We start from the raw sequence: 57,377 nt of genomic DNA, 5'->3' as shown, positions 1-57,377 counted from the left end.
GCCGATCCCGCGCTACTGCAGAAAATTCAGCAGTTGGCGTGTGGTCTCCTCGGGTGCCTCTTCTGGAATGAAGTGACCGACTGGCACCGGGCCGCCGCGAACGTCATCGGCCCACTCCTGCCATATCGCGAGCGGATCATCGTAAAGTTTCGCGACCGAACCGCGTTGGCTCCAGAGGAAGAGCACTGGGCAGGAGATCTTCCGGTTCCCGCGATCCGCCTCGTCCTGCTGGTAGTTCAAGGTTGGGGATGCGCGGAACTCCTCGCAGATGGCGTGCACCGTATCGGGGTGGGTGAATTTCTCGATGTACTCGCCGCGTACCTCGGTTGGGAAAGCGTCCTTCACCTCGGACCACGTGTTGAGCATGAAGTCGACCAGGTTGGCCGGTGCCGCGTTGATGAACTGTTCCGGTGTCGGTTCTGGCGCGGCGAGGAAGGACCATTGCCAGTAGAGGAGGCTGAAGTTTTTGTCGGCACGGTTGTACGCGTCGCCGACGGGAACGACGTCCATGACGGCGAGCCGGAGAACAGCATCCGGGTGATCCAGTGCGAGACGGTAGGCGCAGCGCGCCCCGCGATCGTGTCCCACGATGCTGAACTGGTCGTAGCCCAGATGTCGCATGACCCCGAGCTGGTCACGACCGATCGCGCGCATGCTGTAGGGCTCGTGATCGGCGGTACTGGGCGGCTTGCCGCTGTCGCCGTACCCACGCAAATCGGTGGCGACGACGGTGTAGCGCTCGGCAAGGCGGGGTGCTACCCGATGCCACATCAGATGCGTTTCCGGAATACCGTGCAGGAGCAGCAGAGGCGGTCCGTTGCCGCCTCGGCGTCCATGGATCGACGCACCCGCGGTAGAGATGTCGAACTCTTCGAATCGATCGAACATCGCCACGAACCCCCTCAAGGCTCGAGGACCGTCCTGTCCTGTCGCAACTTGTGGTCAGAGTTGACGATGAATCTCTCTTTGACGTTGACCAGCCAAGTATCCGGCGGCGTCGGCCTGTCGGCGGCGTGATCACGCCTTGGCCCTCGCCCCTCCGGTCGATGCCGGCGTTCCCGGGTCAGCTCCGGTCCGCAACAGACCCTGGACCAACGTGGGCCTAGTCTTCACCGGTGGCCACAACCCCAAGCTACCCCGGCACGGGCAGTGTCATCACGGTGGTTCGGTGACCAAGTGACAGCGGCGACAAGGCAGACTGGTTCGCTCGTCACCCTGTGGACGCCCGTCACCCTGTGGACGCTCGTGGCACGCAGCGCGGAATGGAGCGACCGATCGCGCCGGTCAACACGGCGATGCCGCTGATCAGCACCCCGCCGGCAGTGATGACCTGATCCCGTGTGGTCCCCCGGTCGCGCTTCCGCCCTGCCCGACTGGTGCCAGCGGTACGGACCGCTGCCCTGGGGCTGTCCCGGCTTCTGCGCGGGGCTGTTAGATCAGCCCGCCCCATGCCCACAAGAACGACCTGGACGCGGGGCGGTCACGTGATCGCTCGGACACGCTCAGGCGTCGAGCGTCATGAAGAGGCTGTTAAGGCCCTCCGCCAGCAACGGGTGCGTGAAGATGGCGTTCGCCATGGCGGTGTACGGGAGCTTGCCCAGCATGGCGACCTGAATGATCGACATGATCTCGCCGCCTTCTGCGCCGAGCACGGCGGCGCCGAGGATCTGCTGGGTGTGCGCGTCGATGACGGCCTTCATGAAGCCGCGCGTCTCGCCGGTCTCAAGGGCCCGGATGACGGCGCTCATCGGCAGCTTCGCGACGCGGACCGCGCGGTTTTGCTCCCTGGCCTGCCGCTCGGTCATGCCGACGCGGCCGAGTTGCGGGTCGATGAACACGGTGTAGGGGACGACCCTGCCCCGCGTGCTCGCCTTCTCGCGGCCGAGCAAGTTGGCGTGCAGGATCCGGTAATCGTCGTAAGAAAGGTGGGTGAAGGCCGGGCCGCCCTTGACGTCCCCTACGGCGTAGACGCCGGGGACGGAGGTTTCCAGGTACTCATCGACCTCGATGAAGCCGTTGTCGCGCAGCCGGATGCCGGCCGCCGCCAGCGTGAGCCCCTCCGTGTTGGGGATGCGGCCGATGGCCGACAGCAGGTGGGAGCCCTCGACCTGCCGCTCGCCGTCCGGCGTGCGAACGGTCAGCCGCACCCGTCCGCCGCCTGCCTCCTCGACCCGGTCCGTCGTCGCCGAAGTCAGGACCGTGATCCCGTCATCGCGCAAGATGGCAGCGACCTCGTCGGAGACGTCATCGTCCTCGATCATCATCAGGCGTGGGCCGGTCTGGACGATCGTGACCTCGCTGCCGAACCTGCGGAACATCTGCCCGAACTCCAGCCCGATGTAGCCCCCGCCGAGGATGATCAGGTGCTCAGGGAGCACGCCCAGCTCCATGATCGACGTTGAGTCGAGGACGGGGACGTTCTGCGCACCGCTGATCGTCAGCGGCTTGGGCCTATTGCCCGTGTCGATGACGATCACCGGTGCGCTGATCCCCCGCGTCCCGCCGTCCCTCAGGGCGACCTCGACCGTCTTGGGCCCCGTGAAATGGGCCTCGCCTTCGATCAGGTCGATCCCGTCCTGCGCCAGGCGGCTCGCGTAGTTCTCCCGCGCGCCCGCGACCATCCCCCGCTTGCGCTCCCGCACGGCGGCGAGGTCGACCGACACCGGACCGGTCCGCACGCCGTACTCCGCCCCGCGCCGCGCCTGATAGGCGATGCGCGCGCTGGCGACCATCGTCTTGGTCGGGGTGCACCCGGTGTTCACGCAGACGCCGCCTAGGTGGTCGCGCTCGATGAGCGCCACCTTCTTGCCTGCCTTCGCCAGATCGAGGGGGAGGAACCGGCCGCCCTGGCTGGTCCCGATCACAATCACGTCATAGCTCTCGCCTGCCACAGAGAGATCGTAACTCTGCGCTTTGCTGTATGTACTGAGCGTGGCCGATGCTCCTCCGCGGCCCAGCCCGGCGAGGCGGGAAGCTCCCGCCCTCGAGCATCGGTGTACGGCGCCCCCATCGGCATCAGCCGGTGCGGCAGACGACCATAGAGCGTCCCTGATCAGATCGGCCAGGCCGTCCGCGCATTCGTGGAGGGTCTGCGGCGGGCGTTACAGGCGGGAACCGGTGCCCTGGAAACCCTATTCGCTGGCTGGCCGTTCGCTCCTGCCTTCACCTGAACGACCACCCGAACAGCATGGAGGGGCGCTCCAAGACGGTCCGCGCTGCCCCTGCTATTTATCGAGAAGACCGAGCTTAGCCAGCCATTCGTCTTCGTGGCCCACCTCAGGGAGGAGCGCGCCAAACATCATTGCGTCGCTCGAAGAGATTTCCGTCAACGATACCCAAAGCTGGTCATCGGACAGACCAGTGACTTTCTTGTACATCGTACAAATTTCGTTCAGCACCTGAGCTTTGACTTCCGCACTGCGCTCCCGAAAGAGACCCACTATGACGGTGTTTTCCGCAGGCTTCCCGCCTGAAAAGATGCTGTCGGGAGGCAGGGTCTCGAAGATCACCCAAACCATGTTGGGGCGATCACCGGTATGCGCGCAGTGGATACGGGTGATCTCCGCGGCGATAACCGTACGCTGTTCAGAAGACAGCGCCGCTTCATGGGCTGTGCAGGTGTAGATGGCCATGATGCTTTCCTTCGTTTCCCCGCTCAGCGATCGCCATCATGTGACCGAGAATGTATTCCCTATAGCTGATGAAGCTCCGTCAAACGCTTGCCAAGCCGTACGGTTGCGATCGCGAGGTCGGCGATGAAGCGGTTATACATAAAGAGCAGCCCAGTAAGTCCAGCGATTTCCGGCCCGCTGAGCGAGTCGCTCATCTGTCGGCGGCTGACGGCCCCCGACCTGAGAGAAATCCGCTACGTGCTTGCGGGCAATCGTCCGGATCCAGCATCCAGTCTCCTCGTACTCGGCGGTGAGCGCAACGAGCGTGGGGGTGTCCTCGACCGCGACGCGGAAGCCCGCCTGCGCGAGCGCGGCGTCACCGATGCCTGGGTCGCCGCCGATGAGGTGTATGGCGGCAGGGAAACTCGCACCGCGGTCCGCGGCCTGGGCTACCGGTATGCGGTCGCCGTCAAAAGCGACCATCGGGTGACCACCCCGGCCGGCACCTTCACCGTCACCGATCTGGTCAAACGCCTGCCCGCCCGGTCCTGGCAGCGGTTGCGGACCGGCAGCGGCACCAAAGGCGACCGCCACTACGACTGGGCAATGATCGACGTGCTCGCCGACGACATCCCCGGCGGACAGCCGGACGGGCACAGCACGCTCCTGGTCCGCCGTCACCGCTACACCCGCACCCTGTCCTTTTACCGCTGCTGGTCACCCACGCCCCGCCCGCTGCGGGAGCTGGTGAGCGTGGTGTGCCGCAGATGGCGGATCGAAGAAGAGTTCCAAGCCGCCAAGGGCCTGGCCGGGTTGGACCAGGGACAGGTCACCAGCTGGACCTCCTGGCACCGGTGGAGCCTGATCAGCATGATCGCCTACGCGCTGCTGGCCACCACGACCAGCCTGGAACGTGGCGGCAGCACGGGCACCCAAGACGGTGAGTTCGTTCCCGTGAGCTGCCGTGAGCTGGTGAAACTTCTCCGCCTGTTCGTGCTTCCATGTCCCCGGCAAGACGTCGATCCCGGACATGCCCTGCGCTGGTCGCTGTGGCGGCGGCGCCATCAAGCTCGGGCAGCCGCCTGCCATCGGCGGTGGAACGAGGTAACAGCTGCTTCTGCCACGTGACCCATATTGCAGCGCCTAACGATCTACAACTGCCGTATCAGTGTGGCACCCGTAGTAGGCCAGCATCGCCCGGTTGCCAGCCCACACCGCCTCCCACACCCGCGCCGCCTGGGCGCGCAGCCGCCGCGCCCGCGTCGTGCGCCCGGCTCGCTCTTCGGCCTGTGCCCGCGCCAGCAGCCCGGCGACCTTAGGAATGACGTTCGCCCCCCGTAGTGGGACAGCCGGTAAGGCGAGCCCGGCCGGCGCGGCCCGCCTGTCGTCCGGGGGGGAAGCAGGCTCAGACGCAGCCTCTCCGCTTCACGGACTTGGACCAGGCCGGAAGTTCATCGGTGATCTGCGGACGGGTGACGGACCAGACTTCACGCCCTTGTCCCGGCACGAGCTCCTGGCCGCCCAGGAAGACGTAGGAGGTCTTGTCGAAGATGAAGGATTCGCGGGAGATGGCGCCCCCGGGGCCCAGGTTGTCCACCCGGGTCACGGCGATGCCCGTTTTGCCGGTGGCGTCCTTGAGCTCTTCCGTTTCGATGCCCGGCAGGGTCGCGGCGATCTTGAAGATGGCCGCCTGCAGCTTGGGTGGCATCGGGTGGGCGAGGACGCCGAGGGCGCGCCAGATCTGGGTCGCGGTGTCCTTTTTGAGGACCATCTCCTTGCCGTATTCGGCCAGTTTGTGCCGGAGCTGCTCCTGGTCGGTCGGCCACCCACGCAGGTCGGCGTAGGTGGGGCGGCCGTGGCCGGGACACCAGGGCCCGAGTTCCTTGTACTCGCCGCGGCCGCGATGGGGGCGGGACTTCGACGGCTTGCCCCAGCTGAGTCTTGGGCGGGAGCCGTCGACGGAATCCCAGAACTCGCCCGTGATGCGGCGCGGACCGGGATCGGGAACCCCCTTCTCGGGGCGCGACTCCGCGATCTGCTCGTAGTGGAGGTACTGGTCGTCGCGGGGTTCCGGCCACGGGGTGGCGCTCGCGGCCTCGGCCGCCAGCCTCAGCACCTCGGCGGCGCTCGCGGGCGCGGCAGGCTTGAACGTCTGGACGGCGATCACTCCTGCGGTCATCGCCGCGACCAGGCCGCCTGCCAGCATCAGGCGCCGCAGGCCGGCCACCCGGGCCCGGGGCCGGCGCTTCGTGCGGGCTTCGGCCAGCAGGGCGGTACGGGCGGGGGCGAGGCGGTCCGCCGTGGGGTGCGGCTTGTCGGCGAACAGGTCGCGGAGTTCGGTCAGGTCGGTCAGTTCGTTCATGAGGCCTGCTCCATCGTGGGGTCGGTGCTGCCGAGGGCGTTGCGGACGATGGCCCGCGCGCGGTTGAGGCGGGAACGGACTGTTCCGATCGGGATGGACAGGGCGTCGGCGACCTCCTCGTAGGTGAGGTCGGCCCAGGCCACGAGTAAGAGGACGTCGCGGTCGCGGGCCTTCAGTGAGGCGAGCGCCCGGGCGAGAGGGCGGCGTACGGCATGCGCGCTCGCCCGCTCAAGAGCTTGTTCCGCGGCGTCGTCGGCGTCGGGAAGCACGCCCATTTTCGAGTACGCCTTATAGCGGTGTAGCTCGGCGCGTTGATGCCGGCGGATGAAGTTGGTCGTGATGCCGTACAACCAGGGGAGGGCCTCCGGGCGGGCGGTGTCGTAGTCGCGGCGCTGCCTGAACGCGGCGAGGAACGTCTCGGAGACGACGTCGTCGACCGTGTCGTCGCCGAGCCGGCGGGCCACATAACGGTGGATGTGTCTTGCGTGCCTGTCGAACAGCAAGGCGAAATCCTCGGGATCTCGCCACGACCGTTCGATCAGGGCGGCGTCAGACAGGGTCGTACTGAGGGGCATGTGGTCGGGCCTTCCAAAGGAAGTAGTGTCGCCCGTCTTTCACACGAATCAGGAAACGAGTTCACGGGACGCTGCCGACCGCCCGGCAGGCTCGGGTGAAGGCCAAGAGCGCGCGCCAAGATCCGCCGCCGCGGCCAGGCGCGGGAGGACTTCGTGCTGGAGACCGTCTACTGGGACGCCGACACCGCCCAGCTGCTCCCTCGCCTGCTCAAAGGCCGCACCCGCGGCCCGGTCTTCATTACCCACCGGCGTCCTGGCCCCGGCAAGGTCGTCAGCCCCGCAACATCTGCCCCGACAGCGGCCTGGCCCGCCTCTCTTGATAACCCCTGGGCGCCTAGTTGAGCAGGGAGAAGATACGTTGGCGGAGAGGGCACTTCGCACGCTACCTCGCGAGCACGCTCCGTCACCCGCCAACACCCAGAAGGGGGCGGACGAGGCGAATGCTGGCGATACCGCCTAGAGCTGCAGTCTCATTAGACACACTTTCCAGACCGGCCTATTCCTAGCGGTGTTTTCACCCGAACTGGCGCCGCACAGCTCTTCCGAGCGGGATTCGTTTGGTATGCACGCAGCGCCACTGGCGGACTCGTTCAACAAGCGCTCACCTTGATCAACGAATGCCTGACCTGGGCAGATCGCGTCAAGATCATCCTGTGAATATAACGTGGACAGCAGCTGAGGGCTGCTCAGGGTGGCGTATGGCTGGACACGGCGGAAACGATCAACGGCGTCCGACCGTAGCGAAACCGCTGGTCAGACGCCGTTTTCGGAGGTGGGCGCGGAGAGCGTGGGATTCGAACCCACGAGGAGCGTCAAGCCCCTAGCGGTTTTCAGAGCACTACGGCTCCTCCGCCCGTACCGGTCCTGACCTGCGGCTTAGTCATGCGAAGGCGGCTGGCCAGCGAAGATCATCCCGCGCCAATCGTCGAATCGAGGAAGCTCTAAGCTAGCGATCACCCGTGGGTGGAAGGGCCTCGGCATGATGCTCGGTGTTGTGCTGCAGGGCTTGTTGCAAGTGACAGGACGTCGCGCCACCGCATATGCGCCACCGGCCACACGCCCCTGACCGAGCAGTTGAGACGCCCCGTGGAACCCTGGGTGGACGCTGTTCACGGTCGTCTGGCCCGTTCCGGGCGCGTCCATACTTGACGCCGGGCTATGGGACGGGGCGTAACGCGGGCTGCGACGAGCAGGCCGTTCCCCTGCCCTATGGATGAACTCGGGTGACGGTAGCGGGCGAAGACCCCGGAGCGACAGGCGACCCGGGCGGCGAGGCAGCCACCCGGGTCACCGGCGCTTCTCGGCTGAGCGGCTCCGTTGCTTAGCCGAGCTGCCCTCGAACCGTGACTACGTGGGCGCCCTCCACGGCCGAATACGTTTTGTCGCCGGCCCACTTGACGCTGTACGTGTATTCGCCGCCCCCGCTGGGCGTATCGGTGAAGCTGAACGACCCGTCATCGGAGGCCGTCACATTCCGCAGCAGGCTCGTGATGGTGCCCTTGTGGTTGACAACGGTGCGGTGCACAGTAAGTACGGCGTTCGGTGAAGGAAGCTGGCCACCGCCGTCCAGTTCACCGCTGAACTCGAGTTGCTTGTTGGCGACCGCTTTCTCGGGTCCCGACACGGTGAGGGTCGTCTGGCGTTTGGCCACCAGCAGGTTACTCCCGTCCTGGCTCGGCTCGTAGATGGAGTTCCCGCCCCAGCGCACCTTGTAGTAGACAATCCCACCCACCGGCGAGGTGTCGGTGACGGTGAATGTGCCGTCCTCGGCGGTCGTCACCTCTGTGAAGGGCGTTTCGGTGCCGCCAGGAAGGATGCGGGATACCGCCAGGCGTTGCGTGCTGGGGGCCGATCCGCCCGACAGGGTGAGGCGGCCGGTCAGTGTGAGCGGGTCGAGCGCGGTCGCCGTGGACGGAGGCGTCACGGTGAGCGAGGACTTGCGCTTGACCACCGTGGTCCACGCCCAGGCTCTGCTCCACCGGAAGGACGAATTGCCGTCCCAGGTGACGTCGTACCTGAGCGCCTCGACGACCTGCGGGGCGTCGGTGATGGTGAACGTGCCATCCTCGGCGGTGGTCACCCTGGGGAGGGACACCACGGTGCCGTCGGACCGTTGACGGGTGACCGCCAGGGGTTGCACGCCAGGGGCCGAGCCGTCCGACAAGGTGAGGCGGCCGGTCAGTGTGAGCGGGTCGAGCACTGTCGACGTGGACGGAGCTGTCAGGCTGAGCGAGGACGCGGCGAGCGTGACATCGGGCAGCCGCGCCAGGTGGAGCCGGTCTGACAAGTCTCTCAGCACGGCGAAGACGGTGGTACCAGAGATGGCGAGGCCTCCCGGGAGCACCTCGTCGGCCGGGTTCCGGTAGGCGAACGTCTCTTCCCCCGTGGCCACGTCGAACATTGCGACGGGCGTACCGCGTGACCTTCCGCCCACCACATGGGCACCGTCCGGGCTGATCGCGACGGCATGAGAATACGACTGCGCGCCGTAGCTGCGGACATGGGCCGCTGTGGCCGTGTCCCAGCTATCGAATTGGTACGGGAAGCCGAAGGCGGTGAACAAGGTGGCGCCGTCCGCGGTGAGGGCGAGGTCCTGCAGATTGGCCAGTCGGTAGGTGGAGCCGATGACGACCGCGCGGAGGTTGACGGTGGCGCCCGACACGTCGTAGATGTTGAGGTTGCCGTACGTGAGGTTGGTGTCGCCAACCACCAGAGTCCGCCCCGCAGCGGCCACCAGGGGAGGGCTGTGCAGCCCTGTCACGATCTGGGTGTACTCCGGCTCCGCCGCCGACACGTCGAGGCTGACGGCGCCGCTCGCGTGGGTGCTGCAACCGTAACCGACGTAGAGCCGGCTGCCCGACAGGGACAGGGTCGACGGGCACGGATACGCGGTCAGGTCGATCCGCCGGGTGATGGCGAGGGAATCGGTGCTGATCTCGGCCACCTGGTTCGAACCCTCAACCGCCGCGTAAAGGCGGGAGCCATCGGCCGCCAGGGCGAGCTCCGTCACGCCCGGGAGGCCCGTGATGGTGTCGGTGATGGAGCCCTGGGTGTCGGCGACGATGACACGGTCGCCGGCAGAGACGAAGATCTTGTCGTGGCCCGCGGCCACATCACCGCCTCGCCTGTAGAAAGGAAGGGACACGCCGAGGTCTGTCTTGGAGTCGGCCGCGGTGGCGGCGGGCGCCTGGGTCACGACCAGGCCCGCTACCATGATCGGAACGGTGCTGAGGGTGAGCAGCCGGCGGGCTAATCGGAAGACCGCAGGTGCAGGCGATGACGGAGCGCGGTCAGGGCGTCGCGCTAACAGCATGATGGCCTCCAATATTCGTTCACCAGTGCGAGAATTCATACGATCAAGCCACGCAAGGTGATCTCATGTCAAGCTTGACGGAGAGCATTCTTGACACGTGGACGTCACGATCTTGCGGTGCGGCTGCCAGTGTGGCGTCCTGGGTGAGCGGTCCCCTGGGACAAATTCTGCGCATGCGGCTACACCTCAAGATCGATCCCGGATATATCCCGGGAACAGCGGCCGAGGGTGGCTCAGGGTGGCGTAGGGCTGCACATGGCGGGGAACGATAAACGGCGTCTGACCGTAGCGAAACCGCTGGTCAGACGCCGTTTTCGGAGGTGGGAGCGGAGAGCGTGGGATTCGAACCCACGAGGAGCGTCAAGCCCCTAGCGGTTTTCAAGACCGCCGCCATCGTCCACTAGGCGAGCTCTCCTGGTCGGTGCGCCAAGGCACAGAACATCACCATAGTCTCTCATCGCGCGCCGGGTGTCCGCGACAGAAGATGATCTCCAAGCGTCAGATCTGGTCGGGGATCTCGGAGTACCGGCGCTCCGTCAGCGCCTGGGGTCCGGCGAAGCCGTCGCCCACCGCGGCGGCGAGCCGGAGGTACGCCTCTCGGGTCGGCTCCAGCAGCCGGTCCAGGTCGATCTCCGCCCCCTCCTCCAGGTGCGGGTCGTACGGAACGCGGACCACGGAACGGCAACGGGCCGCGAAATGGGACTCCAGCCGGTCGAGGTCGACGGCCGACTTCGACCGCGGCCGTACGCTGCACAGCACCACGGTCGCCGCCCTGACGAGTTCCGCGTGGTTGTGCGCCTCCAGCCAGTCCAGGGTGGCTGAGGCCGCCCTCGCGCCGTCGACCGACGGTGAGCTGACCAGCACAAGCTGGTCCGCCAGGTCGAGGACGCCCGACATCGCCGAATGGAGCAGGCCCGTGCCACAGTCGGTGATGCAGATCGAGTAGAAGTTCTCCAGGACCTGCGCCACCGCCTGGTAGTCGCCCGCGCTGAACGCCTCCGACACCGAGGGGTCGCGATCGGACGCAAGGATCTCCAGCCGCGACGGCGCCTGGGACGTGAACGCCCGGATGTCGACGTACCGCTTGATCTGCCCACGCTCGTTGAGGAGGTCACGCACGGTCGCCGAGGTCTCCAGCTCGACCTTGTCCGAGAGCGTTCCACGATCGGGGTTGGCGTCCACGGCGATCACGCGGTCACCGCGGATCTGGGCGAGCGTGGCCCCGAGACCGACGGTCGTGGTGGTCTTGCCCACGCCTCCCTTCAGGCTGAGCACGGCCACCCGGTGGTGCCCGGCAGCGACGGGGGTTCGGGCGCGGGCGAGCAGCTCGCGCCGCCGCCGGACGTCCGGAGCCTCGCCCGGCTTGATCCAGCCCCCGGACGCCTTGTAGACGAACCGGCGCCATCCGCGCGCGGGCGCGTTTCTGCGGCCCTTGAGCAGGCTGCCCGGGTCGAGGCTGTCCACGGACGGCTTGCTTCCGGCCGTCGCCCTGCTCGCACGCCCCGGAGCGCCGAACGTGGTGACCTGCGGAGCCTGCCTGCGCCGGGGCTGGTAAGGCTCACGCTCCTCCGGCGCCTGCCCCTCGGGGGAGGTGTCGGCCACCGGGGGCTCCTCTCGCGAAGCCCCGTCGAACCGCTGGTCAGGCAGGGGGTTCGCGTTCGGGCCGGTGCCGAATGACTGAGCCGGCGCCAGGTCGTCCCGCAGGGAGCCCCCGAACGGCTGAGCGGGGGACCCCTCACGCGACGGGGCACCGAACCCCTGACCGGGCGTCAGGTCCTCACGCGGCGAGCCGCCGAAGAACTGTCCAGGTGCCAGGTCCTCGCGCAACGATCCGCCGAACGGCGTGCCGGACGACGCGTCCCCGCCCGAGATGCCACCGAAAGGCTGCCCGCCGGGCTCCTCGCCCGAAAAGGCCCCGAACCCTTGCCCCGGTGCCAGATCCTCGCGCAGAGAACCCGCGAACGGCTGATCCCCCTCGTACGGCTTGAGCTCCTCGGCCGGCACCTCCTCCGGGAGGGGGCCGGTGAAACGCTCGGTCACCGCGCCGATCAGGCCGCCGGAGAAGGGCTGCCTGACGTCAGAGCCGGAGTCCCCGGAATCAGCGGTCCCGAAGCCGGAAGACCCCGCCCCGGAGAACCCAGAGCCAGGGGACGCCGAGCCTGAGGATCCAGGACCGGATGACAGGGAGCCAGAGGATTCCAGACCAGAGGAAGCAGAGCTGGAGGATCCCACATCAGGGGAAGCGGGGCCAGAGGACCTGGAACCCGAGAACGCGGAGGAGCCGTCCGTCTCGACCGGCACCGCCGGCTCAAGCCACCCGCGGACCGGCTCTTCGGCCTTGGGCACCTCCGGCCAGGACGGGGTCGGGCCGCCCAGAGCATGTTCCTCGGATCCGCCTTCTTCGGATCGGAGATCCTCGATGCTGTGTTCCCCTGTCGAGAACCGGACCGGCTGCGTGTGGTGCTCCTTGTACGGAGCCCCCTCCCCGAGCACCCCCACGTTGAAGGGATCGGTGTCGACGGGGGACTCCTGGAACAGCGGGCCCCGCCCCAGGCTTGCCGGAGGCGTACCGGGGAAGCCGGGCTGCGCGCCGTCACCGGAAAGCCCCGAAGACCCAGAAAGCCCGGAAAGTCCCGAAGCACCACCGGATCCCGAAAGCCCAGCAGGCCCGGCGGCCCCGGAGAGCTCAGAAGACCCGGCGGCCGCAGAGAGCTCGGAAGACCCGGCGAGCCCGGTGGCGACTCCAGGCTCGGCGTCCGCCGCCGTGTCCGTCGAGGTCACAGCGACCGTGGCGCCGTACGCGGGATCCGCCGCCGTACGGAACAGCGCCTGGGAGGCGGGCTCGGACGGCACCGAACGCCAGGGGTCCTGAGGGTACGGCGAAGGCACCTCGGGCTCCGTGACCGGAGACGACGCGAGGGATGCCGAGGTCACCGCGCTGACCGCGATGTCCACCTCGTCGGGCATCTCCTTGATCGCGTCGAGCCAGGCGAGCTGGTCCTCGAGAGAGTGGGGATCCTCACGATCGTGCCTTGCCACCGTGTTCCCCCTCGGGCTGGGCTAAAGGGGCAGCAAACACATTGCAGATTAGCGCCCTCTAATGCAGCGAATGCGGGCAACCGCCGAGTTCGCGGCCCCGCTACTTTGGTCCCATGCGCGCGATCGTAATTACGGAGCCCGGTGGTCCGGAGGTTTTGGACTGGCAGGAAGTCCCCGATCCGGAGCCCGCGCGAGGCGATGTGGTCATCGACGTGGCCGCTTCCGCCGTCAACCGCGCGGACGTCCTCCAGCGCCAGGGCTTCTATCCCCCGCCGAAAGGCGCCTCGGAGATTCCCGGCCTGGAGTGCTCCGGAACGGTGATCGAGGTCGGTGCCGACGTGGAGGGCTTCCAGCCGGGGGACCGGGTCTGCGCACTCCTCGTCGGCGGAGGGTACGCGGAGCGCGTGGCCGTTCCGTGGCAGCAGGTCATGCCCGTCCCGGTGGGGGTGTCACCGCTGGAGGCGGCCGGGCTGCCGGAGGTCGCCTGCACGGTCTGGTCGAACGTCTTCATGGGCGCCCGCCTCCGCAAGGGCGAGACCCTGCTGGTCCACGGAGGCACGAGCGGCATCGGCACCCTGGCCATCCAGCTCGCCAAGGCATACGGCTCCCGCGTGATCGCGACGGCGGGCTCGGCCGAGAAGGTACGGCAGTGCCTGGAGCTCGGCGCCGACGAGGCCCTGAACTACCGCGAGGAGGATTTCTCGGTCAAGAAGGCCGACGTGATCCTTGACATCGTCGGCGCGGCGTACCTGAAGAAGAACCTGGACGCCCTGGCGGTCGGCGGCCGCCTCGTGGTGATCGGAATGCAGGGCGGAAGGATCGGCGAGCTGGATCTCGGCAAGCTCCTGGCCAAGCGAGCGTCGATCTCGGCGGCGGGCCTGCGCGCCCGGCCGGTGGACGAGAAGGGCGCCATCTGCAGGGGAGTCGTCAACGACGTCTGGCCTCTGATCAGCGCGGGCGCGATCAAGCCGGTGATCTACGCCAGCGTGCCGATGCGTGAGGCCGCCGAGGCGCACCGGATGCTGGAATCAGGGGAGCACATCGGCAAAATCCTCCTGGTTCGGTGAGTTAGGTTTAAACGCATGAGTACCGACCGAGCCCGACGCGGACGAGGAGTGATGAGCGGCCGATGAACGCAGACGAGAGCACGCCGCAGATCGTGGTCGTGGGGCCCGACGGCTTGTCCGTTTCCGGCGAGAACGGCGCGCACGAGGAGCGCTCGGTCGCCGACCTCGTGGAGCAGCCGGCGAAGGTCATGCGCATCGGCAGCATGATCCGCCAACTCCTCGAGGAAGTGCGCGCCGCTCCCTTGGACGAGGCGAGCCGCAAGCGCCTCAAAGAAATCCATGAAAGTTCCGTAAAGGAGCTGGAGGACGGTCTCGCGCCCGAGCTCGTCGACGAGCTGGAGCGGCTGTCGCTGCCGTTCACCGACGACCACGGTGCGCCGCCCTCGGACGCGGAGCTCCGGGTGGCGCACGCGCAGCTCGTCGGATGGCTTGAGGGACTCTTCCACGGCATTCAGACCACGTTGTTCGCCCAGCAGATGGCCGCACGAGCCCAGTTGGAGCAGATGCGCCGCGCCCTCCCCGGCGGCATGTCGCAGGGGCAGGACGACCAGCACCACCGCGCCTCGGGGCCCTACCTGTAAGCCGTTATCGGTAAAGAGATTCCAAAATCCGGGCGACTCCGTCGTCGTTGTTGGCCGTCGTCACATGATCGACGGCGGCCAGCACCTCAGGGTGGGCGTTGGCCACCGCGTACGACGTCCCGGCCCAGGCCAGCATGGGCAGGTCGTTCGGCATGTCGCCGAACGCCACGACCTCGTGCCGCATGATCCCGAGCTCTTCGGCCAGCACGGCGAGCGCCGACGCCTTCGTGACGCCGTGGGCGCTCATCTCGATCAGCGCCCGGCCGCTGGAGTGCGTCGGGGTCACCAGATCGCCCACAAGGGTGACCGACAGCCGGTAGAGCTCGTCCGGATCCATCGTCGGATGCTCGGCGAGCAGTTTGGCGCACGGCCGCGAGGTCAGCGTGTACAGCCCCACCCGCAGCCCGGCCGCGATCCTGACGTCCGCTCCGTCGATGGGGAAGTCGGACTCATGCGCGTAACCGCCCTCGTACTCGACGGCGAAGACCAGCTCGGGCAGGTGTTCACGCAGGCGGCGGACGGACTCATCCAGGGCGTCGGGGTCGATCATGCGGGACTCGACGATCCGCTCGGTGTGCAGGTCGTAGACGAGCGCCCCGTTGGCGCAGATCGACAGCCCTCGATGGCGTACGGCTCCCGCCACGCTGTGCATCCAGCGGGGCGGCCGTCCGGTGACGAAGACGAGCGTCCCTCCGGCCTCCTCCACGAGGGCGAAGGCGGCGGCGGTGCGCGCGGAGACGGTCCCGTCGGCCCGCAGGGCGGTGCCGTCCAGGTCCGTGGCGACGAGGCGGGGGCTGGTCATAGCAGCCTCTAGTTTGCACGCTGTTGTACCCGCGTCCGTCCTCGGGGATGAAGACGGGAGAAATCTTCCCCCGGACGTGGAACACCCACCGGCGTCATAGTGTTAGATGTGATGGCGTTGTATTAGCTGTTCCCGTAGCGAAAGCCAGCTTGACTGTATGAGCCACCCGGGGAGCTGTGCGACACACCGGGGTTCACGAGGTGTGAGCCCCAAGATTCACTTCCTTAGGGAGAGCATTAATGGCTCAGGGAACCGTCAAGTGGTTCAACGCTGAGAAGGGCTTCGGCTTCATCGCACCGGACGGTGGGGAGCCGGACGTCTTCGTCCACTTCTCGGCGATCACCGGCAGCGGCTACCGCAACCTCGAGGACGGCCAGCGGGTCGAGTTCGAGGTGACCTCTGGTCCGAAGGGTCCGCAGGCGTCCAACGTCCGTGCGCTCTGATCTCTGAAACACCGTCGAAGGCGGGGTCCGCGTCCAGCGGGTCCCGCCTTCGCGTTTTCCACTCACGCTTTCCCGGGGCTGAGGGCACCCTGTAGGCGGTCTCACCGATACACGAGGCCCGAGAGCCGCCGCGCGAGTTCGCGGCGCAGGATCGGGCTCACCGCCCGCAGCGCCAGGTTCCGGAGCGGACGCATGCCCTTCCTCATCGTGGCCAGCCGGGTGAGCCGGTCGGCCAGAGAGACGACCTTCACGGCCGCGGGACGGCGAGAGTCGCTGTACGCGTCCAGTGCCCCCTCAGCGCCGCCCAGGACGGCCGCCAGCGCCTCTCCGAGCGCCACGGCGTCCAGGATGCCGGCGTTCATCCCTTGGCCTCCGGCGGGGCTGTGGACGTGCGCCGCGTCTCCTGCGAGGAGCACACGTCCCACACGGTAGGTGTCAGCCACGCGGTGGTGAATCCGGAACCTCGAGCCCCACACGACCTCCCGTACGACCGGACGGACCCTTGACGGCCCCCGGGAGTCAAGCAGGGCCTGCACGAAGGCCGCGTCCGGCTCCGCCGGGGCCTCGTCCAGGGTTGCGACGATCCGGAACGTCCCGTCCGGCAGTGGCGCCACCACCATCAACCCTTCCTGCGCGAAGTAGAGCAGGACCTCGTCGCCCGGGAGTCCGCCGCTGAGCCGTACGTCGGCCAGGGTGAACGACTCGGCATACCGCCCGCCGGTGAAGCCGATGCCCACCTGCTCGCGAACCGTGCTGTGCATGCCGGCCGAGCACATGCGCACCATCTTCGCGACCCAACTCGCCCCGGTCGCCATGCCGGGCTGCCGCACCCCCGCCGAGGCCGCCCTGCGGGCGGGGCTCGCCGCCAGCCAGATCCTCGGCATGGCCCTGTGCCGCTACGTCCTGTGCCTTCCACCGATCGTGGCGCTGTCCCGCGAGGAGGTCATCGAGTGGATCGCCCCGACATTGCAGCGCTACCTGACCGGCTGAGCACCCCGCCGGGGCGGGGGACGAATCAGAACGAACAGCCGAAAAGGGCTTGCTCTGGGCATGCGCTCTTGTGATCGTGGAAGCGCACCAGCGAAACGACTTTCCCCCAGCTGAGAGCGATCATGCGCAGAATCCTTGTGGCCGCCACCTGCCTGATGGCGACTTTCCTCGTGTCCCCCACACCCGCCAACGCCGCTGCCACCACCGACGCCCAGGTCGCGCGACGTACGACCAAGGTGAAGGTGACCTACCCCTCGGCGATCAGGAGAGGCGGGCCCGCCCGCTTCACCTACAAGGTCACCCACCCCGACCAGATGGTGGACGAGGCGCTGGTTCTGGAGACGGACCTGCCCCGTGGCATCTCACCGAGAGTCCGCTTCGTGACCAAGCCACGGGGCGCCAAGTGCGGCACCCAGAAGCGCAACTCCGCGGGGAACTACGCGGTGTACTGCGTGATCCGCTCCCTCAACCACAGCACGATCACCATGTCGTTCAACGTGTGGATCAAGTCCAGCTATCGCGGGAAGTTCCGGGCGGGGCACTACTGGGCGCCCGTGACGCTCGACTACACCGGCAGCACCCAGGACTACCTGGACGAGATCACCAAGGACGACCTCATCGGCAACACCTGGATCAAGGTGCCCTAGGGAGTGTTTCGTGGATCTTTGCCGTAGCGAGGATCGGCCAGATGGATGCGTCGCAAGGCGGAGAAGGAGGTCGGAGCGGAGCCTCCGGCCGACGACGACAACGCCGCGAGGCGCCATCTGGGCGACCGCAGTAGGCCAAAAAGATCCACGAAACATGACCTAGAGGGGTCGTCCCAGATCGCGGCGCAGATATTCCGCGGTGTGCGATCGGCCCACGGCGGCGAGGTCGGCGGGCAACCGAGTCGTCCCCACACCGAGATCGCATCGTGACAACCCGCTCCCCGTGCCGGGCATCGAACCACGCGTGACGACGCGACGCTCCGGCCACGCGCTCGTGTGGCTCGCCCATCCGACCACCACGCTGGCCGTGGCCGTGCTCCTGCTCAACGATCACCTCCTCAAGGAGCTGTGGCCCGGCCCGGTCACCGGCAAGCTCAGCGACTTCGCCGGGCTGGTCGCGGCCCCGCCGCTGATGGCGCTGCTCATCCGATGTCCGGCCCCGGTCGCGATCGCGCTCACCGGGACGCTCTTCACGCTGATGAAGGTCACCGCCGCCGGCGCGGAGGTCGCGTCCTGGCTGTGGTCCCTCTTCATCCCGTCGCGGATAGTGGCCGATCCGACCGACCTGATCGCGCTGCCCGCTCTCGGCCTGGCCTGGCTCGTCTGGCGGCGGGCCGCCCGGCGCCCTCCCGTACGGCTCCCGCAGGCCGTGCTCATCGTCCCGGTGGCGATGTTCGCCGCGACGGCGACCGGGGCCATGCCCCGACCCCCATCAGCGACCGCCGTGGAGGTCCAGGAGAGGGACATCGTCGTGCGCCTCCACCCGCTCGACACGGTCGCTTCCACCGACGGCGGCGTGACCTGGCGGAAAACCGACGGCGGCGTGGCCTGGCGGAAAACCGACGGCGGCGTGGCCTGGCGGAAATGGGACGCTTCTCCCCCCGAAACGGTCCAGAGCACGGCCTGCGTGCCGGGTGACCAGGCGCACTGCTACCGGATCGTCCCGGGCCTGCTCCAGGTGGAGGAGTCCGCCGACGGCGGGAACACGTGGACGACGGCCTGGCAGATCTCTCCCGGCCGCCAGGAGTGGCTGGACCGGGTGTACCGCGTTCCCTCGGAAGGGACGGAGGTCGATCACGCCAATTCCCTCGCGCTCGCCGTGCAGGCCGTACCGGACGATGGGGGCGCGCACATCGTGGTCGTCGCCAACGGCCGCGACGGCGTGGCCGTACGGGATCCGTCGGGACGCTGGCAGCGGCTCGGCTTGACACCCGACGGCGGGCTCTCCGCGAAGTCGGCCCCGTCCCTCACCGACCCCGGATCGCGGATCGACGGTGAGATGTGGGTGGCGATCCTCGTCGCGGTCATCGTGCTGCTCATCGGACTCGCCCTGGACGGGTGCGTGGAGGAGTGGCCGGCGGGCTTCCCGTTCGCGGGCCTGGTCCTGTGGGTCGGGTTGCTCGGCATCGCCCTGAAACCGAGCCTGGGGCTCATCGGCCCCCTCGTCCTCTTCGGGGGCATGCCGCTGGCGCTGGTCGGCGGCACGGCAGTGCTCGTGATGTGGGGCCTCTTCCAGTGCCTGAGGGGCCCGTCGGGAGGGACGAGCATTCTCCTCGCCCTCCTCACCTTCGGTGGGGTCTTCCTGCCGTTCCTGGGCTGGAGCGCCGGTTCGCCCGATTCGTACGGCGTGGCCGGCCTGCTGGCCGTGATCCTGGGCGCGGCGCCGACCGCCTCGTTGATCGCGAAACGAGCCCTCTCGGACCGTCTCTCCCAGCGCGAGCAAGGAAGGCGTGAGAAAGACGAAGGCCCCGCCGGAAAGGCGGGGCCTTCGGAAGAAACCGAGCGGCTTACTTGATCGGCTCCAGGACGTCGAGCCCAACGTACGGGCGCAGCGCCTTGGGGACCACGACCGAGCCGTCCGCCTGCTGGTGGGTCTCCAGGATGGCGACGATCCAGCGGGTGGTGGCCAGCGTGCCGTTCAGCGTCGCGACGTGCTGCGGCTTGCCGTCCTGGTCGCGGTAGCGCACGCGCAGGCGGCGAGCCTGGTAGTCGGTGCAGTTCGACGTCGAGGTGACCTCGCGGTAGCGCCCCTGGCTCGGGATCCACGCCTCGCAGTCGAACTTCCTCGCGGCCGAGGCGCCGAGGTCACCCGCCGCGACGTCGATCACGCGGTAGGGCAGCTCGACCTTGGCCAGCATCTCCTTCTCCCAGTTGAGCAGGCGGAGGTGCTCCTCACGCGCCTCCTCGGGGCGGCAGAAGGAGAACATCTCGACCTTGTCGAACTGGTGGACGCGGATGATACCCCGCGTGTCCTTGCCGTACGAACCGGCCTCGCGGCGGAAGCACGACGACCAGCCGGCGTAGCGGATGGGCAGCGAGCCGGTATCGAGGATCTCATCACCGTGGTAGGCCGCCAGCGGCACCTCCGAGGTGCCCACCAGGTAGAGGTCGTCATCGGGCAGGCGGTAGATCTCCTTGTCGTGGGCGACGTGGAAGCCGGTCCCCTGCATCGACTCGGGCCGCACCAGCACCGGCGTGATCATCGGGGTGAACCCGGCCTCGATCGCCTGCTGCATGGCCATGTTGAGCATGCCGAGCTGCAGCCGCGCGCCGACGCCCGTCAGGAAGAAGAACCGCGCGCCCGAGACCTTCGCGCCGCGCTCCATGTCGATGGCGCCGAGCATCTCGCCCAGCTCCAGGTGGTCGCGGGGAGTGAAGTCGAACGAGGGCTTCTCGCCGATCTCCTCGAGCAGGACGTAGTCGTCCTCGCCTCCGGGCGGAGCGTTCTCGTCCACGATGTTGGGCACGCCCTCGATCACCGCGTCGAGGTCCGCGGCCGCTTTCTCGGCCTCCGCCTCGGCGGCCTTCACCTGCGCGGCGAGGTCCTTGGCGCGGTCGAGCAGCGCCTGGCGCTCGTCCCCGGAGGCCTTGGACACCGACTTGCCGATGGACTTCTGCTCGGCGCGCAGCGACTCGAAGGCGGTCAGCGCACTTCGACGGCGCTCGTCGAGGGAGAGCAGCGTGTCGACGACCGAGTCATCCTCACCACGGGCGCGCTGCGACGCCCGGAGCCGGTCCGGGTCCTCACGAAGGGTACGCAGGTCAGTCACGGAACAAAGGCTACCGAGGTGCGGCTACCGCGCGCGCCCCGATTGTCCGGTGCGGCACGCCGGATGATCAAACCTTGCCGGAGCGCATCCGGCCGAGCCACTCGGCCGCCTCGTCGAAGTCGCGATCGGCCGTGCCCTGCCTGATCTGCGTGACGACCTGGTCGGCCCGCGGGTAGCTGCCGAGGAACCGCAGATCGCCGCAGATCCGGTGCAGACCGGACAAGGCCTCCCCGACCCGGGCGTCGGCGACGTGCCCCTCGCAGTCGAAGTGGAAGAAATAGCTGCCGATGCCCTGCCCGGTCGGACGGGACTCAATCCGGGTCAGGTTCACGCCGCGTACGGCGAACTCGCTGAGCATCTCCAGCAGGGCTCCGGCGTGGTCCTCCTTGAGGAAGGCCACCAGGGACGTGCGGTCGGCGCCCGTCGGCTCCGGGATCGGGCCGGGCGGAGCCACCCGGACGAACCTGGTCACCGTGTCGTTCCGGTCGCCGATGTTCGACGCCGCCTCCGCCAGGCCGTACACCTCGCCCGCGATGGCCGGGCTGATCGCCGCGTCGTACGGAGACTCGGGATTGGCCACCTCCTGCGCGGCGGCGGCGGTCGAGGAGGCCGGGATGACGACCGCGCCGGGCAGCTCGCGGTCGATGAAGCCCCGGCACTGGGTGTGCGCGGCGGGATGCGTGGTGACCCGCTTGATCTGGCCGAGCTCGGTGCCCGGGCGGACGAGCAGCGAGAACTCGACCGGCAGCAGGTATTCCGCGATGATCAGCAGCGGCTCGCCCCACGCGAACTCGTCCAGCGTCTGGATGATGCCGCCTTCGAGCGAGTTCTCCAGGGGGACCACGGCGCCGTCGGCCTCTCCGGTCCGGACCGCGTCCAGGGCCGCCCCGACGTTCGCGCAGGGCAGTCGCTCGGCGTCGGGCGCCAGGGCGCGCCCGGCGGCCTCGGTGAAGGTGCCCTCCGGCCCCAGGTACGCGAGCTTTGGCATAGCACAAGGTTAGCTACCCGTCACACGTGCCCACACCGGGATTCCCCCGAATCGGGACAGTCCGTACGGGGCACTGAGCGGAGCAGGTGGGAGGGAGCGGACGGGAGCCGGCCTCCACATCACCGCCGAGAACCAGTCTCCACATCACCGGCTGCGGCCGCCGCCTCCGTCACGGCACGCCTGCGGGGCAGCCAGGAGCCGAGCAGCCAGACCAGGGCGATGGCCCCGAGGCCGAACCCGTTCTGGACGATCTTCCCGAGGACCGGACTCAGGACGGGGATCTCCAGGGCCTTCAGGGAGACCCCCCACCAGGGCACGGGGACCACGTAGTAGAGCCACACACCTCCCGCGACCAGCAGCCGCACGCGGTCCGTCCCGGCGCCCACCAGCGCGGCCAGCACGATGACCACCCAGGCCAGGTGGTGGATCCACGCGACGGGGGAGAGCAGCACCGCCATCAGCCCGGTCAGCGCCACCGCCGTCATCGGGTCCCCGTCGAGGTACGCGCGGCGAGCGCAGCGGAAGCCGTACCAGCCGATGGCGGCGACGGCGACCAGCCAGAGTGCGGAGGTGACCGAGTCGGGCAGGTAGAGCCTGATCAGCATGCCCCGGATGGACTGGTTCGTGGTGGCCGCGTTCGCCCCCAGGCGGCCGGGGTCGAGCAGGGCCGAGAACCAGAAGTCCTTCGCGTCCGAGGGAATGACCAGGAACGGCAGGACGGTGAGGAGCGTTGCCGTGAACACCGCCATGAAGAAGGCGCGCCCCTGCTCCCTATCCCGCATGTACGGCTTTCGCCACGCGAATGCCGTTATAGCGAGGTAAATCAGGAAGACGCCGGGGGTGAGTTTCACCGCGGTGGCGAGACCGATCAGCATCCCGCGCGGCCACCACGGGCGGCGCACGACGCAGTCGAGCAGGCACAGCGCCACGAGGAAGAGGTCCACCTGGCCGAACCGCACCTGGTCCCTGATCGGCATGAGGTAGAGGCACGCCACCACGAGGACCGCGAACACCAGCGGCATCGCCACGCGGACCCGCGCCAGCGCGGGGCGGAAGGCGTACCAGACCGTGACGGCGAGGGTCGCGAGGATGGCGACCGTCCACACCCACTGGGCGACCGGCCACGAGACCGCCGCGAGCGGCATCGCCAGCATGGCCGCGATCGGTGGATAGGTGAACGGCAGCAGCTGCGGCGCCGGAGTGATCACGTCATAGAGCGGGACGCCGAGCAGGAGGCTTTGTCCCCCCGTGCGGTAGACGTCCAGATCGACGAGGCGCTGGTCGGCGGGGTTCGTCAGCCAGTACGCGACGAGCGGGATCGCGGCGCAGGCGACGACCACCAGGGCCGCCGGCCAGGCCCACAGGGGCCGCTTCGCGAAGATCGTCTCGCCTGTCCTCATGTCCAGGCAGGCTACCGTGGACTTTCGCCAGGGTTGATGGAGCCGGACAGCGGACCGGGCACAGTGAGGAGCGCGCGTGAGGCCAGTCGGGATCGACGTTTCCCGGTCACGGCCGAGCGGCGGGCCCCATGCCGCCGCCCGCACCCCGCGCGCCGTCACAGGCCGCACCCCGCTCGCCCGCACCGCCGTCGCGGCCCTGCTCACGGCCCTGCTCGGCCTGCTGCTCCTGGCGCTCCCCACCCCGGCCAACGCCGAGCGAGCCCGCGCCGGACAAACGCACACCCGGCAAGTGAACGCCCAGCAACCGAACCCCCAGCAAGCGAACCCCCAGCAAGCGAACACCGGTCGCGCGGGCCCGACCGGGCGGGTGGTCGTCATCGGGGTTCCCGGCCTCCTGTGGAGCGATCTCGACCAGACCCGCACTCCCAACCTGTGGCGGCTGACCGGCGAGGGGAGCTCGGCGTCGCTGTCCGCCCGCGTCATCCCGCCCAGCGGCCGCAGCGTGACGTGCCCGGTCGGCGGCTGGCTGACGGTGTCCGCGGGCCAGCGGGCCGGAGCCGCGGGGAGCGACTGCGCGCCTCCGCCGGTCCCCGAGGTGGCCGCCGACGGCTCGGCGACGGTGCCCGGCTGGGACGGGTTCGTGGCCTACCAGCGGGCCCAGTCGTACGGCGGGCAGATCGGACTGCTCGGCAGCACGATCGCCGCCGCGGGCGGGAAGGTCGCCGCCATCGGCCCGGGAGCGGCCCTCGGCGCCGCCGACACATCTGGGAAAGTCCAGAAATATGCGGCCACGTCTGAGGAACTGCCCGACCTGACGCCGTACACCGCCGTGTTCGCCGAGGCGGGCGAGATCACCCGGGCCGCCTTCGCGGACCGCGCGGACCGCGCGGCCGACCGCCCCGACCGCCCCGGCCACCCCGACCGAACGCCGTCCGACCTGACCGGCCAGGCCCGCCGTGACGCCGTGGCAGCGGCCGACCGGACCGTCGGCGACGTTCTGCGAAACGTCCCTCCCGGCTCCACGATCCTCGTCGCCGGTCTCGCCGACTCGGGCATCGGACCCGGCGACGCCCATCTCCACGTCGCCATCGCCACGACGGCCCCCGGGGACGCCTCCGGAACGGCAGCGCAGCCGTACGCGCGGGGGTTCCTGACCGCCACCTCGACCCAGCAGGACGCGCTGGTCACGATCACCGACCTGACCGCGACCGTCCTGCACGCGGTCGCCGTCGAACCGCCGCAGGGTGTGGTGGGCCGGGCCTGGCAGCGGGCCGGCGACGCGCCCACGGACACCGGCGAGATCGTTACCGGGCTGGCCGACACCGACCTGGCCTCCCAGGTGCTCAGAGAGATCAGGCAGCCCTTCTTCATCACGCTCGTCGCCGTCCAGGTGCTCTTCTACGGCCTCGCCGCCGTCGTGATCAGGCGGCACCGGCGGATGCTGACGACCACCCAGGTCGTCGCCGTGGTCAGCGGGGCGATCCCGGTCTCGACGTTCCTGGCGCAGCTCGTGCCGTGGTGGACCATGGCGCACCCCATGGCCGCGCTGATCGGGACGATCCTCGGGTTCGCCGGGGCCATCGCGGCCCTCGCCTTCGCCGGACCGTGGCGCGCCCACGTGGCCGGGCCGCTGACCGTGGTCGCCGCGGTCAGCTCGCTCGCCCTCCTCATCGACGTCATGACGGGCTCGATGCTCCAGGTGAACGCGGTGACCGGCTACGAGCCGGTGACCGGCGGCCGCTTCTACGGCTTCGGGAACATGGCCTTCGCGATCTTCGCGACCGGCACGATCCTCGCCCTCGCCGGGCTCGCCCAGATGATCGGGCGGCGGCCCGTCCTGCTCGCGTACGGCCTGCTGGCGATCGTCGCGGACGGCTGGCCGGGCTGGGGAGCCGACTTCGGCGGCGTGCCCGCGTTCGTCGTCGGGTTCGCCGTGTTCGCGCTCCTGCTCTACGGCCATCGGGTGTCGATCGGCAGGCTCGCCGCCGTCGGCCTGGTGGGAGCCGTGCTCATCGCGGCCATCGCGGTGGTCGACTGGCTGCGCCCGGCGGGGCAGCGGACCCACCTGGGGGCGTTCGTTCAGCAGGTCGCCGACGGGCAGGGCGCCTCCGTCATCGGCCGCAAGCTCGGGGCGATGCTGAACACGCTGGGGAACACCGAGCTCACGCTGCTGTCGGTGGTCGCGATCGCGTTCCTGTTCCTGGTGCTGTCCCGCCCGTCACGCTGGGGCGCTTCGGCGCTCACCCTGGCGTACGGCCAGGCACCGGCGCTGCGCGCCGGGCTGTTCGGCGCACTGACCACTGCCATGACCGGCTTCCTGATCAATGACTCGGGGATCGCGATCCCGGCCATGGCGCTCACCGTGGCGGTGCCGCTCACCCTCGCCGCGTCCGTGCGCGCGCTCCAGCTCGCGCCGCCCACCACGCCAGGCCGGCCGTCAGCGCCAGCAGCAGCCACGGCACCACCTGCGCCCTGACGACCGTCACCAGCCATTCCAGGTCGGGCGGCTGTTCACGCTGCCTGGCCGGCAGGTAGGCCACCGACAGCGCGGCCATCCTCGCCACCACGAACCAGTCCAGCCCCGACGCGGGGACCATCGCCAGCAGCGCGAGAGCGAGCCCGTCGTACCACGGCAGCACGTACGGCGTGGCGAACAACCAGGCCACCACGACGGCCACCGCCACCCGGGACGCGACCCCTTCGCCGCCCGCCGCCGTACCTCCCGCCGTGCCTCCCGTCACACATCCCGTCACGCCGTCCCGCAGCCCATGGCCCAGGCCGTTCCGCGCGTCGAACCGGCCCGCGGCGCCCGCGCGCAGCAGCAGCCAGGCGAGGACGACCATCAGGAGCAGCGATCCGGCCTGGATCCACGCGCGGTACGCGCCGTCGCCGAACAGAGCCTGGAGCGCCCGTTGCACGAGCTTCCACGGGGTGGCGAAGGACACCGACTTGCTCGCGTTCAGCACCTGGTCGAGCGCGTGCGGCCCGGCCAGCCAGTACGCCGCCACCACGGTCAGCGTGGCCGCGCCCGCGATCGCCGCCAGCCGCCGGAAATCGCGCCGGTATTGCCAGGCGGGCCCGAGCGCGACCAGGCCGACCGTGACCTTGACCGCGATCCCGAGCCCGAGAAGCACCCCCGACTCGACGACCAGGGCGGCGACGACGAACGCGACCGCCAGCGTGTCCACGTGCATGCCCGCGGCGAGCTGGTAGACGACGAGGGGGTTCACCGCCCACAGCAGCGCGGCACGGCGCTGCCGTACGGGATCGTGGCGGGTGATCCGGTGGAGCAGCAGCGCGGTGGCGACGAACGCGGCCGCGTTGACCAGGGCCAGCACGAAGACCGTCAGCCGGACCGAGTCGCCGCCCACCCAGCTCGCGAGGGCCTGCACGCCTGTCGCCACCGGGCCGTAGACGCTCGGCGTGTTCCGCCATTCCTCCACCGCCCCGGCCACCGGGTCGTACGGCAGGGCCGACGGCACGGTGACGTACGGATCGAGCCCGAGGACGGCGATCCGCCCGTATGCCGCGTAGTTCAGATGGTCGGCCGACCCGAACGGCGGCAGGAACGCGAGCACGCCCACGGCCAGGCACCCGGCCGCGACCAGCCACCGCGTGCCGCGGGCACCGGAGGGATCGAAGCGGCGAAGCCCATGGAGCCCGGCGACGAGCCCGATCGTGCCGCCCACGATGGCGACCGCCGCGAGCGCCACGACGAGATGCCCGTCCGGCCGCAGATCAAGGGAGTACGGCGGCTGCCAGGCGGCGCCCGGCAGGGGCGGCACCATCGCCGAGGGACCGAGCGCGGCGATGACGATCACCAGCAGGATCGACCCGGCGACGAAGGCCGGGGCGACCAGCGTGGCGGACCACCGCGCGCTCTCCCGATTCACCCCCGAATTCCATCACAGCCGCCGGTCTGCCGATGGACGGTTCGGCCTCAGACGGGTCGGCTTCGGGCAGGTCAGCCCCGGGCGGCTCGGCTCCGGAGGGTCAGCTCCGGGCGGGTCAGCTCCGGAGGGTCAGCTCCGGAGGGTGCGCAGGACGTCGGTGCCCTTCATGACGGCGGGCTCCCTGGCGGCCAGCGCCCAGCCCACGTCGCGGAGCTGCTTGGCCCGGTGCAGCTGGGACCTCCAGTCGTCGCCGGTGGCCCGGTGGGCCATGTCGACCTCGACCTCCTGCACGCGGAATCCCTTACGGATCAGGTCGATCGTCAGCCCGGTCTCCACGCCGAACCCGCGGGCGAGCGGCAGCGCCGCCTCGAAGGCGGCACGGGTCAGGCAGCGCTGGCCGTTGAGCGGCTGGGTCGCCTCGAAGCCGGTGGCCCGCTTGATGCCGTCACGGGCCAGCCGCACCACGATGCCGTGGCCTCCGAGCTTCACCCGTGTGGCGAAGACGGCGATGGTCATGTCGGCCTCGCCGGAACGGACGGGGGTGATGAGGGGAGCGGCCTGCTGCGCGGTCTCGCCCAGGTCGGCGTCCAGGAACAGCAGGTTCCGTGGCGTCTCCTCATCGAGGAGACGCACGGCCTCCGCCCCGCTCTCCATGGCCGCCGCCTTGCCGGCGTTCCGGCTGTGCCGTACGACACGGGCACCGGCGGCCCTGGCCACCCGGCCGGTCTGGTCGGTCGAACCGTCGTCGACGACCACGACGAGATCCACCCCCGGAAGCCGCAGCGCCGCGGCGACCGTGGCGCCGATCCGGTCGGCCTCGTCCTTGGCCGGGATGACGACCGCGGTGTCCGCAGGCCGCTCCACCAGGTCACTCATAGAAATTCGGCCACCTCCGCGGGAACGGTCTCATGAACGATGAAGACGGAGTCCAGGCCGGTCACCTGGAGGATCTTCCGTACGGCGGGGCGGGGCGAGGCCACCTCGAGGATGCCGCCGCGCTCGCGCAGCCGCTTGAGTGCGGAGAGCAGGACGTTCATGCCCGTGGAGTCGCAGAACTCCACTCCTGACATGTCGATCACCACTCGCTCCGGCCCGGTTTCCAGCAGGCGGGTGAACTCGGCCTGCAGGCGAGGCGCGGTATATAGGTCGATTTCGCCGACAATGGCCATTACGGCCTGGCCAGCATGGGATTGCGTCGCGACTTTGAGCTCCACAGCGCGCACACTAGCGCCGTACCGGCCCGGGGTCACGTTCCCCCAGGCTAGCCGAAGAGTCGTTCGCGCTTTGTCCCCGATTCCGCCCTCACGCAAACGCCCGGTGCGCGAAGCTTGACGGAAAGCGACACCCGGCTTGGGGCGGAGGGACGAGCGTGTCAGGCCCAGCAGGCATGGAACCTCCTGAGGATCCGCAGCGTCGGCTGCTACGCGAGCGATTGGAGGCCATCCAGATCCGCACGGAGAAGGCCGGCTCGTGGCGGGACAGCACCGGACGGCTGCAGTCGTTGATCAACCGGGAGGGGTACGTCCCGGTCACGGCGCGACTGGCCGGCGAGGACCTGGAGTTCCTCGCCGCGGCACGCGAGGAGTTGCTGAGCCTCTCCGAGCTGGGCATCCGGTTGCTCGACCTCCACCAGCCGAGGGACGCGGGCGGCATCACCAGCGACACCGCGAATCCCATCCTGCGCTGCCGGAGCTGCATGTGGCGGTGGCCGTGCCCGACGTTCCGCGCGATGGTGGACGCGTTCTCGTGACGGATTCGTCCGTGTTCACGCGACGGGTTCACTCGGGACGTGTTCACCTGACGGATTCGTCCGTGTTCGCGCGACGGATTCACTCGGGACGTGTTCACCTGACGGGTTCGCCCGGGACGCGTTCGTTGTGACCGGTTTCGTCCCGACGCGTTCACCTGACAGGTTCGTACCGGTAGCCCACGCCCCACACGGTGACGATGCGCCGCGGGTCGGCCGGGTCGGCCTCGATCTTCTCCCTGAGCCTGCGCACGTGGACGGTGACGGTCGAGGAGTCGCCGAAGGACCAGCCCCACACCTGGTCGAGCAGCGCGCTCCTGCTGAACACCTGGCGCGGGTTGCGGATCAGGTGGGCGAGCAGGTCGAACTCCCGCGCCGTCAGGCCGATCTCCTTGCCGGCCAGCCGTACCTCGTGGCTGCCGACGTCGACGACGAGATCCCCGTCGGCGAGCACCCCGGTCCCCACGGGGACCGCCGAGCCACGCGTACGGCGCAGCACGGCCTGGACGCGGAGCGCCAGCTCACGGGGGCTGAACGGTTTCGTGATGTAGTCGTCGGCGCCCGTCTCCAGCCCCACGACGCGGTCGATCTCCTCGCCGAGGGCGGTGAGCATGATCACGGGCGCCGGCTCACGCCCACGCTCGCGGTCGTACTCGCGGAGCCTGCCGCAGAGCTGGAGACCGTCCGTCCCGGACAGGGTGAGGTCGAGGACGAGCAGGTCGGGCGGGTCGGCCAGCGCCCGGCTCAGGGCCTCGGCGCCGTCGTTCGCGCACTCGACGACATGGCCCTCACGCTCCAGGTAGCGGGCGACGACCTCGGACACCATCGGGTCGTCGTCGACCACCAGGATGCGGGCGGCTTTTCCGGTCACCCGCCCATTCTCACGGGCGCCGGGCCCGGCCGGCAGTTGTGATTCACGTGAAACGTCCCGATCTTCGCGGCGACGGGCGGCAGCGCGTACCTTGTGCCTATGGCCCGTACCGTATTGACCGTCCTGGGGATCATCCTCGCCCTCTGGCTGGTCTTCGCGTTCATCATCCCGGCACTCTTCGCCACGCTGAAGTTCCTGCTCATGTTCGCGATCATCGCCGTCCTCGTCGTGGTGGCGATCACGCTCATGGGAAAGATGTCCCGCTGACTCACCCCTGGAGGGCGTGAATTTCGGACTTTCGCGTCTGACCGTTTCGGACAGGCTGTGGAAGCGTGAGGATCGCCCACACGGTGGTCGTCTCGCCCTCGTGGCGCACGCCCCACCGTTCGGAGAGGTATTCGACGATCCCGAGGCCCCGGCCGCCCAGCGACGAGAGCGTGGGGCGGCCCGCCCGTGGTTCCGTGGTGGCGCCCCCATCGCTCACGGCCACTTCCAGTCGACCCTCCGAGCATGTCCAGGTGAGTCTGAGCTGCCCAGATGGCAGCGGGTGGGCGTGGCGTAACGCGTTGCTCAACAGCTCACTCACGACGAGGACCGCGTCATCCACGGTCGTGCTGAAGATCCCCGACGCGAGTAGATCCGAGCTGAGACGCCGGCGCGCGGCGGCGACACTCGCCAGCGCGTACGGCAACATCACGACGCTCGACGGACTCACCTTCCCCCTCCCCCGAGGAGACAACACACCCCAGTAGGACCGAAATGCCCCATTCGGGGGCCCAAGAAACCGCGTCATGATTACGGCTTGCGCACATCAGATCATGCCGTGCTCACTGCCGCACACGCCGGTCACCCTCTTCAGGACGAAGCGCATCCGGGTGCCGCCTCCCGGGCGGGAATGGGCGGTCACGTCGCCACCCTGCGCGCGGGCCAGGCTGCGCACGATGTAGAGCCCGAGCCCCACTCCGCCGAACCTGCGGCGGTTGCCGCTGTCGGCCTGCACGAACCGCTCGAAGATCCGTTCCCGGTCGGCGGCCGCGATGCCGATCCCCTCATCGTCGACCACGAGGCCGACCTGGTCGCCCACCGCCCACGCCTCGACCCGGATCAGACCGCCGTCGGGGGAGTATTTGAACGCGTTCTCCAGGAGCTGCCCGAGAAGGATGTCGGTGGCCAGGGAGTCGCCGTGGACCTTGGGCAGGTCGTCGGGGATCCGCACCTCGATCCGGTGCCGGTCGGACAGCACGGGCAGGCCGAGGGTGGCGGCGCGGACCCGCTCGGCCAGGTCGAACGTCTCGATCCTGATCCGCAGCTCGTCGGCGCCGGCGTGGGCGCCGAGGAGCAGATGCTCCACGAGCCGGCCCAGCATCCTGGCGCGTTCCGCGATGGTGTGGACGGCGGAGCGGCGCTCCGCGTCGGACAGGTCGTCCCAGCGGGCGTCCAGGGTGCTCGCGAAGCCCTGCACGATGGTGATCGGCGTGCGCAGCTCGTGGCTGGTGGTGGCGAGGAACAGGTCCTTGGCCTCCTCCAGCTCCTTCGCCCTGGTCACGTCGCGGAAGTCGACCACGACCTCGCCCGTCTCGGGGATCGCCGCGCACAACACGTCCAACCAGCGACCGGATTCGAGCCTGATGGTGAGCTTCTCGCCGGGGTCCGGCAGGGGGAAGGGCGGCGGCCCGCCGATCACGCGCTCGGCGGGGAAGCCGGTCAGCTCGGCCGCCGCCGGGTTCCACTGGCTCACCCGGCCCGCCTCGTCGAGCACGCCGATGCCGTCCGCGCTGGCGTCGAAGACCGCCCGCTCGTGGGCGCGCTGCCGTACCGCCTCCTGGTAGGCCACCGCGTTGCCGACCGCGATGCCGGCGTGGCCCGCCAGCAGCTCCAGCAGCTCCAGCTCGACATGCCCGGCCTTGCCCTTGGCGAACAGGGCGTACAGCGCTCCGTACGGGCGTCCTTTGACCGCGGCGACGCCGACGGCGACGGTGTGCAGCCCGGGGAGCCGGGCCCAGACGAGGTCGTGCAGGCCGTCCGGGCTGGTCTCCTCCAGCAGCACCGTCTTGCCCGTGCGCAGCAGCTTGCCGACGAGGCTCGTGTGCAGGTCGGCGGTGGTCCCGCGCATGTCGGACGGGAGATGGTGCCCGCTGACGAGCCGCAGCCGCTCGCCTTCGATCTGCACGAAGCCGCCCGCGTCCGCGCCGGTGAGCTCGGTGAGGCTGCCCGCGATCCGGTCGAGCACGATGGGCAGGTCCAGCTCTGCGTTGATGTCGCCGACGACGTCGGTCAGCCGCCGGACCAGCCGGGCCCGCCGCGCCGCGCGCGCGACCTCGTCGTCGTCCGCGAGGTGGTAGACGCTGACGTAGCCGAGCAGGGTCCCCGTGTCGGTCCGCAGGGCGTTGGTGTCGACACGGACCTCCAGGAGGCGGCCGTCGCGGTGGAAGCGTCTGGTCCGCAGCGACACCTGGCCGCCGGTGCGGACGCGTTCCATGACGGCGTTGTGCTCGGCCATCAGCTCGGCCGGCACGATCGGGGCTCGCCTGCCCATGAGCTGCTTCGCCGACCACCCGAACAGCCGCTCCGCCGCGGGGTTCCACCCGAGGACGGAGAGGTCACGGTCGAGGGCCACGATGGCGTCGGGGGAACTTGCGACCGCGGCGCGAGCTATGCCGTCCTCGTAGTCGCTCCTGTCGTCACCCACTCCCCCATGGTGCCTCCTTTCCCCCTCTGATCTTGAGGTTTTGCATCCGATACGCTTCGCTCAGGCACTGAGAGGGGAAGTGGGGCGCATGTCCGCAGCGGACCTCGAAGCCCTGCTGCGGGTGACCGCGCGGGGGTACGTGGGGCAGTCTCCGCCCGAGATCGCCTTCGGCACCGTCGACAGCCCGGTGGGCCGCCTCGTGCTCGCCGTCACCGCGCGCGGCGTGGTGGCGTGCAGCTACGAGGACGAGCACGCCGTCTTCGCCCGCATCCACCGGAACATCGGCTCGTTCATCGGCCCCGACCCGCGCCGTCTCGATCCGGTGCGCAGGGAGCTCGACGCGTATTTCGAGGGCCGGTTGCGGACCTTCTCCTCACCCGTCGACTTCCAGCTCGTCTCCGCGTTCGCGCGGACCGTCGTCCAGATGATGACCGCCGTGCCGTACGGGCAGGTCACGACTTATCGGGACATCGCGGAGCGGATCGGGCGGCCGCAGGCGCTCCGCGCCGTCGCCAACGCCCTCGCCGCCAACCCGGTATGCCTCCTCGTCCCCTGTCACCGCGCCGTCGAGGGGCCGAGCGTCCTCGGCGGGTACGCCGGAGGACCGGCGGCGAAGGAGAATCTGCTCCGCCTGGAAGGCGCTCTCGGCTGACGCTGGAAATGAGTTTGCGAGTCGGAGAGATTTGTACCGCTATGTCATGGAAATCGTAACGAGCAGGCGGGACCCACGGGTGCGCTCGACGCGGGACGGCACAAGCCGCCCCGGTTTTTCATGGCACCCGGGAAATGGTCGAAACAACCGCCTGATCACGTGACCGGAAGACCGGAAGGTGTACGGCATGGCGAATGTGGACACCGCGCGGAATACCCGCCAGGCGGACAAGTCGGTTTCCTCCACCACCGAGCAGGCAGGCGCCGCGAAGGTACCCGCCGCGACCAGGACCCCGAGCGAGTTCCGCTCCCTGGAATGGGAGATGCGGCTGCGCGACACGCTGGAGATCGGCGGCCTGTGGACGCGGGACGCGAAGGCGCCGACCTACGAGGAGCTCCGTCCCTACGGCCCCCAGGAGACCTCGGGATTCCCCGTATACAAGGACCTGGAACAACGGCTCCTCAACGCCGTCGAGCATCCGGATCCGGAAATCGCGCACGTCATGGCGACGTGCGCCGCCTACGCCTATTCCGGACCGGAAACGGTCTCGATGATCATGGCGAGAATGGGCCTCCAGGACAATCAATGCCGCATGATCCAGGCATCCGCCGACGCGATGATGCTTCACTCGACCGCGTTCCTCATACAGAGCAAAAGCGGGAGGGTCGGCATCCTCTGTTACCGGGGGGCGGAACCGCACGACTTCGTCCACCGGATGGGCGACGTCGACCGCGCCCCCGAGCGGATCGCGTACCGGGCCTGCCATCCGTCGGCCACCGTGCACGCGGGCGTCTACCGCAACGTGCGGGCGACCAGATACGAGGTCATGAACGCCCTCCGGCACGCCTCCGACCGCCACTCTGTCCGCACGTCGATGCCGAACGGCTCACCCGGTCTCGACCTCGGGCGCGTCGACGGCCGGCTCGAGGCTCTCTACATCACCGGACACGGCCACGGCGGCGCGATGGCCGCGCTCATGGGCGTGATGATCCGGCGCGAGCGGAAGTACCGCGAGGCGCTCGGCGACAGGTTGAAGGCCGTCTACACGTACGGCCAGCCGATGATCGGCGACCCGAGGTTCGCCGAGGCGTGCGACCACGACGAGTTCCTCCGCCAGAACGTCATCCGCTACATCTACGACCGGGACGTCGTTCCGCACCTCCCGCCCGCGGCCTCCGGCTCCTTCCGGCACTTCGGCCGGGAGTACCGTTATGAGATTCCGCACATCCGCAACGTGATCTCTGACGTGCTCGGCCGGTCCGAGGCCCACCTGCCGGGCCGCACCGGCGAGTTGAGGACCGGCGGGCACCCGGCCGGGCAGGTGCCGTACCTGCTGGGGATGCCGATGTCCGCGCCGGCGTTCGTCGCGCGCGTGTTCCCCGTGGCCCGGTCGCTCCCCGCGGTTCACTCGATCGACGACCACCTGCCGCACCACTACCTCTCGGCACTCACCCCGCCAGGAGTGCAGAACGAGTTCGGCGACTAGCCAGGCAGTGTCGCTGACAAGTGCCGCCCTCGACAACACGGCGAGGCGCCATCAGGGCCGTGCGCGGCAGGGCTTGATTTGTCAGTCAGACACGAACCTGGGGACGTGACCCATCCGGGCCGGGGTTCCGGGCGCGTGACGCCCGGAACCCCGGCGGGCTCTCACCCGCCGCGCCGTACGGACCGGGGGCCGGACAGGCGGGCGAGGGAACCGGCCGCGAGCATCGCCAGGGCCGACACCACGAAGGCGGCGAGCGCGGCGTTCATCCACGGCTGGTGCGCGAACCCGATCGCGTCGCGGACCCGCGCCCAGGCGCCGTCCCACCAGCCGACCGTCGGGGTCACCGTGACGACCCAGTACGCGGCGAAGCCGAGGATCCACGGCGGCACCGTCAGCCAGCGCACCGGCGCGTTCTCCGCCGTGTTCCACCTGGCCGCACCGCCGAGCAGGAAGTAGTCCACCGCGAGAACGGCGAACATCGGAACGAACACCGCGCCGATGACGCTGAGGAACGCGCCGTAGGAGTTCACGTCGGCGAAGAGCGCGATGGCGATGGTGAGCACGCCGATCGCCACCGAGATGATCCGCCGGTCCACCCGCGGCGCGAAGTTCTGGATCGAGATCGAGGTCGAGTAGACGTTGGCGAACGACTGGTCCACTTCGCGCAGCACCAGGACGCCGAAGAAGAAGGCGCCGAGGGGCGCGGCGACGAACGGCTCCCAGACCTTGTCGGCGTCGTTCCCGACCAGCGCGAGCGCCGCGATGCCGAGGGCCAGGCAGGCCACCTGCGCGATGGTGTAGCCGCCCACGACGCCCGCGAAGGCGCCGCCGCTCGACCGCGAGTGCCGCGCGTAGTCGGCCGCGAGCGGCACCCAGGAGACCGACAGCGCGATCACGTAGTCGACGGCCGGCGCGAAGGAGTCCCACGACCCCGCGCCCAGCGACGGCCCCCTGCTGAACAGGGCGACCGACAGCCACACCATCGAGATGATCACACCGATCGTGACGTACCGCCTGAGCAGCCGGAGCGCGCCCAGCGGCCGGATCGTCAGCGCGATGGTCAGCAGCCCGGCCGCGATCACCCACACCGCGTACGGCACGGCCGAACCGAAGATCGCCTGAGCCCCGGTGGCGATGACCCAGAGCTCGAAGGCCCCCCATCCCAGCAGCTGGATGATGTTGAGCACGGTCGGCGCATACGACAGTCTCGCCCCGAAAAGCCCTCTGAGCAGCACCATCGCGGGCTGTCCGGTCCGCGCGCCCGGAATGGCGGCGAGGCCGACCATCGCGGTGCCGATCAGGCTGCCGACGACGGCCGCGACGATCGCGCCGGTGAACGTGAGCGGCTTGCCGCCCAGCGGATCGAGCAGGAACAGCGCCCCGGAGAAACCGAGGAGACTGACACCGAGGTTGGCCCAGAAGGCGCCCTGGTCGAGGACCCCGAGGGTTTTCGGCGCCTCCTCCTCCAGGGTGAGGGGGGCTTCCACATCGAAGACGGCAGACGTCATCGCACGCTCCCTACGCCGGCATTATCCGGACAGGTTCATGCGGTCGGCGGCACGCCTCACAGAGGAGCCGCCCTCTCAGCCCGGTCACGCCCGAGCTCCCGCGGTATCGAGTTATCGCCCCGGATTATGACATCAGTGGACGAAATGTCCAACCAAGCGAGCCCGCGCGAGCGCAGCGAGCGCCAATCGACACAGCGAGGGGCGCGGCGGGGAAGTAACCGACAAGCGAGCGGGCGAGGAACGAGTCCCGAGCGAGGAGGGCACGAGCCGCCTCCAGTGCGCCCCGAGCCCGCGCGAGCGCAGCGAGCGCCAATGGACACAGCCCTCAGGCGACGTACGGCGGCTGGTCGCTCTCGCTCACCATGGGCAGACCGGCGGCGGCCCAGGACTGCATGCCACCGTCCACGTTGATCGCCTCGCGTCCGATGTGGTTCAGCCAGGCGGCGGCGTGCGCGGACCGGCCGCCGACCCGGCAGACCACGTAGACCGGGCGGTCCAGCGGGAGCTCACCGACCCGGCCCTGCAGCTCGCCAAGGGGGATGTGAAACGCGTCGGGCGCATGCCCGGCGCGCCATTCGTCCAGTTCGCGGACGTCGAGCAGGTAAGCACCGTCCGGCAGGGATTTCACGTCGATCTCAGGGAACGTCATACCGTCCATTCTCCCAGCCGCAGGTCATCGAGGGGCATGGTCGGCCATCCGGGAGCTCCCGGCGAAAATCCGGAGCTCTCGTCCCGGCGCGGCGCCAGGGGTCCGTGCCCGCGCCGGATTGACTGGTGGGCCGGCTATTTCAGCAGCTTGGAGAGGCGGCGGTCGGCGAGCGGCTTGCCGCCGGTCTGGCAGGTGGGGCAGTACTGCAGGGAGGAGTCGGCGAACGACACCTCTCTGATCGTGTCGCCGCACACCTCACACTTCTCGCCGGTGCGGCCGTGCACGCGCAGGCCGGACTTCTTCTCCGCCTTGAGGTCCTTGGCGGCCAGCCCCCGAGCCCGCCCGACGGCGTCGCGGAGCGTCGTGACGATCGCCTCGTACAGCTCGGCGACCTGCGCCTCCGTCAGCGTGCCGGCGATCTTGAACGGGGACATGCGGGCGACGTGCAGCACCTCGTCGGAGTAGGCGTTGCCGATCCCCGCGATCACTTTCTGGTCCCGGAGCAGCCCTTTGATCTGCGTGCGGCTGCCGTTCATGATCGCGCCGAGCGCGTCAGCGGTGAAATCGGCGGCCAGCGGATCGGGACCCAGGCTCGCGATCCCGGGGACCTCGGCCGGATCCCGCACCACGTAGACCGCGAGGCGCTTCTGCGTGCCCGCCTCGGTGAGCTCGAAGCCGGGAGCTCTGCCGTCGTCGTCCGGCGCGAGCCGCACCCGGACCGCGAGGGGGCTCTTGCCCGGGCGGACCGGCTTCGCGCCCGTGAGGTCCTCCCTCCAGCGCAGCCAGCCGCCGCGGGCGAGGTGCGTGACGAGGTGCACGCCGTCGCAGTCGAGGTCGAGGAACTTGCCGTGCCGCGTCGCACCGGTCACGGTCAGCCCGCCAAGCGCGCTGATCGGCGGGTCCACGGTCTTCAACGCCTGGAAGGCGACCACGTCGACCGCCGCGATCACGCGGCCCACGGCACGCTCGCGCAGGAACTCGGCGAGCGCCTCCACCTCGGGAAGCTCCGGCATGCCCTCACATTACCGGCCGCTCGTCCACAGGCTGTGGACAAACGTCACGGCACGTCCCAGAAGGCCAGCTCGTGCCGCATCCCCTCAAGGAAGAACTCCTCGGCGCGGTCGGGCCGTACATCGTCGATCATCTGGGCGATCTGGTCGGAGAGCGCGGCGAACCCCGGGTCGGCGTAGGTGTCCACCCACGCCTTGTAGCGCGGCTCGGCGGGCGGGTTCTCCGCGAGGATCCGCCCGAGCGTCGAGTACCCCCACATGCAGGGGTAGAGCGCGGCCAGGCCGTTCCCGTAGTCGGCGGCGGACTCCAGCAGGAACGTGGTGTACGCGACGCAGGCGGGCCCCTTCACGGCCCCACCCAGGTCGGCACCGAAGTCCGCGGAGAGCGTCCGGTGCAGGTCCAGCTCCTCGTGCCAGGTCGAGTACGCGAGATCGACCAGCACTCCGAGGTGGGCGTCGGGCGCCTGCCACGCCAGCCGGGAGAAAACACGGACATAGTCCAGCAGGTACAGGTAGTCCTGCTCCAGCCACGAGCGGAAGACCTCCTCGGGCAGATCACCCCGCGCGATGCCGCGCACGGTGGGATGCGCGAGCTGGGCCTCCAGCAGCGGACGGCCGATGGCGTGCAGTTCCTGAGAAATCCCCATAACCGGCCATTGTGGCCGACATCAGGCGCCACACGTCCCCGCGCTCGGCCATATGGTCGAGACATGACGATGACAATCGCCGAGGAAGTCCTGCTGCTCGCCTACCGCGAGGACACCGGGAAGCCGCAGATCGGCTCGGTCGAGCTGGACGCCGCGGTCGCGGGCGCCATCCTGGCCGAGCTCGCCGTGAACGGCCGCATCGACCTGGATGGCAAGAAGGTCGTGGCGAAGGACGCGACCCCGCTGGGAGACGAGGAGCTGGACGCGGCCCTCGCCCGGATCGCCGGCGACGCCAGGGAACGCAAGCCCGAGTGGTGGGTCGGCAAGCTCGACTCCAGGAAGCTCCGCGGCCGCCTGCTGTCCCGCCTCGCCGGGCGCGGCGTCCTGTCCGAGGAGCAGACCAGGATCCTCGGCATCTTCCCCTCGACCCGTTACCCGGAGCTCGACCCGGCGCCGGAGCGGGAGATCAGGCAGCGGGTCGAGAGCGTGCTCGGCGGCGCGGACCCCGACGAGCGCACGGCCGTGCTCATCGCCGTGCTGCACGCCGCGAAGCTCGATCGCAAGGCGTTCCCCGACGCCCCCCGGAAGCGGTTCAAGGAGATCGCCGAGGGCGAGTGGGCCGGCGCGGCGGTGAAGAAGACGATCGCCTCCATCCACGCCGCCGTCATGACGGTGACCATCGCCGCCGCGACGGCCGGCGCCAGCGGAGCGGCTAGCTGAATCCGGCGCCCCGCCCCCCTCTCGGGCGGGCTACTTCGTGAGGGTGTCCTTCGGTGCGGGCTTGTCCTGGGCCAGCGCCTCGAAGAGGCGGTTCGCCTTCGCGGAGTCCCACTTGACGACGGAGGCGCCGTTGATCGTGGGGAAGCCGCTGGTCGGGACGACCGTGGCGATCGGGCCCGCCTTCATCGCGAGACCGACCGACAACAGGTCGAAGAGTCCGCTCCCGGGGTCGACGGCCACCGAATCCGCCGCGCTCAGGGCCAGCGGCACCGAGGTGAACGGGTTGATCAGGGTGCCGGGGCTCGCCGCCTTCTGCACCACGGCCGAGAAGAACTGGCGCTGCCGCTGGGTCCGCTCGAAGTCGGGGATCGCGCCGGTCGCGCGGGTCCGGACGTAGCCGAGGGCGGTGCCCCCGTCCATGTCCTGGCAGCCCTTCTTCAGGTTGATGCCGGCCTTGGGGTCCTTGATGTTCTGCTTCACGCAGATGTTGACCCCGCCGATCGCGTCGACGATGCCGACGAAGCCTCCGAACCCGATCTCCATGTAGTGGTCGATCCGGATGCCGGTGACCCGCTCGACCGTCTTGGTCAGCAGCTCGGGCCCTCCGAAGGCGTACGCGGCGTTGAGCTTGTCGCTGCCGTGCCCCTCGATCGGGACGTAGGAGTCGCGGGGGAGGCTGACCAGGGTCGGCCGCCCGTCACCGTCGGGGATGTGCAGCAGCATCATCGTGTCCGTGCGCTTGCCGACCGCCTTGCCGGTGGCCAGCTTCTTGCGCTGGGCGGCCGACAGGCCCTCCCGGCTGTCGGAGCCAACGAGAAGCCAGTCCTGGCCGGGGGTGGCCGCGGGCCGGCCGGAGTAGTCGGTCAGCGACTCCACCGACCGCAGCCTGGAATTGATCAAGAAATATCCGGCTATGGCGGCGATGATGAGGACCACCAGCAGGACCGCGACGACCTTGAGGATGGTCCGGCCGATCCGCCTCGGCTTCCGCGGCAGTCCATCCTGGACCGTCTGGTCCGTCTGGTCCGTACGGCCGCCTCGGAGGGGACGCACCGGGCTCTGCCCCGAGCGCGGCTTGCCGTACACGCGGGACGACCCGCGCGGCGGAGACGGGGACTCCTGCGCGGGGGGCGGCTCGGATCCCCGCAGAGGCGGCACCCGATGCTGAGCAGGCGGAATACCGGGCACAGGCGGGCGGGCGGTACCGGGTTTGCGGATGGCCCTGGTCGGGTCGTCGTCCTCGGCCACGTCTTCTCCCTCTGCCGCTCGGCGTTCCTACTGGAAGCCACGCCGTAAACCCATGAGAGCACAGGCGCGACATCAAGGTTTCCTGTGGAACGTACCCAGAGGTGCCCTAAGACCTCAATAAAGGCTTGGGGGAAACACTCCGGCACATTCAGCCGTTACGGTTGGTAGACCCCTACATGAAAGGACGGTCGTGTCCGCTTCGGACTCGTGGAGTACCGGCCCGTGCTCAGGCACGGGATCTTACCGCCCCCGGGCAGGCGCCCGATGAGCATCGCCCTGGGCCTTCTGGCCGTACTCGTCCTGACCCTGGCAACCGGGTACTTCGTCGCGCAGGAGTTCGCGTTCGTCGCGGCGGACCGGTCGGTCCTCCGCCAGCAGAAGGACGACCCCGCCGCCCAGCGCGCACTGGAAGTCACCGGACGCCTCTCGTTCATGCTCTCCGGAGCGCAGCTCGGGATCACCGTCACCACCCTGCTGGTGGGCTTCATCGCCGAACCGGCCATCTCCGACGTCCTTCGTGACCCGCTGGAGAGCGCGGGCGTCCCGGCCGGCGTTGTCCCCGGCCTCTCCGTGGCGCTGGGCATCGGGATCGCCACGATCGTCCAGATGATCCTCGGCGAGCTCGCTCCCAAGAACCTGGGCATCGCCCGCCCCGAGCCCGTCGCGAAGTTCCTGGCCCGATCGACGCTGATCTACCTGAAGATCGCCGGCCCGGTGATCCACCTGTTCGACTCGGCGGCGACCCGGCTGGTCCGGCTGGCCGGAATCGAACCCGTGGAGGAGCTGGAGCACGGCGCCACCCCCGAGGAGCTGTCCCGCATCGTGGCCGACTCCGCCGCCGCGGGTGAGCTGCCCTCGCGACTGGCCGAGCTGCTCGAACGCGCGCTCTCCTTCGGAGACCGCACGGCCGAGGACGTGATGGTCCCCCGCCCCCGGGTGATCTCGCTCCGCGCCGGCCGCAACGTCCGCGACCTGCTCGACGCCGTACGCGACCACGGCCACTCGCGCTATCCCGTGCTCGGCGCCGACGGCGACGACGTCATCGGCGTCACCGGGCTGCGCGAAATGCTCAAGGCCGGGCCGTACGAGAACGAGCCGGTATCCACCATCATGCGCGCGCCGGTGCTCGTTCCCGCCACGCTCCCGTTGCCCGCGGTGCTCCAGCGGATGCGCGCCTCCGACGACACATTCGTGTGCGTCATCGACGAGTACGGCGGCCTCGCCGGGATCGTCACCACCGAGGACCTCGCCGAGGAGCTCGTCGGCGAGCTGGTGGACGAGAACGACCCCGAACCCCTCGGCGTGGTCCCCCACGACGACGGCTCCTGGGACGTACCGGCTCGGCTCAGGCTGGACGAGGTCGAGCGCGCCACGGGCGTCCGGCTCCCCGAGAGCGAGGACTACGAGACCATGGCCGGCCTGGTCCTCGCGTCCCTGGGCCGGATGACCGAACCCGGCGACGAGATCACCGTCCCGGTCGAGCAGGACGCCGACCCCTTCACCGACTCCGAAGAGAAGCTCGCCGTGGTCACCGTGCTGTCGCTGCAGCGCCGGGTCCCCGGCTGGGTGCGGCTCGCGCTCCGCGACGAGCCCCCCTCCGAAGGGGAGGAACCGGCCGCCGACCCGGCGGCCCATCGCCACCACGGTGACTACGCCCCGGGCCTGTTCTCGGCCCTCTTCCAGGGAGAGCGGTCCGCGTGAACGAGATAGCGGCCATTCTCCTCGGTGTGGTCCTGCTGGTGGTCAACGGCTTCTTCGTCGCCGCCGAGTTCGCTCTGGTGTCGGCCAAGCGGCACCGGCTCGAAGAACTCGCCGCCTCCGGCGGCCGGCTCGCGAAGATCACCGCACGGGCGGCCGTCCAGGGTTCGCGCGAGCTGTCCCTGATGCTCGCGGGCGCGCAGCTCGGCATCACCCTGTGCTCCCTCGGACTCGGCATGGTCGCGGAACCGGCCATCGAGCACCTGCTCGAACCGGTCCTCGTGCTGCTGCCCGAGTCCGCGCGTACGCCCGTCGCCTACGTGATCGCGCTCGCGCTGGTGACCTTCCTTCACATGGTCGTGGGGGAGATGGCGCCCAAGTCCTGGGCGCTCACCCACCCCGAGAAGGCGGCGATGGGTCTCGCGCTGCCGTTCCGCGGCTTCGCGTGGATCGTCCGGCCCGTCCTCGCGGCGCTGAACGGCATGACCAACGGGCTGCTCCGGCTGTTCAAGGTCCACCCCAAGGACGAGCTCGCCACCACCCGCACGCCCCACCAGCTCGCCATGCTCGTCGCCGAATCCGGGCGGATGGGCATGCTCGACCGGGACGAGCACAACCTGCTCACCCGAGCGCTGCGCGTCCACCTGCAGCCGGTGGAGCGGCTCATGGTCCCGATCGAGCACGCCGCCACCGTCCCCGCCGGCGCCGACGACCAGGTCGTACGGGACACCGTGGCGGCCACCGGCGACCTGCGGATGCTGGTCGTCTCGCCGGAGTCCGTCGTGGGCGTGCTGCACGTGCGCGACACGCTCATGCAGCCGGGACGGCGTCCCGAGGAGCTGGCCACACCCGTTCCCCACCTCGTCCCAAGCACCAGCATCTCGGACGCGGTGGCCGTGCTGCAGGAGGCCCACGCGCAGCTCGGCCTGGTCATCGACGCGAGCGGCACGGTGGTCGGGATGGTCAGCCTGCCCACCCTCATCGGCCAGCTCCTAGCCTCCTGACGGCGTCGCCGCGGCGGCGGCGACGGCGAGCGCCCCCGCCACCGCGAAGGCGGCCGCGAACCCGGAACCGGAGATGAACAGTCCCATCGCCCCCGGGGTCGCGGCCGCGACGAGGTTCTGCGCGGTGTTCTGCGCGCCCAGCGCGCGGCCGGCCCAGAACGTCCCCGCGAGCTCTGAGACGGCCGTGAAGGCCAGTCCGTTGCCGCTCATCGAGATCACCAGGGCCGCCAGCAGAAGAACGGTGCTGAGGACGTTTCCGGCCTGCACAGCCCCCGCCAGGAGGATCATCACCGCCCCGTTGACCAGAGCCAGCCGCCGCATCGGGCCCACCCGGCTGCCGACCAGGTCCGACCAGCGGCCGCACAGCAGGCGCCCGGCCGCGCCGGCGAACTGGGCCACCGCCACCACCCTCGCCGCGGTGCCGAGATCCCAGTGCCGCTCGGACACCAGGTAGGTGACGGCGAACCCCGCCGTCACGAACTGCGGGACGATGAGCAGCATGCTCGCGCCGTGCACCCGCCACAGGGCCGCCACCGTGTACGGCGACGAGGTGCGCGTCCCCGGCGCCACCGGCGGCCGGGGCGGGTCCACCGCCATCAGGCCGACGGCGACCGCCGTGACCAGGCATATCGCGGCCATGACGAGGAGCGCGGCGGTGACGTGCGCCACGGCGGGGGTGACCAGCCCGGCCACCGCGACGCCGAGCGGCTGCGCCGCCTGCCGCCAGCCCATGGCGAAACCGCGCCGCTCCTTGGGGAACCAGCCGAGGACCACCCGCCCGCTGGCCGCGCCCGCCGACGCCCCCGACGCGCCGGCGAGTGCCAGCAGCGCCGCCAGCACGCCGGGATGGGCGGCGAACGCGGCGGCGACGAGGAATCCGCCCGCCAGGCCGAGACCGGCGGTCATCGCGAGCCGCTCGCCGTACCGGTCGGCGACCCAGCCCCAGGCGATCAACGTGAACAGCATGCCCGCGCTCGGAGCGCCCACGAGCAGCCCCGCCTCGGCCAGCGTCAGCCCCTTCTCCTCCTGGAAGGCCGGCAGGAGGAACGGCAGGCCGTACATGAACACGCAGCCCGCCGCCTGGGCGGCCACGCCGAGGCCCAGCATGGTCCAGGGGTTCGGAGTCCTCATGACCGCAGCATAAGGAACATCTCAGGAAACAAGACAATTATGACCATATGGCGAGACGCATGGCAAAGAAGGCTGATCATTCGGTTTAAAGCAGATCGAAAGTCGGACACCGGAGAATCCGAGCACCCGGCACCGGCCGGGGTCGGGAAGCCACGCGTTCCGGGTTCGCGGGTTCTGCGACGGCCACCCGCTACGTTGACCCGCACGCCGAACCGAAGGGAGGCCGTTCCATGCGACGCCGAAACGAGGCCTTCTCCGCCAAACCAACCGCTGACGGGGGGTACAACCCCTCACATCGAGATCTTCAGAGGGTCTCGCCCGCCCAGATATCCCAGCAAATCCCACGAGATACCGGCATCTCTTGACAACTGCCGCGGCCACTGAGGGGGCGCAGTACCTCACATCGGAGGGTTCGGGGGGTCGTCCCCCCGGTAAACACAAAGAAGGGGCCGACCGGGAAGGAAGCTCTGCTTCCGACCAGGCGACCCCAACCGTTCGTGGGCAAGGGGGGAGTTGAACCCCCACGTCCTTTCGGACACACGGACCTGAACCGTGCGCGTCTGCCATTCCGCCACTTGCCCCTTGCGGGTGCCCCCATCGCTGGGTGCCTGGAAAGGTTAGCACGCATCCGCCGCTACTTACGAACCCGGATACGATCCCTCTTAGACGATGGAGGAAGGGAGGTACCCGGTGGGAGTCCTTCAGCGCTTCGAGCGCAGGCTCGAAGGCTTGGTTGAGGGGGCCTTTGCACGGGCGTTCAAGTCTGACCTTCAGCCGGTCGAGGTCGCCAGCGCCGTCCAGCGAGAGATGGACGAGCGGGCCGCGATCGTCGCCCAGGGTCGCACGCTCGTACCGAACGACTTCGTGGTGGAGCTGTCCACGACCGACAGCGAGCGGCTGGAGGTGTACGCCGACAGCATCAGCCACGAACTGGCCAACCTCGCCAGGGAGTACGCCAAGGAACAGGGGTACTCATTCGTAGGACCCGTCCGGGTGCGTTTCGAGACCGCCGACGACCTCGCGGTCGGGCTGTTCCGGATCCGGTCGGGCGTCATCCGCGGCGCGACGGTCGAACAGGACGAGATCCGGCAGCCGGCGAGCGATCTGCCCGCCGCGCGACCGGGTGCGTTCGGCGGCCGGCCGCGACTGCTCGTCTCGACCCAGGACGACCCGCAGGGCCAGCGATCCTACGAACTGACCACGCCGGTGACGCTGCTCGGCCGCGGCACCGATTGTGATCTTCGGCTGGTCGATCCGGGCGTATCACGGCATCATGCCGAACTACGTGTAGAAGGACAGCAGGTCGCCCTCGTCGACCTGGGGTCCACGAACGGCACCTTCGTCAACGGGCAACCGATCCGTAGGATCGAGATGCAGGACGGGACGAGGGTGACACTGGGGCGAACGACCCTGGTGTTCCGGCGCGATTAGAGGTAGACAGACGGTCCATGTCCGAGCTCACGCTGCTGCTGATCCGGCTCGCCTTCCTGGCGTTGCTGTGGTTCTTTGTGATTGCCGCGGTCGGCGTGATCCGGACAGACTTGTTCGGTCCGCGTACGGCCACCGTGCCCGCACGGAAGCCAAGCAGACCCGCGAAACCAGTGTCTAAACCCAAGAGGGGGGAACCTCGTCAGATGGTCGTCACGGGTGGCCCCCTGCAAGGGACCGTCATCGATCTCACGGAGACGCCAATCACCATCGGTCGGGCGACTGACGCCACGCTGGTACTCAGCGACGACTACGCTTCGAGCCGGCACGCCCGGCTCTTCCCACAGGACGGCCAGTGGATCGTGGAAGATCTCGGTTCGACCAATGGCACGTACCTCGACCGCTCCAAAGTGACCCGCCCGACACCGGTGCCCCTCGGAGTTCCGATCCGCATCGGCAAAACCGTCATCGAATTGCGCAAATGACAATCGCACTCCGCTACGCCGCCCGCTCGGACGTCGGCCTCCTCCGCGAAGGAAACGAGGACTCGGCGTACGCAAGCGGCCGCCTGCTAGCCGTCGCCGACGGCATGGGCGGGCACGCACACGGCGAGGTGGCCAGCTCGGTCGCCATCGCCGCACTGTCGTCCCTCGATCAGGCCAGGGACGCCTTCGGGGGTGACCTGCTCAGCGACATCGAGGCGGCGGTCCGGGAGGCAAACCATCAGCTCCATGCGATGGTGGCCCGGGACCCGAGCCTCAAGGGCATGGGCACCACACTGACCGCGATGCTCTGGAACGGCCCCAGGTTCGCCCTGATCCATGTGGGCGACTCCCGCGCGTACCTGCTGCGCAACGAGGAGCTGTACCAGATCACGCACGACCACACACTCGTGCAGTCTCTGGTGGACGACGGCCGCATCACGCTGGAAGAGGCCGCCAACCACCCGCAGCGCTCGATCCTGCTCCGCGCGCTCGACGGCAGCGGCGAGGTCGATCCGGACTTGCAGGACCGGGAGGCCCAGGTGGGCGACCGGTACCTGCTGTGCTCGGACGGCCTGTCCGCGGTCGTCAGCGCCGAGACCCTGCACCACACGCTCAGCACCATCGACGATCCGGAGGACGTCGTCCGGCAGCTCATCGACCTGGCCAACAGGGGCGGCGGGCCGGACAACATCACCTGCGTGGTCGCCGACGTGATCGAGGTGGACGACGCCCAGCCGCCGACGTACGCCGCGGCCGTGGTGGGGGCGGCGGGTTCGGGGCGGTTGCGATCCGCGCCGCCGGACAATCCGGCGGGCCGGGCGTCCACGGTGACCGCGCCCCAACCGGTCATCGTGGACGTGGAGCTCGACGACCGACCGGCGCCGGAGGCCCAGGCCTCCGGCCGCCGGGCCAAGAAACGTCGGGTCTGGCCCTTTCGGGTCGGGTCGATCGTGATCGTCGCCGCCGTGCTCGGGCTCGGCGGCTATTTCGGCTATGAGTGGACCCAGGACCAGTACTACGTCGGCGTCAAGGGAGACCAGATCGTGGTCTTCCGCGGCGTCGACGCGGAGCTGGGCCCGATGTCCTTCAAGAAGGTGGCCTACACCGCCGACGACGTTCCGGTCTCCTCGCTCAGCGCGGCGCAGCAGGACCAGATACGCAGCGGCATCCCGGTCGACAACCTCCAGGCCGGGATAACCACCATAAAGAACTTCAGCGGCGATTCCACACCACAGGCGACCCCCTCCTCGTCCCCGTCGGCGGGAACCGGTAAGTGAGCTCCGCGGAAGCCGCCCCCGTCCCCATGACCGCCAAGCGGCGGGGGGCGCAGCTCGCCATGCTCGCCTTCGCCGTGCTCATCGTCATGTTCGCGTACGCCAGCGTGGGGCTCGGCCTCGACGGCAAGGTCCCCGCCGGCATGCTGACCTACGGCCTCGGCCTGGGCGCGCTCATGCTCGCGGCCTACCTCGTGCTCGCCAAGTTCGCGCCGTGGGCCGACCCTCTGCTTCTCCCGCTGGTGACCCTGGTCAACGGCATCGGGCTCGTGACGATCTACCGGCTTGAGCAGGGTGGCGTGAAGGACGCCTCCGCCACCAACCAGCTGATGTGGACGGCGCTCGGCGTCGTGATGTTCTCCGCGACTCTGATCGTGTTGAAGGACCACCGCGTCTTGCAGCGCCTCACGTACACCGCGGGCTTCGTCGGCCTCGTGCTGCTCGTGCTGCCGGTCATGCCGTTCATCGGCTCGGCACACTACGGCGCCAAGATCTGGATCAACATCGCCGGGTTCTCCATCCAGCCCGGCGAGTTCGCCAAGCTCGCACTGGTCGTCTTCTTCGCCGGCTACCTCGTCGCCAAGCGCGACGTGCTCGCCCTGGCCGGGCGCCGCCTGCTCTTCATCGACCTGCCACGCGCCCGCGACCTCGGCCCCGTCCTCATCACGTGGGGCGTCAGCATCGCCGTCCTCGTCCTGGAGAAGGACCTCGGCACCTCGCTGCTGCTGTTCGGCACGTTCATCGCGATGCTCTACATCGCGACCCAGCGCACATCCTGGGTGCTCATCGGCCTTCTGCTCTTCGTCGGCGGGGCGATCATCGCCGGCCAGATCTTCAGCCACGTCCAGCTCCGGTTCAACATCTGGCTGCACGCGGAAGACCCCGCTCTCTTCCAGGACTCCAGCTACCAGCTCATGCAGGGCCTGTTCGCCATCGGCTCCGGCGGCATCCTCGGCACCGGGCTCGGCAAGGGCCACGCCGGCATCATCCCCTTCTCCTTCTCCGACTTCATCTTCGACGCCGTAGGCGAGGAACTCGGCATCACCGGCCTGATGGCCATCCTCATGGTGTACGCGCTGATCGTGCAGCGCGGGCTGCGCACGGCGCTCGCGGCGCGGGACCCGTTCTCCAAGCTGCTCGCGGGCGGCCTGTCGTTCACCATGGCCTGGCAGCTGTTCATCATCATCGGCGGTGTCACCCGGTTGATCCCGCTGACCGGCCTCGTGACTCCGTTCATGTCGGCGGGCGGTTCGGCCCTGCTGGCTAACTGGATGCTTATCGCGCTGCTGATACGCATGTCGGATGCGGCGCGCAGACCGCCGCCCCAGGCGATCCAGGACGAAGGACTCACCCAGGTGATGCAGCGATGAACGGCACTCTCAAGCGGGTCTCGATCGCCTGCCTCCTGATGTTCGGCCTGCTCATGGCCAACGTGACCTATCTCGGCGCGGTGAAGGCGGACGGCCTGCGCACCGACCCCAGGAACCAGCGGGCGTTCTACGCGCGGTACGCCGTGGACCGCGGGTGGATCACCGCCGACAACGGCAAGGTCACCCTGGCCAAGAGCGTGGACACCGGCGACACCGACTTCCGGTTCGAGCGGGAGTACCCCGAGGGCAAGGCCTTCGCACACGTCGTCGGCTACTTCGCGCCGGAGAGCTCCTCGGGCATCGAGGGCGCCGAGGGGCGCTACCTCGACGGCAGCCACCCCGACCTGGTGGTGCGCCGCGCCATCGACCTGATCAGCGGCAAGCCGCACAAGGGCGCCAACGTCGACCTCACGCTGAACGCCAAGGCGCAGAAGATCGCGTACAAGGACCTGGCGAACACCGGGAAGCGCGGCGCGGTCGTGGCGATCAACCCGAAGACGGGCGCGATCCTCACGATGGTCTCCGTGCCGTCGTACGACCCGAACCCGCTGGCCGTGGCCAACAAGAAGACGGTCAACGAGGCGTACAACAAGCTCGACGCGGACAAGACGAACAAGCCGCTGCTCAACCGGGCGATCGGCCTCACGTACGCCCCGGGCTCGACGTTCAAGACGGTCACGTCGGCGGCGTTCCTGATGGACGACCAGTCGCGCGACGTGAACACGATGGTGAACGCTCCGGACGCACTGCCGCTGCCCGGCACGAACATCTCGCTGCCGAACTACCACGGCGAGTCCTGCGGCGGCCGCGCGACGCTGCTGGCCGCGTACACGATCTCCTGCAACACGCCGTTCGCCGACGTCGCGATGGAGATGGGCTACGACAAGCTCAAGGAGCAGGCCGAGAAGTTCGGCGTCGGCACTCCGCTCAGCATCCCGCTGAACGTCACGCCCAGCGACATCGGCCCGGACGAGGGCAAGGCCGCCCTCGCGATGACCGCCATCGGCCAGCGCAGCAACCAGATGACCCCGCTGCAGATGGCGATGGTCGCGGCCGGCATCGCCAACAAGGGCACGGTCATGAAGCCGTACCTCGTCAACACGATCACCGGCCCGGACGGCGGCGAGATCAACAAGACCGATCCGGAGGAGCTGAGCGAGGCGGTGACCCCCGAGGTCGCCGCCGAGCTCACCACGATGATGACCAACGTGGTCCGGAACGGCACCGGCAGGGCCGCGGCCCTGCCGAACCACACGGTCGCCGGAAAGACGGGCACCGCGGAGACCGCCCCCGGCAAGCCATCCCACGCGTGGTTCATCTCCTTCGCTCCCGCGCAGGACCCGGAGGTCGCCGTCGCGGTCTTCGTCGAGTCCGGCAGCGCGGGCAACGACGCCACCGGCGGCGCCATCGCGGCCCCGATCGCGCACGACGTCATGCAGGCGGTGCTCGGTCAGTGACATCCGGCAAACCCGTTCTCGGCGGCCGTTACCGGCTGACGTCCCGCATCGCCGCGGGCGGAATGGGCGAGGTGTGGCAGGCCACGGACGAGCTGCTCGGCCGCGAGGTCGCGGTGAAGCTGCTGCGGCAGCATGTGGCGGCCGACCCCGCCTTCCGTGAGCGGTTCCGGAACGAGGCGCGGATCACCGCGGGACTGGCCGACCGGGGGATCGCCCAGGTCTTCGACTACGGCGAGAGCGACGGCGTCGCGTATCTCATCATGGAGCTGGTGCCGGGCGAGCCGCTCTCCGGCATCCTGCGGCGCCACGGCTCGCTCAGTCCGGAGGTCACGCTCGACGTGATCGGGCAGGTCGCCAAAGCCCTGCACGCCGCGCACCGGGCGGGGATCATCCACCGCGACATCAAACCGGGCAACCTGCTCGTCACCGAGGCCGGGATCGTCAAGGTCACCGACTTCGGCATCGCGCGCGCCCTGGAGGCCGCGCCGGTGACCCAGACCGGCATCGTGCTCGGCACGGCGCTGTACGTCAGCCCGGAGCAGGCGTCCGGCGAGAGGCTGACCCCGGCCACCGACGTCTACTCCCTCGGTGTCGTGGCGTACGAGTGCCTGGCCGGGCATCCGCCCTTCAGCGGTGACACGCAGGTCGCGATCGCCCTGCACCACCTGTACGACCCGCCTCCGCCGCTGCCCGCGTCGGTGCCCGCACGCGTACGCGAGCTGGTGATGGCCATGCTGGCCAAAGATCCCGAAGCGCGGCCGACCGGGACGCGTGAGCTCGCCGAACAGGCCACGGCGATCCGGGAGTCGCTGACCGACGCGCACACCGTCATGCTCGGCACACTGACCGACCCGTCGGGGTTCGCCGTCAGCGGGCCGAGCAGCGCGCCCGGACGCGCCGCCGGCCGTACCCCAGGCGATGCCCATGACCGGGCCCATGACCGGGCCTCCGCCACTCCGACGGCGATCAACCCACCGGTCGGCCCGCCATCGGCTCCGACGGCGCAGGCGCCCCGGCCGGGGGCACCGGGCAGGCGCCGCCGCAGGCGGGCCACGACGGTGGTGTTCGCCACAGCGGGCTGTGCCGCGGCCGTCGGCCTCGGAGCCCTGGCGGTGCGGGGCATGCAGACACCGCGGGTGCCGGAGGGCGGCGCGAGCACGATCATTTCCACACCGACGGTGGCAGCTCCCACCGTGCGACCTGCCAGGTCAGCCGCACCCGCGATCTCGCCGTCCCGACCCCGGCCGACGCCGACCCGGCCGACCCCTTCGGCGTCGGTTACCGTAAGTACGTCGGCCTCGCCTCCCACGAAGCCGACGCCATCCCCGACGCCCACCCCGCAGAACACCCCGACTCCCACCCCCACCCCCACCCCGACGCCAAGTGAGACTCAACCTCCCACACCCACCCCAACACCCGCTAACTCGTCCAATACGGAGACGTGATGCGAAAAGGGGTTGATGATGGACACCGGCGGCACCCCAAGATGAACGGCAAGGGACAGTGCAGGAAATGACTCAGCCTCGGCTTCTCGGTGGTCGCTATGAGCTCGACGGTGTCGTCGGGCGTGGCGGCATGGCCGAGGTGTATCGCGCCCGGGACCTCCGGCTGGACCGTGTTGTCGCGATCAAGACGCTCCGCTCGGACCTTGCGAGGGACCACACCTTCCAGGCGAGGTTCCGCAGGGAGGCGCAGTCGGCGGCCTCGCTGAACCACCCGTCGATCATCGCGGTGTACGACACCGGTGAAGACATGATGGACAACACGCCCGTGCCGTACATCGTGATGGAGTTCGTGGACGGGCGGACGCTGCGCGACCTGCTGCGCGCGGACCGGCGGCTGCTGCCCGAGCGGGCGATGGAGCTGGTCGACGGCATCCTGAGGGCGCTGGACTACAGCCACCGCGGCGGCATCGTCCACCGGGACATCAAGCCGGCGAACATCATGTTGACGCTCAGCGGCGAAGTCAAGGTCATGGACTTCGGCATCGCCCGGGCGATGGCCTCGTCCGAGGCCACCATGACGCAGACCGCCCAGGTGATCGGCACCGCACAGTACCTTTCGCCGGAGCAGGCCCGCGGCGAGCGGGTGGACGCCCGCAGTGACATCTACTCGACCGGCTGCGTGCTGTACGAGCTGCTGACCGGCCAGCCGCCCTTCACCGGCGACTCCCCGGTGGCGATCGCGTACCAGCACGTCCGGGAAGACCCCATCCCTCCGTCGGGCATCGATCCCGAGATTCCCCAGTGGGCCGACGCGATCGTGCTCAAAGCGATGGCGAAGGACCCGGCCAATCGCTACCAGAGCGCGACCGAGATGCGCGCCGACATCCAGCGTGTGATGTCCGGCATGCCGGTCGACCCGCAGACGATGGCGATGGCCACCCATCACGGCTCGTACGGCCCGGCCGACCGCACCCGCACCATGACCAGCGCCGGCGGCCAGATGGCCGCCCAGGGCACCCAGGCGATCCCGCAGTACGACTACGGCCCGGAGGAGCGCGACGGCGGCGGCCGGTACGACGGCCGCAGGCGCAACCGCGGCGGGAACACCGCGCTGAAGACCGCGGCGTGGATCCTGGTCCCGCTGCTGGTCATCGGCGCGTTCATCGGCGTGGGCTACGCCTTCCTGTCCGGGAGCTCCGGCGACACCTCGACGGTCAAGGTCCCCGGCGTGGTGGGCCAGACCAGGGAGGCGGCGGAGTCGGCCCTGACGGAGGCGCATCTCAAGGCCACCGTGAAGGAGGAGTTCAGCGACGAGGTCGAGAAGGGAGTGGTGATCAGCACCGATCCCGCCAAGGACTCGCCGGTGGCGCTGGAGTCCACGGTCACCCTCACCGTCTCCAAGGGGCCGGAGCTGGTCGCCGTCCCGAACGTCATCGGCAAGTCGTTCGAGGAGGCAGAGGCCGAACTCAAGGCGATGGGCTTCAAGGTCTCCCGTGTCGACGTCGTCTCCCCCCAGCCGCAGGGCAAGGTCTTCGACACCAAGCCCAAGGCGGGCAAGGAAGTCCCGAAGGACAGCGCGGTTCGGGTCTACCTGCCCAAGGAGGCCATCGAGCTCCCGAACGTGATCGGTCTCGTCGCCGAAGAGGCCAAGGCCACGCTGGAAGGCGCCGGCTTCAAGGTCAGGATCGTGCCGCAGCCGAGCGACATGGTCGCGAAGGGCACCGTGATCGACCAGGCTCCCGGCTCCGGAACCAAGCTCCAGTCCAATACGACGATCACGCTGACCGTCTCCAGCGGTCCCAACCAGCAGACGCAGCCGACCCAACCGCCGGTCGACCAGGGCAACGATCCGCCCGTGGACAACGGGGGCGGCGACGACGGCAGCATAGACCTGCCCGACGGCGACAACCCGTTCGGCGGCTGACGCCCCGCCGAACCGGCACGGACTGAGAAGAGGAGGCCCGCTCCACCGGAGCGGGCCTCCTCTTTCACGTCATCCGGGTTCTCCCGGGCTTGGGAAACAGGCGCGTACGCCTGACCGGGGCCCCGCGCTGTGCACTCTGTTTGGCGAAGAACCCGGGAATTGCGGGAAATGCGGGGGGAATGGACGAGCCCTCTCGCGGCGCGGCTGGGCCGTACCGCGAGAGGGCTCGCCGGTGGTGCGGGTCAGGCGGCCGCGCGGGCGGCCAGCGCGACCGTCGCCTGGCGGGTGACGCCGTTGACCGTGACCGCGACCACGACCTGACCGGGGCGCAGCGCCGTGATGGTGCCGGTCTCCGGGTCCAGAACCGCGACGTGCCAGGGCTTGGCTCCGGCGAGGTCACCGACGTGCAGGTTCGGGGAGCCGGACCAGTCGGCCGAGACGGGGTGGGCGACGGGCACCGTACGGCCGTCCTGCGTCAGGGCCGCCGACACGCGGCCGGGCTCGCCGACCTTCACCGAGGAAGGCGCGGTGAGGGTCAGCTCGTCGACGTGCGGGCGGACCTGCGTGCCGATCCACATCGGCGCGTCGGCGAACCAGTTGCGCCGAACGTGCTCGGCCTCCTTCGCCGTCACCGGGTCGACACCCCACAGCGACCAGCCGGTGAACCCTCCGTCGTCGGCGGCCGTGGCCGGGTTCTTGCCCGAGTTGCCGTTGATGAAGTACGGCACGGCGTCGACGCTCGAGGCGTGGAAGGCCCCGACGTGACCGCCGATGTAGGCGGCCCCCTTCCCGGTGGTGCGCTGGAAGTCGGCCAGCCAGCCCTCGACCAGCGCGGCCTCCTTGCGGTCGCCGAGCTGGCTGCCCTTGCCGGGCGTGGGGTCGCGCGGGGGCACGTGGAACAGCACGGCCACCGAGCCGACCGAGGGGTCCGCGGCGGCCGCGTCGAGCTGTTCGCGGAGCATGGCCACCTGCGCGAACCCTCCGCCGAGCAGGTTCAGTCGCGAGGTGTCGAGGGTGATGAAGCGGGTGCCCTTGTGGTCGAAAGTGCCGTAGGTGTCGCCGAAGACCGCCTTGAAGTTGTCGATCTTGCCGCCCATCACCTCGTGGTTGCCGGGCACGTAGTGGTACGGCAGCTCACCCCCGAGCTCCTCGTCGAGGATCCGCTTGGCCAACGCGAAGTCCGCAGGGGAGGCCTCGTCGACGAGGTCGCCGTTGATGACCAGGAAGTCGGGCCTGGCCGCCTTGATCTCCCGGAGGGTGCGGCGGACGTTGGCGACGATGTCGCTGCCGGGGTCGCGCGCGACGAACTGCCCGTCCGACATGACCGCGAACCGCCACGGCATGCCGGCCACCGCGGTGCCGGAGCGGACGACCGGGTCGGCCACCTTGGCGGCGGCCGGGGCGCTCACCGGCGGCGGCACCTTGGCGACCAGCCCGTCGATGGCGATCTCACCTTTGTACAGCGTGTCGGCCCTGGTCTCCGCGACGTAGAAGCGCCGGAGCTTCAGCGGATAGTTCACCCCGGGCGGGACGGCGAACTCGACGTACTTCCAGCCGGTCCAGGTGAGGTAGGGGCCGCGCAGGATCTGCGACTGTCCCTGTGCGTCGTAGAACTCCAGGCTCGGCCACTCCCCGTTCCCCGAGGAGCGGATCCACATTCCGAACGCCTGCGGCTGCCCCTCCACGGTGATCTGCTGGGGCGGGCTGGCGTAGGCCGCCCGCGTGGCCGTCGACTGGGTGAAGTCGTACGCGAGCCGCAGCCCGCCGCCGCTCTGGCCCGGCGTCGCCGACAGCGACCCGGTGGCGCGCGCCGCGGAGAACGTCCAGGACGCGGCGTCCTCGAAGTCGGCGACCGAGACGTCCTGGTAGCCGATCGTCACCGGCACCGCAGTGGTCACCTTGCCGACGGAGACGGTGATCGTGCCCGAGCCGGTCGCCTTCTTCGACGTCACCGTGAACAGGCCGTGCTCGGCGGGGGCGACGTCGAACAGGTCGGCGTCGTAGTCGAGGCGCAGGTCGTCCGGCTCGATGGGGGCGGAGTTGCCGTTGCGGTCGTAGCCCACCACTCCGAAGACGCCCGAGTCGTCCGCGCCGGCGAGGCCGACCAGGTCCGCCGTGGCGCCGAGCCGCTCGAGGGGCTGCAGGACGGTGAGCTCGATCTCGCCCTTCGCGCCGCCGCGCGAGGCGGTGACGGTCGTCTGGCCGGGCACCGAGGCGTGGAAGACGCCGTCGCGGCCGACCCGCCCATGCACCGCCGGCGTGGCCCGCCACGAGGGCGCGCCCTCCACCGGGCCGTACGTCTCGTCGTAGCCGTCGGCGGTGATCCTGCGGGTGAGCCCGGGGAAGACGCGGTCGGTGCGCCCGCCCGCGGTCGGCCCGGTGCCCGGCGCCTTCACCGGATCGGCGGCCGTCTCGACCCAGAAGCCCTTGAGCTTGCCGCTGCCGGCGGGGGCGTAGAGGGCCAGGCCGTTGGGGACGTGCCGCTCCTCGCCGTCGGAGGGGCTGTTCTCCACCCGCGCGTCGGCGGAGCCGGGCTTGCGGGCGAGCATCGTGGAGGAGCCGCCGCCGTCGAGGTTGATCGCGTTGTGCGCGCCGAGCTCGGCCATCATGGTCCCGAGCTCGGTGATGGTGACGCCCCGGCTGTCGGCCTGGCGGCCGTCGACCGTCAGCATGTACATCTCGCGGCCGTCGGCGGAGAAGCCGACGGCGGTGCGCGGGTGGGCGGCGTTGTCGGCGGAGGCCTGCACGACGCCGTCCTTGACCAGGATCGCACCGCCGCCGACGGCGGTCCTGACGGCGCCGCCGTCGGAGGCCTTCGGCTGGTAGCTCACGTCGACGCGGTCACCCGGCTTCAGCCCGGCCAGGGCCGCCGCCCCGCCTTCGCGGCCGAGCAGGATCGTGGTGCCGGCCGGGATCGGGCCGCTGCCGGCGGCGGAGCGCACCTCGGCGACGACGCCGTCGCGGAGCACGACCTCGGTGACCGAGGCGGCGCCCGCGACCGCGCGCCCGCGATCGTAGGAGCCCCACAGCGAGGTGAACAGGCCGACGCCGCCGGCCCGGATGAGCTGGTTGAACTGGGTCAGGGTGATCGGGGCGCCGCCTGCCGGGGTGGCGGTTCCATCGAACCGCATCTGCAGCACGCGCCCGATGCCGTCGGGGGTGACCGCGACGGCGTTGTCGTGGCCGGCGGTCGGGGACTGGACGAGCTCTCCGTCGCGGACGCCTACACCCTGGGCCGCGCCGGAGTTGTTGATGTCGAAGAAGTCGCCGTTGACGGCGGCGACGGCGCGGGCGCGCTTCACCGGCCCGGCCAGCGGCTCGGTCTTCGACACCTCCCCCGAGAAGACATAGCCGACACTCGCGCCGCCGGTGAGGTCGGCGGTGATCGCGTCGGCGCGCAGCCAGCCGGCGGCGTCGTAGCGGTCGAACGAGGTGAGTGTGACGCCCGGCGCGACAGGCCGGGTCTGCTTCGCCGTCTCCAGCCGCTGCGCGCCAGGGGTGACGAGCAGGGTGGACGCGGCCTGGTAGGACGACGCGGGTGGCGCGTCCTCGGCGAGGGACTGCCGCGGCTGTGGCGGCTGCGGATCGGCCTGGGCGGGTCCGGCCACGCTGAACGCGAGCAGCGGGGCGAGGAGAGCCACGGCCATCATTCGGGGGCGGTGACGTGGAGACATGATCGAACTCAACCGCGTTCTGGTTACAAGTTTCAAGACTCCAAAATGTCTTAAAAGAAAATTTCATGCGCTCCGGCGGGCGATGGCTGCCATCGCCCCTTGAACTCCTCCCCGGCCTGAAGGCCGGAGATTCTCCCGTCGCGTCACGGTTAAGCGGCGCGCGGGGGTTGACGCTTCACAGACCGGGCAGCCCCGAGGTCTCCACGTCCTGACACCACAGTTCCTGCGGCGTTGCTGATATTGATCGCGGCGTTGGTGTCAGCGTGGCCGGTCCACCCGCACGCGGGGTTGACGCACGAGAACCGAGTGCCATCACGGGAGGCAGCGTCACGGTGCCCGCACTGGTGGCAGGTCTGCGACGTGCCCGGGGCGGGAACCTTTACCACCAGCCCGCCGCGATCACGGGTTTTGTACTCCAGCAGGGTGACTGTGCGACCCC

48 protein-coding genes, 2 tRNA genes and 1 riboswitch are annotated in these 57,377 nt (G+C 69.6%); of the genes, 22 read left to right on the top strand and 28 right to left on the bottom strand.

Features of this window, described 5'->3' with window-relative positions; translation table 11 throughout:
- Nucleotides 1–12: 12 nt before the first annotated feature.
- The 3 genes from QSK17_RS31470 to QSK17_RS31460 all read right to left on the bottom strand — a co-directional run bounded on the left by QSK17_RS31470 (nt 13) and on the right by QSK17_RS31460 (nt 3,632).
- Nucleotides 13–888 carry an alpha/beta fold hydrolase gene (locus tag QSK17_RS31470; protein WP_285709343.1) on the bottom strand — a complete coding sequence of 292 codons (876 nt, stop codon included), beginning with the start codon at nt 886–888 and terminating at the stop codon, nt 13–15.
- A 614-nt stretch (nt 889–1,502) separates the two neighbouring features.
- Nucleotides 1,503–2,891 (bottom strand): mercuric reductase, encoded by a 1,389-nt coding sequence (locus QSK17_RS31465; protein WP_285709311.1) that lies wholly within the window; start codon nt 2,889–2,891, stop codon nt 1,503–1,505.
- A gap of 333 nt (nt 2,892–3,224) precedes the next feature.
- The gene (locus QSK17_RS31460) at nt 3,225–3,632 is read right to left on the bottom strand and encodes a tautomerase family protein (RefSeq protein ID WP_285709309.1); all 408 of its coding nucleotides are present in this window, start codon (nt 3,630–3,632) and stop codon (nt 3,225–3,227) included.
- Nucleotides 3,633–3,869: 237 nt separating this feature from the next.
- On the opposite strand from QSK17_RS31460, the gene QSK17_RS31455 reads away from it, so the two are divergent.
- Nucleotides 3,870–4,739 carry a transposase gene (locus QSK17_RS31455; protein ID WP_285709307.1) on the top strand — a complete coding sequence of 290 codons (870 nt, stop codon included), beginning with the start codon at nt 3,870–3,872 and terminating at the stop codon, nt 4,737–4,739.
- A gap of 277 nt (nt 4,740–5,016) precedes the next feature.
- Here QSK17_RS31455 and QSK17_RS31450 read toward each other — a convergent pair whose 3' ends face one another.
- From QSK17_RS31450 to QSK17_RS36320, 5 genes are all read right to left on the bottom strand, one after another.
- Nucleotides 5,017–5,973 carry a CU044_5270 family protein gene (locus tag QSK17_RS31450; protein ID WP_285709305.1) on the bottom strand — a complete coding sequence of 319 codons (957 nt, stop codon included), beginning with the start codon at nt 5,971–5,973 and terminating at the stop codon, nt 5,017–5,019.
- A complete protein-coding gene (locus QSK17_RS31445; protein ID WP_285709303.1) occupies nt 5,970–6,548 on the bottom strand; it encodes an RNA polymerase sigma factor in 579 nt (192 codons plus the stop codon). The genes QSK17_RS31450 and QSK17_RS31445 overlap by 4 nt, the downstream gene beginning before the upstream one ends.
- A gap of 1,321 nt (nt 6,549–7,869) precedes the next feature.
- Nucleotides 7,870–9,900, bottom strand: a complete 2,031-nt coding sequence (locus tag QSK17_RS31440) for a hypothetical protein (RefSeq protein WP_285709302.1) — start codon at nt 9,898–9,900, stop codon at nt 7,870–7,872.
- Nucleotides 9,901–10,188: 288 nt separating this feature from the next.
- A tRNA-Ser gene (locus tag QSK17_RS31435) sits at nt 10,189–10,276 on the bottom strand.
- Nucleotides 10,277–10,359: 83 nt separating this feature from the next.
- Nucleotides 10,360–12,900 carry a MinD/ParA family ATP-binding protein gene (locus QSK17_RS36320; protein ID WP_352231874.1) on the bottom strand — a complete coding sequence of 847 codons (2,541 nt, stop codon included), beginning with the start codon at nt 12,898–12,900 and terminating at the stop codon, nt 10,360–10,362.
- Nucleotides 12,901–13,013: 113 nt separating this feature from the next.
- On the opposite strand from QSK17_RS36320, the gene QSK17_RS31425 reads away from it, so the two are divergent.
- Nucleotides 13,014–13,967 (top strand): NAD(P)H-quinone oxidoreductase, encoded by a 954-nt coding sequence (locus tag QSK17_RS31425; RefSeq protein ID WP_285709300.1) that lies wholly within the window; start codon nt 13,014–13,016, stop codon nt 13,965–13,967.
- Between the two features lie 62 nt (nt 13,968–14,029).
- Complete coding sequence (locus tag QSK17_RS31420) at nt 14,030–14,548, top strand: bacterial proteasome activator family protein (RefSeq protein ID WP_285709298.1); 519 nt, start codon at nt 14,030–14,032, stop codon at nt 14,546–14,548.
- Between the two features lie 4 nt (nt 14,549–14,552).
- On the opposite strand, the gene QSK17_RS31415 is transcribed toward QSK17_RS31420, so the two are convergent.
- A complete protein-coding gene (locus QSK17_RS31415) occupies nt 14,553–15,350 on the bottom strand; it encodes an HAD family hydrolase (protein WP_285709296.1) in 798 nt (265 codons plus the stop codon).
- A gap of 239 nt (nt 15,351–15,589) precedes the next feature.
- Here QSK17_RS31415 and QSK17_RS31410 point away from each other — a divergent pair, with 239 nt between their 5' ends.
- Nucleotides 15,590–15,793: a cold-shock protein gene (locus tag QSK17_RS31410; RefSeq protein WP_067138340.1), complete on the top strand. Its 204-nt coding sequence runs from the start codon at nt 15,590–15,592 to the stop codon at nt 15,791–15,793.
- Nucleotides 15,794–15,894: 101 nt separating this feature from the next.
- Here the strand turns inward: QSK17_RS31410 and QSK17_RS31405 are convergent, their stop codons facing one another.
- Entirely contained in the window at nt 15,895–16,554 is a 660-nt protein-coding gene (locus tag QSK17_RS31405; protein WP_285709289.1) for an FAD-dependent monooxygenase, read from the bottom strand.
- On the opposite strand from QSK17_RS31405, the gene QSK17_RS31400 reads away from it, so the two are divergent.
- The 3 genes from QSK17_RS31400 (at nt 16,553) to QSK17_RS31390 (ending at nt 19,285) form a co-directional block, all read left to right on the top strand.
- Nucleotides 16,553–16,783, top strand: coding sequence for a TetR/AcrR family transcriptional regulator (locus tag QSK17_RS31400; protein ID WP_285709285.1), 231 nt, complete (start codon nt 16,553–16,555; stop codon nt 16,781–16,783). The genes QSK17_RS31405 and QSK17_RS31400 overlap by 2 nt on opposite strands.
- 122 nt (nt 16,784–16,905) lie before the next feature.
- A complete protein-coding gene (locus QSK17_RS31395) occupies nt 16,906–17,430 on the top strand; it encodes a hypothetical protein (RefSeq protein ID WP_285709283.1) in 525 nt (174 codons plus the stop codon).
- 304 nt (nt 17,431–17,734) lie between these two features.
- Nucleotides 17,735–19,285 carry a beta propeller repeat protein gene (locus QSK17_RS31390; RefSeq protein WP_285709280.1) on the top strand — a complete coding sequence of 517 codons (1,551 nt, stop codon included), beginning with the start codon at nt 17,735–17,737 and terminating at the stop codon, nt 19,283–19,285.
- Here QSK17_RS31390 and serS read toward each other — a convergent pair.
- The 3 genes from serS to QSK17_RS31375 all read right to left on the bottom strand — a co-directional run bounded on the left by serS (nt 19,278) and on the right by QSK17_RS31375 (nt 22,928).
- The gene (gene serS, locus QSK17_RS31385; protein ID WP_285709279.1) at nt 19,278–20,540 is read right to left on the bottom strand and encodes a serine--tRNA ligase; all 1,263 of its coding nucleotides are present in this window, start codon (nt 20,538–20,540) and stop codon (nt 19,278–19,280) included. The genes QSK17_RS31390 and serS overlap by 8 nt on opposite strands.
- Nucleotides 20,541–20,607: 67 nt before the next feature.
- Entirely contained in the window at nt 20,608–21,528 is a 921-nt protein-coding gene (pheA, locus tag QSK17_RS31380; protein ID WP_285709277.1) for a prephenate dehydratase, read from the bottom strand.
- Nucleotides 21,529–21,647: 119 nt separating this feature from the next.
- Nucleotides 21,648–22,928, bottom strand: coding sequence for a glycosyltransferase 87 family protein (locus QSK17_RS31375; protein WP_285709276.1), 1,281 nt, complete (start codon nt 22,926–22,928; stop codon nt 21,648–21,650).
- 76 nt (nt 22,929–23,004) lie between these two features.
- Here QSK17_RS31375 and QSK17_RS31370 point away from each other — a divergent pair, with 76 nt between their 5' ends.
- Complete coding sequence (locus tag QSK17_RS31370; RefSeq protein WP_285709275.1) at nt 23,005–25,404, top strand: hypothetical protein; 2,400 nt, start codon at nt 23,005–23,007, stop codon at nt 25,402–25,404.
- Here the strand turns inward: QSK17_RS31370 and mptB are convergent.
- From mptB to QSK17_RS31355, 3 genes are all read right to left on the bottom strand, one after another.
- On the bottom strand, nt 25,304–26,821 hold the full coding sequence (gene mptB, locus QSK17_RS31365; protein WP_285709273.1) for a polyprenol phosphomannose-dependent alpha 1,6 mannosyltransferase MptB: 1,518 nt from the start codon (nt 26,819–26,821) through the stop codon (nt 25,304–25,306). The two genes, QSK17_RS31370 and mptB, sit on opposite strands and share 101 nt — an antisense overlap.
- Nucleotides 26,822–26,950: 129 nt before the next feature.
- Nucleotides 26,951–27,697, bottom strand: coding sequence for a glycosyltransferase family 2 protein (locus QSK17_RS31360; protein ID WP_285709272.1), 747 nt, complete (start codon nt 27,695–27,697; stop codon nt 26,951–26,953).
- Nucleotides 27,694–28,035, bottom strand: coding sequence for an STAS domain-containing protein (locus tag QSK17_RS31355; protein WP_285709270.1), 342 nt, complete (start codon nt 28,033–28,035; stop codon nt 27,694–27,696). The genes QSK17_RS31360 and QSK17_RS31355 overlap by 4 nt, the downstream gene beginning before the upstream one ends.
- A 173-nt stretch (nt 28,036–28,208) precedes the next feature.
- Here QSK17_RS31355 and QSK17_RS31350 point away from each other — a divergent pair, with 173 nt between their 5' ends.
- A complete protein-coding gene (locus QSK17_RS31350; protein WP_285709268.1) occupies nt 28,209–28,571 on the top strand; it encodes a hypothetical protein in 363 nt (120 codons plus the stop codon).
- Between the two features lie 151 nt (nt 28,572–28,722).
- Here QSK17_RS31350 and QSK17_RS31345 read toward each other — a convergent pair whose 3' ends face one another.
- The gene (locus QSK17_RS31345) at nt 28,723–29,439 is read right to left on the bottom strand and encodes a response regulator transcription factor (RefSeq protein ID WP_285709267.1); all 717 of its coding nucleotides are present in this window, start codon (nt 29,437–29,439) and stop codon (nt 28,723–28,725) included.
- 99 nt (nt 29,440–29,538) lie between these two features.
- On the opposite strand from QSK17_RS31345, the gene QSK17_RS31340 reads away from it, so the two are divergent.
- Nucleotides 29,539–29,706: a hypothetical protein gene (locus QSK17_RS31340; RefSeq protein WP_285709264.1), complete on the top strand. Its 168-nt coding sequence runs from the start codon at nt 29,539–29,541 to the stop codon at nt 29,704–29,706.
- A 1-nt stretch (nt 29,707) separates the two neighbouring features.
- Here QSK17_RS31340 and QSK17_RS31335 read toward each other — a convergent pair whose 3' ends face one another.
- Both QSK17_RS31335 and QSK17_RS31325 read right to left on the bottom strand, forming a co-directional pair.
- Entirely contained in the window at nt 29,708–30,133 is a 426-nt protein-coding gene (locus QSK17_RS31335) for an ATP-binding protein (protein WP_352231875.1), read from the bottom strand.
- Between the two features lie 117 nt (nt 30,134–30,250).
- Nucleotides 30,251–32,128: a PAS domain S-box protein gene (locus tag QSK17_RS31325; protein ID WP_285709262.1), complete on the bottom strand. Its 1,878-nt coding sequence runs from the start codon at nt 32,126–32,128 to the stop codon at nt 30,251–30,253.
- Nucleotides 32,129–32,216: 88 nt separating this feature from the next.
- Here QSK17_RS31325 and QSK17_RS31320 point away from each other — a divergent pair, with 88 nt between their 5' ends.
- Complete coding sequence (locus QSK17_RS31320; protein ID WP_285709259.1) at nt 32,217–32,780, top strand: methylated-DNA--[protein]-cysteine S-methyltransferase; 564 nt, start codon at nt 32,217–32,219, stop codon at nt 32,778–32,780.
- 187 nt (nt 32,781–32,967) lie between these two features.
- Entirely contained in the window at nt 32,968–34,266 is a 1,299-nt protein-coding gene (locus tag QSK17_RS31315; RefSeq protein WP_285709257.1) for a lipase family protein, read from the top strand.
- A 161-nt stretch (nt 34,267–34,427) separates the two neighbouring features.
- On the opposite strand, the gene QSK17_RS31310 is transcribed toward QSK17_RS31315, so the two are convergent.
- The 4 genes from QSK17_RS31310 to QSK17_RS31295 all read right to left on the bottom strand — a co-directional run bounded on the left by QSK17_RS31310 (nt 34,428) and on the right by QSK17_RS31295 (nt 38,080).
- Nucleotides 34,428–35,774 carry a purine-cytosine permease family protein gene (locus QSK17_RS31310; RefSeq protein WP_285709255.1) on the bottom strand — a complete coding sequence of 449 codons (1,347 nt, stop codon included), beginning with the start codon at nt 35,772–35,774 and terminating at the stop codon, nt 34,428–34,430.
- Nucleotides 35,764–35,886: riboswitch (TPP riboswitch) on the bottom strand. (Overlaps the previous gene by 11 nt.)
- Nucleotides 35,887–36,099: 213 nt before the next feature.
- Entirely contained in the window at nt 36,100–36,432 is a 333-nt protein-coding gene (locus tag QSK17_RS31305; protein ID WP_285709253.1) for a rhodanese-like domain-containing protein, read from the bottom strand.
- Nucleotides 36,433–36,557: 125 nt separating this feature from the next.
- Entirely contained in the window at nt 36,558–37,436 is an 879-nt protein-coding gene (locus QSK17_RS31300) for an Fpg/Nei family DNA glycosylase (RefSeq protein WP_285709251.1), read from the bottom strand.
- Between the two features lie 44 nt (nt 37,437–37,480).
- Nucleotides 37,481–38,080: a TenA family protein gene (locus tag QSK17_RS31295; protein ID WP_285709249.1), complete on the bottom strand. Its 600-nt coding sequence runs from the start codon at nt 38,078–38,080 to the stop codon at nt 37,481–37,483.
- A 63-nt stretch (nt 38,081–38,143) separates the two neighbouring features.
- Between QSK17_RS31295 and QSK17_RS31290 the strand changes: the two genes are divergently transcribed.
- Nucleotides 38,144–38,800, top strand: coding sequence for a GOLPH3/VPS74 family protein (locus QSK17_RS31290; protein ID WP_285709246.1), 657 nt, complete (start codon nt 38,144–38,146; stop codon nt 38,798–38,800).
- A gap of 30 nt (nt 38,801–38,830) precedes the next feature.
- Here the strand turns inward: QSK17_RS31290 and QSK17_RS31285 are convergent, their stop codons facing one another.
- Nucleotides 38,831–40,048 (bottom strand): LCP family protein, encoded by a 1,218-nt coding sequence (locus QSK17_RS31285; RefSeq protein ID WP_285709244.1) that lies wholly within the window; start codon nt 40,046–40,048, stop codon nt 38,831–38,833.
- Between the two features lie 264 nt (nt 40,049–40,312).
- Here QSK17_RS31285 and QSK17_RS31280 point away from each other — a divergent pair, with 264 nt between their 5' ends.
- Together QSK17_RS31280 and QSK17_RS31275 are read left to right on the top strand one after the other, a co-directional pair.
- Nucleotides 40,313–41,749: a hemolysin family protein gene (locus QSK17_RS31280; RefSeq protein WP_285709242.1), complete on the top strand. Its 1,437-nt coding sequence runs from the start codon at nt 40,313–40,315 to the stop codon at nt 41,747–41,749.
- On the top strand, nt 41,746–42,750 hold the full coding sequence (locus QSK17_RS31275) for a hemolysin family protein (protein WP_285709240.1): 1,005 nt from the start codon (nt 41,746–41,748) through the stop codon (nt 42,748–42,750). Before QSK17_RS31280 ends, QSK17_RS31275 begins: the two co-directional genes overlap by 4 nt.
- On the opposite strand, the gene QSK17_RS31270 is transcribed toward QSK17_RS31275, so the two are convergent.
- Both QSK17_RS31270 and QSK17_RS31265 read right to left on the bottom strand, forming a co-directional pair.
- Nucleotides 42,739–43,881 (bottom strand): MFS transporter, encoded by a 1,143-nt coding sequence (locus QSK17_RS31270; protein WP_285709238.1) that lies wholly within the window; start codon nt 43,879–43,881, stop codon nt 42,739–42,741. The two genes, QSK17_RS31275 and QSK17_RS31270, sit on opposite strands and share 12 nt — an antisense overlap.
- Nucleotides 43,882–44,379: 498 nt before the next feature.
- Nucleotides 44,380–44,462 (bottom strand) — tRNA-Leu (locus tag QSK17_RS31265).
- A 109-nt stretch (nt 44,463–44,571) separates the two neighbouring features.
- Here QSK17_RS31265 and QSK17_RS31260 point away from each other — a divergent pair.
- The 7 genes from QSK17_RS31260 (at nt 44,572) to pknB (ending at nt 53,264) form a co-directional block, all read left to right on the top strand.
- Complete coding sequence (locus tag QSK17_RS31260) at nt 44,572–45,312, top strand: FHA domain-containing protein (RefSeq protein ID WP_285709235.1); 741 nt, start codon at nt 44,572–44,574, stop codon at nt 45,310–45,312.
- 17 nt (nt 45,313–45,329) lie between these two features.
- Nucleotides 45,330–45,794 (top strand): FHA domain-containing protein FhaB/FipA, encoded by a 465-nt coding sequence (locus QSK17_RS31255; RefSeq protein ID WP_285709233.1) that lies wholly within the window; start codon nt 45,330–45,332, stop codon nt 45,792–45,794.
- Entirely contained in the window at nt 45,791–47,071 is a 1,281-nt protein-coding gene (locus tag QSK17_RS31250; RefSeq protein ID WP_285709230.1) for a Stp1/IreP family PP2C-type Ser/Thr phosphatase, read from the top strand. The genes QSK17_RS31255 and QSK17_RS31250 overlap by 4 nt, the downstream gene beginning before the upstream one ends.
- 26 nt (nt 47,072–47,097) lie before the next feature.
- Nucleotides 47,098–48,438: an FtsW/RodA/SpoVE family cell cycle protein gene (locus tag QSK17_RS31245; protein WP_285709339.1), complete on the top strand. Its 1,341-nt coding sequence runs from the start codon at nt 47,098–47,100 to the stop codon at nt 48,436–48,438.
- Nucleotides 48,435–49,895, top strand: coding sequence for a peptidoglycan D,D-transpeptidase FtsI family protein (locus QSK17_RS31240; protein ID WP_285709228.1), 1,461 nt, complete (start codon nt 48,435–48,437; stop codon nt 49,893–49,895). Before QSK17_RS31245 ends, QSK17_RS31240 begins: the two co-directional genes overlap by 4 nt.
- Nucleotides 49,892–51,340, top strand: coding sequence for a serine/threonine-protein kinase (locus QSK17_RS31235; RefSeq protein ID WP_285709226.1), 1,449 nt, complete (start codon nt 49,892–49,894; stop codon nt 51,338–51,340). Before QSK17_RS31240 ends, QSK17_RS31235 begins: the two co-directional genes overlap by 4 nt.
- A 67-nt stretch (nt 51,341–51,407) precedes the next feature.
- Nucleotides 51,408–53,264, top strand: a complete 1,857-nt coding sequence (gene pknB, locus QSK17_RS31230; protein ID WP_285709224.1) for a Stk1 family PASTA domain-containing Ser/Thr kinase — start codon at nt 51,408–51,410, stop codon at nt 53,262–53,264.
- A 242-nt stretch (nt 53,265–53,506) separates the two neighbouring features.
- On the opposite strand, the gene QSK17_RS31225 is transcribed toward pknB, so the two are convergent.
- Complete coding sequence (locus tag QSK17_RS31225) at nt 53,507–56,911, bottom strand: phosphodiester glycosidase family protein (RefSeq protein WP_285709338.1); 3,405 nt, start codon at nt 56,909–56,911, stop codon at nt 53,507–53,509.
- A gap of 176 nt (nt 56,912–57,087) precedes the next feature.
- The gene (locus QSK17_RS31220; RefSeq protein WP_502889330.1) at nt 57,088–57,360 is read right to left on the bottom strand and encodes a zinc ribbon domain-containing protein; all 273 of its coding nucleotides are present in this window, start codon (nt 57,358–57,360) and stop codon (nt 57,088–57,090) included.
- Between the last annotated feature and the right edge of the window lie 17 nt (nt 57,361–57,377).

This window comes from Microtetraspora sp. NBRC 16547 (assembly GCF_030268965.1).
Taxonomy (GTDB): Bacteria; Actinomycetota; Actinomycetes; order Streptosporangiales; family Streptosporangiaceae; genus Microtetraspora.
The sequence above is the reverse complement of the archived record's forward strand: the minus strand, read 5'-3'. Positions and strand labels throughout refer to the sequence as shown.

Coding starts and splice junctions, on each gene's coding strand:
- QSK17_RS31255 (WP_285709233.1), top strand. CDS start 45,330: ATGTCCGAGCTCACGCTGCTGCTGATCCGGCTCGCCTTCCTGGCGTTG.
- QSK17_RS31470 (WP_285709343.1), bottom strand. CDS start 888: ATGTTCGATCGATTCGAAGAGTTCGACATCTCTACCGCGGGTGCGTCG.
- QSK17_RS31250 (WP_285709230.1), top strand. CDS start 45,791: ATGACAATCGCACTCCGCTACGCCGCCCGCTCGGACGTCGGCCTCCTC.
- QSK17_RS31405 (WP_285709289.1), bottom strand. CDS start 16,554: ATGCACAGCACGGTTCGCGAGCAGGTGGGCATCGGCTTCACCGGCGGG.
- QSK17_RS31360 (WP_285709272.1), bottom strand. CDS start 27,697: ATGAGTGACCTGGTGGAGCGGCCTGCGGACACCGCGGTCGTCATCCCG.
- QSK17_RS31320 (WP_285709259.1), top strand. CDS start 32,217: ATGTCCGCAGCGGACCTCGAAGCCCTGCTGCGGGTGACCGCGCGGGGG.
- QSK17_RS31440 (WP_285709302.1), bottom strand. CDS start 9,900: ATGAATTCTCGCACTGGTGAACGAATATTGGAGGCCATCATGCTGTTA.
- QSK17_RS31400 (WP_285709285.1), top strand. CDS start 16,553: ATGCCGGCCGAGCACATGCGCACCATCTTCGCGACCCAACTCGCCCCG.
- QSK17_RS31410 (WP_067138340.1), top strand. CDS start 15,590: ATGGCTCAGGGAACCGTCAAGTGGTTCAACGCTGAGAAGGGCTTCGGC.
- QSK17_RS31335 (WP_352231875.1), bottom strand. CDS start 30,133: ATGTTGCCGTACGCGCTGGCGAGTGTCGCCGCCGCGCGCCGGCGTCTC.
- QSK17_RS31395 (WP_285709283.1), top strand. CDS start 16,906: ATGCGCAGAATCCTTGTGGCCGCCACCTGCCTGATGGCGACTTTCCTC.
- QSK17_RS31310 (WP_285709255.1), bottom strand. CDS start 35,774: ATGACGTCTGCCGTCTTCGATGTGGAAGCCCCCCTCACCCTGGAGGAG.
- QSK17_RS31425 (WP_285709300.1), top strand. CDS start 13,014: ATGCGCGCGATCGTAATTACGGAGCCCGGTGGTCCGGAGGTTTTGGAC.
- QSK17_RS31420 (WP_285709298.1), top strand. CDS start 14,030: ATGAACGCAGACGAGAGCACGCCGCAGATCGTGGTCGTGGGGCCCGAC.
- QSK17_RS31295 (WP_285709249.1), bottom strand. CDS start 38,080: ATGGGGATTTCTCAGGAACTGCACGCCATCGGCCGTCCGCTGCTGGAG.
- QSK17_RS31300 (WP_285709251.1), bottom strand. CDS start 37,436: ATGCCGGAGCTTCCCGAGGTGGAGGCGCTCGCCGAGTTCCTGCGCGAG.
- QSK17_RS31450 (WP_285709305.1), bottom strand. CDS start 5,973: ATGAACGAACTGACCGACCTGACCGAACTCCGCGACCTGTTCGCCGAC.
- QSK17_RS31305 (WP_285709253.1), bottom strand. CDS start 36,432: ATGGACGGTATGACGTTCCCTGAGATCGACGTGAAATCCCTGCCGGAC.
- pknB (WP_285709224.1), top strand. CDS start 51,408: ATGACTCAGCCTCGGCTTCTCGGTGGTCGCTATGAGCTCGACGGTGTC.
- QSK17_RS31460 (WP_285709309.1), bottom strand. CDS start 3,632: ATGGCCATCTACACCTGCACAGCCCATGAAGCGGCGCTGTCTTCTGAA.
- QSK17_RS31350 (WP_285709268.1), top strand. CDS start 28,209: ATGGAACCTCCTGAGGATCCGCAGCGTCGGCTGCTACGCGAGCGATTG.
- QSK17_RS31225 (WP_285709338.1), bottom strand. CDS start 56,911: ATGGCCGTGGCTCTCCTCGCCCCGCTGCTCGCGTTCAGCGTGGCCGGA.
- QSK17_RS31280 (WP_285709242.1), top strand. CDS start 40,313: ATGAGCATCGCCCTGGGCCTTCTGGCCGTACTCGTCCTGACCCTGGCA.
- QSK17_RS31445 (WP_285709303.1), bottom strand. CDS start 6,548: ATGCCCCTCAGTACGACCCTGTCTGACGCCGCCCTGATCGAACGGTCG.
- pheA (WP_285709277.1), bottom strand. CDS start 21,528: ATGCCAAAGCTCGCGTACCTGGGGCCGGAGGGCACCTTCACCGAGGCC.
- QSK17_RS31245 (WP_285709339.1), top strand. CDS start 47,098: ATGACCGCCAAGCGGCGGGGGGCGCAGCTCGCCATGCTCGCCTTCGCC.
- QSK17_RS31375 (WP_285709276.1), bottom strand. CDS start 22,928: ATGAGGACAGGCGAGACGATCTTCGCGAAGCGGCCCCTGTGGGCCTGG.
- QSK17_RS31270 (WP_285709238.1), bottom strand. CDS start 43,881: ATGAGGACTCCGAACCCCTGGACCATGCTGGGCCTCGGCGTGGCCGCC.
- QSK17_RS31290 (WP_285709246.1), top strand. CDS start 38,144: ATGACGATGACAATCGCCGAGGAAGTCCTGCTGCTCGCCTACCGCGAG.
- QSK17_RS31240 (WP_285709228.1), top strand. CDS start 48,435: ATGAACGGCACTCTCAAGCGGGTCTCGATCGCCTGCCTCCTGATGTTC.
- QSK17_RS31415 (WP_285709296.1), bottom strand. CDS start 15,350: ATGACCAGCCCCCGCCTCGTCGCCACGGACCTGGACGGCACCGCCCTG.
- QSK17_RS31315 (WP_285709257.1), top strand. CDS start 32,968: ATGGCGAATGTGGACACCGCGCGGAATACCCGCCAGGCGGACAAGTCG.
- QSK17_RS31340 (WP_285709264.1), top strand. CDS start 29,539: ATGGCCCGTACCGTATTGACCGTCCTGGGGATCATCCTCGCCCTCTGG.